Annotated in this window: 47 protein-coding genes (2 of these 47 running past the window's edge); 31 read left to right on the top strand and 16 right to left on the bottom strand. The window is 38.4% G+C overall.

The features are described 5' to 3' along the window. Positions 1 to 1,931 carry the start of a hypothetical protein gene (locus ACTJJF_RS09620; RefSeq protein ID WP_440699513.1) on the bottom strand. The gene continues 2,749 nt to the left of window position 1, outside the view, so the window shows 1,931 of its 4,680 coding nt (coding positions 1-1,931); its start codon is at positions 1,929 to 1,931; its stop codon lies off the left edge, out of view. Positions 1,932 to 1,974: 43 nt separating this feature from the next. Next, entirely contained in the window at positions 1,975 to 6,666 is a 4,692-nt protein-coding gene (locus ACTJJF_RS09615) for a hypothetical protein (RefSeq protein ID WP_440699512.1), read from the bottom strand. A 385-nt stretch (positions 6,667 to 7,051) separates the two neighbouring features. On the opposite strand from ACTJJF_RS09615, the gene ACTJJF_RS09610 reads away from it, so the two are divergent. Next, on the top strand, positions 7,052 to 7,300 hold the full coding sequence (locus ACTJJF_RS09610; RefSeq protein ID WP_440699511.1) for a hypothetical protein: 249 nt from the start codon (positions 7,052 to 7,054) through the stop codon (positions 7,298 to 7,300). 77 nt (positions 7,301 to 7,377) lie between these two features. Here ACTJJF_RS09610 and katG read toward each other — a convergent pair whose 3' ends face one another. After that, positions 7,378 to 9,660, bottom strand: a complete 2,283-nt coding sequence (gene katG, locus ACTJJF_RS09605; protein WP_440699510.1) for a catalase/peroxidase HPI — start codon at positions 9,658 to 9,660, stop codon at positions 7,378 to 7,380. A 413-nt stretch (positions 9,661 to 10,073) separates the two neighbouring features. Here katG and ACTJJF_RS09600 point away from each other — a divergent pair, with 413 nt between their 5' ends. Then, positions 10,074 to 10,541 carry a heme-binding domain-containing protein gene (locus ACTJJF_RS09600; protein WP_440699509.1) on the top strand — a complete coding sequence of 156 codons (468 nt, stop codon included), beginning with the start codon at positions 10,074 to 10,076 and terminating at the stop codon, positions 10,539 to 10,541. Positions 10,542 to 10,545: 4 nt separating this feature from the next. Then, the gene (locus ACTJJF_RS09595) at positions 10,546 to 10,956 is read left to right on the top strand and encodes a thiol-disulfide oxidoreductase DCC family protein (protein WP_440699508.1); all 411 of its coding nucleotides are present in this window, start codon (positions 10,546 to 10,548) and stop codon (positions 10,954 to 10,956) included. A 136-nt stretch (positions 10,957 to 11,092) separates the two neighbouring features. On the opposite strand, the gene ACTJJF_RS09590 is transcribed toward ACTJJF_RS09595, so the two are convergent. Further along, positions 11,093 to 12,532: an alpha-amylase gene (locus tag ACTJJF_RS09590; protein WP_440699507.1), complete on the bottom strand. Its 1,440-nt coding sequence runs from the start codon at positions 12,530 to 12,532 to the stop codon at positions 11,093 to 11,095. Positions 12,533 to 12,719: 187 nt separating this feature from the next. On the opposite strand from ACTJJF_RS09590, the gene ACTJJF_RS09585 reads away from it, so the two are divergent. Together ACTJJF_RS09585 and murA are read left to right on the top strand one after the other, a co-directional pair. Continuing rightward, the gene (locus ACTJJF_RS09585; RefSeq protein WP_312298297.1) at positions 12,720 to 13,388 is read left to right on the top strand and encodes a DUF4290 domain-containing protein; all 669 of its coding nucleotides are present in this window, start codon (positions 12,720 to 12,722) and stop codon (positions 13,386 to 13,388) included. Further along, positions 13,388 to 14,695, top strand: coding sequence for a UDP-N-acetylglucosamine 1-carboxyvinyltransferase (gene murA, locus ACTJJF_RS09580; RefSeq protein WP_065399124.1), 1,308 nt, complete (start codon positions 13,388 to 13,390; stop codon positions 14,693 to 14,695). Before ACTJJF_RS09585 ends, murA begins: the two co-directional genes overlap by 1 nt. Before the next feature lie 227 nt (positions 14,696 to 14,922). Here murA and ACTJJF_RS09575 read toward each other — a convergent pair whose 3' ends face one another. After that, positions 14,923 to 15,234 carry an NIL domain-containing protein gene (locus ACTJJF_RS09575; RefSeq protein WP_312298301.1) on the bottom strand — a complete coding sequence of 104 codons (312 nt, stop codon included), beginning with the start codon at positions 15,232 to 15,234 and terminating at the stop codon, positions 14,923 to 14,925. 156 nt (positions 15,235 to 15,390) lie between these two features. After that, a complete protein-coding gene (locus tag ACTJJF_RS09570; protein WP_440699506.1) occupies positions 15,391 to 16,059 on the bottom strand; it encodes a YiiX/YebB-like N1pC/P60 family cysteine hydrolase in 669 nt (222 codons plus the stop codon). Positions 16,060 to 16,160: 101 nt separating this feature from the next. Here ACTJJF_RS09570 and ACTJJF_RS09565 point away from each other — a divergent pair, with 101 nt between their 5' ends. Further along, entirely contained in the window at positions 16,161 to 16,862 is a 702-nt protein-coding gene (locus tag ACTJJF_RS09565; protein ID WP_440699505.1) for a response regulator transcription factor, read from the top strand. A gap of 9 nt (positions 16,863 to 16,871) precedes the next feature. Continuing rightward, the gene (locus tag ACTJJF_RS09560) at positions 16,872 to 18,239 is read left to right on the top strand and encodes a sensor histidine kinase (protein WP_440699504.1); all 1,368 of its coding nucleotides are present in this window, start codon (positions 16,872 to 16,874) and stop codon (positions 18,237 to 18,239) included. Between the two features lie 289 nt (positions 18,240 to 18,528). Here ACTJJF_RS09560 and ACTJJF_RS09555 read toward each other — a convergent pair whose 3' ends face one another. After that, positions 18,529 to 19,380 (bottom strand): EamA family transporter, encoded by an 852-nt coding sequence (locus ACTJJF_RS09555; RefSeq protein WP_440699503.1) that lies wholly within the window; start codon positions 19,378 to 19,380, stop codon positions 18,529 to 18,531. Positions 19,381 to 19,782: 402 nt separating this feature from the next. Here ACTJJF_RS09555 and ACTJJF_RS09550 point away from each other — a divergent pair, with 402 nt between their 5' ends. The 4 genes from ACTJJF_RS09550 to ACTJJF_RS09535 are packed head-to-tail and all read left to right on the top strand — an operon-like array spanning position 19,783 to position 25,770. Further along, on the top strand, positions 19,783 to 20,265 hold the full coding sequence (locus ACTJJF_RS09550; protein ID WP_312298311.1) for an MgtC/SapB family protein: 483 nt from the start codon (positions 19,783 to 19,785) through the stop codon (positions 20,263 to 20,265). A gap of 4 nt (positions 20,266 to 20,269) precedes the next feature. Then, positions 20,270 to 21,370: an efflux RND transporter periplasmic adaptor subunit gene (locus ACTJJF_RS09545; RefSeq protein WP_440699502.1), complete on the top strand. Its 1,101-nt coding sequence runs from the start codon at positions 20,270 to 20,272 to the stop codon at positions 21,368 to 21,370. Positions 21,371 to 21,395: 25 nt separating this feature from the next. Next, a complete protein-coding gene (locus tag ACTJJF_RS09540; protein ID WP_440699501.1) occupies positions 21,396 to 24,506 on the top strand; it encodes an efflux RND transporter permease subunit in 3,111 nt (1,036 codons plus the stop codon). Further along, positions 24,481 to 25,770: a TolC family protein gene (locus ACTJJF_RS09535; RefSeq protein WP_440699500.1), complete on the top strand. Its 1,290-nt coding sequence runs from the start codon at positions 24,481 to 24,483 to the stop codon at positions 25,768 to 25,770. The genes ACTJJF_RS09540 and ACTJJF_RS09535 overlap by 26 nt, the downstream gene beginning before the upstream one ends. 523 nt (positions 25,771 to 26,293) lie before the next feature. Here the strand turns inward: ACTJJF_RS09535 and ACTJJF_RS09530 are convergent. Beyond that, positions 26,294 to 26,749: a DUF1801 domain-containing protein gene (locus ACTJJF_RS09530; protein ID WP_440699499.1), complete on the bottom strand. Its 456-nt coding sequence runs from the start codon at positions 26,747 to 26,749 to the stop codon at positions 26,294 to 26,296. 292 nt (positions 26,750 to 27,041) lie between these two features. Beyond that, the gene (locus ACTJJF_RS09525) at positions 27,042 to 29,516 is read right to left on the bottom strand and encodes a GEVED domain-containing protein (protein ID WP_440699498.1); all 2,475 of its coding nucleotides are present in this window, start codon (positions 29,514 to 29,516) and stop codon (positions 27,042 to 27,044) included. A gap of 223 nt (positions 29,517 to 29,739) precedes the next feature. Here ACTJJF_RS09525 and ACTJJF_RS09520 point away from each other — a divergent pair, with 223 nt between their 5' ends. The 4 genes from ACTJJF_RS09520 to proC all read left to right on the top strand — a co-directional run bounded on the left by ACTJJF_RS09520 (position 29,740) and on the right by proC (position 33,428). Continuing rightward, entirely contained in the window at positions 29,740 to 30,945 is a 1,206-nt protein-coding gene (locus tag ACTJJF_RS09520) for a pyridoxal phosphate-dependent aminotransferase (protein ID WP_312298321.1), read from the top strand. Positions 30,946 to 30,954: 9 nt separating this feature from the next. Next, positions 30,955 to 31,449 carry a hypothetical protein gene (locus ACTJJF_RS09515; protein ID WP_440699497.1) on the top strand — a complete coding sequence of 165 codons (495 nt, stop codon included), beginning with the start codon at positions 30,955 to 30,957 and terminating at the stop codon, positions 31,447 to 31,449. Between the two features lie 6 nt (positions 31,450 to 31,455). Beyond that, positions 31,456 to 32,469 (top strand): UDP-N-acetylmuramate dehydrogenase, encoded by a 1,014-nt coding sequence (gene murB, locus ACTJJF_RS09510; RefSeq protein ID WP_440699496.1) that lies wholly within the window; start codon positions 31,456 to 31,458, stop codon positions 32,467 to 32,469. A 155-nt stretch (positions 32,470 to 32,624) separates the two neighbouring features. Beyond that, a complete protein-coding gene (gene proC, locus ACTJJF_RS09505) occupies positions 32,625 to 33,428 on the top strand; it encodes a pyrroline-5-carboxylate reductase (RefSeq protein WP_312298327.1) in 804 nt (267 codons plus the stop codon). Here proC and ACTJJF_RS09500 read toward each other — a convergent pair. Beyond that, a complete protein-coding gene (locus tag ACTJJF_RS09500; protein WP_312298329.1) occupies positions 33,418 to 33,831 on the bottom strand; it encodes a VanZ family protein in 414 nt (137 codons plus the stop codon). The genes proC and ACTJJF_RS09500 overlap by 11 nt on opposite strands. Positions 33,832 to 33,886: 55 nt before the next feature. Between ACTJJF_RS09500 and lnt the strand changes: the two genes are divergently transcribed. Next, positions 33,887 to 35,521, top strand: coding sequence for an apolipoprotein N-acyltransferase (lnt, locus tag ACTJJF_RS09495; RefSeq protein WP_440699495.1), 1,635 nt, complete (start codon positions 33,887 to 33,889; stop codon positions 35,519 to 35,521). A gap of 200 nt (positions 35,522 to 35,721) precedes the next feature. Here lnt and ACTJJF_RS09490 read toward each other — a convergent pair whose 3' ends face one another. After that, complete coding sequence (locus ACTJJF_RS09490) at positions 35,722 to 37,431, bottom strand: T9SS type A sorting domain-containing protein (protein WP_440699494.1); 1,710 nt, start codon at positions 37,429 to 37,431, stop codon at positions 35,722 to 35,724. A gap of 242 nt (positions 37,432 to 37,673) precedes the next feature. Between ACTJJF_RS09490 and rpmB the strand changes: the two genes are divergently transcribed. The 6 genes from rpmB (at position 37,674) to ACTJJF_RS09460 (ending at position 40,130) form a co-directional block, all read left to right on the top strand. After that, entirely contained in the window at positions 37,674 to 37,916 is a 243-nt protein-coding gene (gene rpmB / locus ACTJJF_RS09485) for a 50S ribosomal protein L28 (protein WP_002976757.1), read from the top strand. A gap of 6 nt (positions 37,917 to 37,922) precedes the next feature. Beyond that, a complete protein-coding gene (rpmG, locus tag ACTJJF_RS09480) occupies positions 37,923 to 38,105 on the top strand; it encodes a 50S ribosomal protein L33 (protein WP_027373683.1) in 183 nt (60 codons plus the stop codon). A gap of 20 nt (positions 38,106 to 38,125) precedes the next feature. Next, positions 38,126 to 38,278, top strand: coding sequence for a DUF4295 domain-containing protein (locus ACTJJF_RS09475; RefSeq protein ID WP_065399141.1), 153 nt, complete (start codon positions 38,126 to 38,128; stop codon positions 38,276 to 38,278). Between the two features lie 89 nt (positions 38,279 to 38,367). Beyond that, positions 38,368 to 38,835 (top strand): RidA family protein, encoded by a 468-nt coding sequence (locus tag ACTJJF_RS09470; RefSeq protein ID WP_440699493.1) that lies wholly within the window; start codon positions 38,368 to 38,370, stop codon positions 38,833 to 38,835. Between the two features lie 15 nt (positions 38,836 to 38,850). Next, entirely contained in the window at positions 38,851 to 39,804 is a 954-nt protein-coding gene (gene ftsY, locus ACTJJF_RS09465; RefSeq protein ID WP_065399143.1) for a signal recognition particle-docking protein FtsY, read from the top strand. A 71-nt stretch (positions 39,805 to 39,875) separates the two neighbouring features. Further along, a complete protein-coding gene (locus ACTJJF_RS09460) occupies positions 39,876 to 40,130 on the top strand; it encodes a GlsB/YeaQ/YmgE family stress response membrane protein (protein ID WP_312298341.1) in 255 nt (84 codons plus the stop codon). 77 nt (positions 40,131 to 40,207) lie between these two features. Here the strand turns inward: ACTJJF_RS09460 and sppA are convergent, their stop codons facing one another. Further along, the gene (sppA, locus tag ACTJJF_RS09455) at positions 40,208 to 41,965 is read right to left on the bottom strand and encodes a signal peptide peptidase SppA (RefSeq protein WP_440699492.1); all 1,758 of its coding nucleotides are present in this window, start codon (positions 41,963 to 41,965) and stop codon (positions 40,208 to 40,210) included. A 21-nt stretch (positions 41,966 to 41,986) separates the two neighbouring features. On the opposite strand from sppA, the gene folK reads away from it, so the two are divergent. The 6 genes from folK (at position 41,987) to fmt (ending at position 49,849) form a co-directional block, all read left to right on the top strand. Beyond that, on the top strand, positions 41,987 to 42,403 hold the full coding sequence (gene folK, locus ACTJJF_RS09450) for a 2-amino-4-hydroxy-6-hydroxymethyldihydropteridine diphosphokinase (protein WP_312298344.1): 417 nt from the start codon (positions 41,987 to 41,989) through the stop codon (positions 42,401 to 42,403). A gap of 17 nt (positions 42,404 to 42,420) precedes the next feature. Continuing rightward, a complete protein-coding gene (locus tag ACTJJF_RS09445) occupies positions 42,421 to 43,536 on the top strand; it encodes an OmpA family protein (protein WP_312298345.1) in 1,116 nt (371 codons plus the stop codon). Between the two features lie 43 nt (positions 43,537 to 43,579). Further along, positions 43,580 to 45,106, top strand: coding sequence for an OmpA family protein (locus tag ACTJJF_RS09440; RefSeq protein WP_440699491.1), 1,527 nt, complete (start codon positions 43,580 to 43,582; stop codon positions 45,104 to 45,106). A gap of 210 nt (positions 45,107 to 45,316) precedes the next feature. After that, positions 45,317 to 46,753: an OmpA family protein gene (locus tag ACTJJF_RS09435; RefSeq protein WP_440699490.1), complete on the top strand. Its 1,437-nt coding sequence runs from the start codon at positions 45,317 to 45,319 to the stop codon at positions 46,751 to 46,753. A 78-nt stretch (positions 46,754 to 46,831) separates the two neighbouring features. Beyond that, the gene (locus ACTJJF_RS09430) at positions 46,832 to 48,739 is read left to right on the top strand and encodes a RecQ family ATP-dependent DNA helicase (RefSeq protein ID WP_440699489.1); all 1,908 of its coding nucleotides are present in this window, start codon (positions 46,832 to 46,834) and stop codon (positions 48,737 to 48,739) included. A 162-nt stretch (positions 48,740 to 48,901) separates the two neighbouring features. Continuing rightward, a complete protein-coding gene (fmt, locus tag ACTJJF_RS09425; protein WP_312298352.1) occupies positions 48,902 to 49,849 on the top strand; it encodes a methionyl-tRNA formyltransferase in 948 nt (315 codons plus the stop codon). A 206-nt stretch (positions 49,850 to 50,055) separates the two neighbouring features. Here fmt and ribB read toward each other — a convergent pair whose 3' ends face one another. Beyond that, positions 50,056 to 51,177, bottom strand: a complete 1,122-nt coding sequence (ribB, locus tag ACTJJF_RS09420; RefSeq protein ID WP_229049261.1) for a 3,4-dihydroxy-2-butanone-4-phosphate synthase — start codon at positions 51,175 to 51,177, stop codon at positions 50,056 to 50,058. A gap of 67 nt (positions 51,178 to 51,244) precedes the next feature. After that, positions 51,245 to 52,249 carry an LLM class flavin-dependent oxidoreductase gene (locus tag ACTJJF_RS09415; protein ID WP_312298356.1) on the bottom strand — a complete coding sequence of 335 codons (1,005 nt, stop codon included), beginning with the start codon at positions 52,247 to 52,249 and terminating at the stop codon, positions 51,245 to 51,247. Between the two features lie 408 nt (positions 52,250 to 52,657). Here ACTJJF_RS09415 and ACTJJF_RS09410 point away from each other — a divergent pair, with 408 nt between their 5' ends. Beyond that, positions 52,658 to 53,503 (top strand): M12 family metallopeptidase, encoded by an 846-nt coding sequence (locus ACTJJF_RS09410; protein WP_440699488.1) that lies wholly within the window; start codon positions 52,658 to 52,660, stop codon positions 53,501 to 53,503. 30 nt (positions 53,504 to 53,533) lie between these two features. Here ACTJJF_RS09410 and ACTJJF_RS09405 read toward each other — a convergent pair whose 3' ends face one another. Further along, a complete protein-coding gene (locus ACTJJF_RS09405; RefSeq protein WP_440699487.1) occupies positions 53,534 to 55,660 on the bottom strand; it encodes a helix-turn-helix domain-containing protein in 2,127 nt (708 codons plus the stop codon). Positions 55,661 to 55,741: 81 nt separating this feature from the next. On the opposite strand from ACTJJF_RS09405, the gene ACTJJF_RS09400 reads away from it, so the two are divergent. Beyond that, positions 55,742 to 56,194, top strand: coding sequence for a hypothetical protein (locus ACTJJF_RS09400; protein ID WP_440699486.1), 453 nt, complete (start codon positions 55,742 to 55,744; stop codon positions 56,192 to 56,194). A gap of 136 nt (positions 56,195 to 56,330) precedes the next feature. On the opposite strand, the gene ACTJJF_RS09395 is transcribed toward ACTJJF_RS09400, so the two are convergent. Further along, positions 56,331 to 56,867, bottom strand: coding sequence for a gamma carbonic anhydrase family protein (locus ACTJJF_RS09395; RefSeq protein WP_440699485.1), 537 nt, complete (start codon positions 56,865 to 56,867; stop codon positions 56,331 to 56,333). A gap of 163 nt (positions 56,868 to 57,030) precedes the next feature. On the opposite strand from ACTJJF_RS09395, the gene ACTJJF_RS09390 reads away from it, so the two are divergent. Then, positions 57,031 to 57,671 carry the 5' portion of a NifU family protein gene (locus tag ACTJJF_RS09390; protein ID WP_312298364.1) on the top strand. Its footprint extends 238 nt past the window's final position, so the window shows 641 of its 879 coding nt (coding positions 1-641); the start codon lies at positions 57,031 to 57,033; its stop codon lies beyond the right edge, outside the window.

Genomic DNA, 57,671 nt, shown 5'->3' with positions numbered 1-57,671 from the left:
TTACCTGCAGCAGCTTCTTTCCAGTCTATTTTTATTCCTTTAGCAGTATACTGGGTTACAGCTGCATTACTTCCACTACCGGAAACTCCGTCTGTATTGGTTGAATTGGATGCTCCACCTTCTGCAACCTTGCCTGTTTTGGTAACATTTCCGTTTTCATCTACGGTCCAGATATTTCCTTCTTTATCCTTGATCTCGTAGTCTTTTCCACCCGGGAAATCCTGCTGGCTCGGAGATCCTCCATTACCGGAATCACCATACACTGTAATTTTTCCTGGTGGTGGCGTTGCAGTATACTTTATATCTGAAATAACATAATCTACAATTACTTCTTTTACCCCAGCATCTCCAAAAGTTTCCCCTAGTCCACCTGATGCATAATGTACAGCTGTTTCATTTGGATCATAGGTAGTTTCAACGGTTCCTTCAATCAGTTTTTTATCTGTATTGAGTTTAATGTTGGTAAAACTTACTTTGATTTTTGTATCGGCTAAATAGGGAACTTCAATAAATCCAGTTCCTGTATAAATACCATTGCTTCCCTGAGCAGATAATACAGTTACCGGAAAATCTCCGGCTGTAAATACTTCATTATTCCCGAGCATGGTCTGCAAAGGAGTTTTATTGGCAATATCCACGGCCGGCATAATGCCGCACTGATAGTTATTGTTTGAAGAACTGCCATCGGTTGTAAACAACTGAATTCCACTGTAGCTATAGGCATTTCCAGCACTGTTTCCTCCTGTTGTTGGATTAGAATCTCCAAAGGTTTGGGCACTTCCGCAGACTGTTCCTACGCGATATTCATATTCTGTTTTATCTTCAAGCCCTGTAAGGATGGCTGTTGCCTGATAGCTTTGCTGAGTAGCCCATTCTGCACTGCTTCCTTTTTTTCTGTATTGAACATTGTACAGTCCTCCAGGTTGTCCTGCAAGGCTCCATCGTATTTCAACCCTTCCTTTCCCTACATTTTTTGCCATAAGCAAAGTAGGAACAGCACAGTTTTCTACATAATCGAAGTAGAAGATTTCAGACAGTCCGTTATTTTTATAAACTCCATTATCATCTGTAGCATTGGCACCCACTACTGGATTTCCTGATTTCGCCTGCACCTGCCACGCATATCTTTTACCCGGCATCAGCTGGGTTTTATCAATTCCGTAATACAAAGTGGGTGCATAGGTTTCTTCTCTCCAAAGCGGTGGTGCTGAAAGGAAACCTGAAATAGGGCTCTGGCCCTGATCCCAAAGTTCTTTTAATGTAAAAATATAACGGGTGTTTGGAGCAATCTGTCTTGGCATCCACTGGAATATTACTCCTGCTCCACCCCCATAAGGAGCTAATGCCTGTATTTTTTCTGCATTTTGCGGAAGGGTAAGCATCGGTGGATCATATTGTACCATAAAAACTGTGGTACACGTCTTTGAAGAAAGATTATTCTTGGTATAATAATCATAAGCCTGAAAACAAAACTGGTACACTCCATCTGCCAGAGGCTTTGAGTATTGTACAGCATTAATGCCTGCCAGATTCTGCAGTTCAAAAAGGGAACGCAAATCTACATTCGTCAGGGTAATATTATTTCCCGGATAAAGCGTGAAAGGATTCATTCCTACAACAAAATCATTGGATCTTGCTATAGGAACTACATTGAGCCCTGCCTCCAGCGAGAATTTTATCCCTGTTTGGTGCTGTGGCTCTAAAAGGTCGGTCATTAAAACCTGAAGCTGCAACTTATTGTCTGTACTGGCTGCATAATCTGCAAGCCTAAGACTATAAGGCGGAATGACAACAGGAACCAGCTTTACAGGATATTGCTGTCCCGTCACTTTCATTGGCATTAGCCCTGAAATCAACAATAAAAATAATGTGATGACTTTTATAGAGTAATGCTGCTTTTTTAGATATGATTTAAAAAAATCTTTAATCATGTTCTGTGTTTTTTATATAGAGTGGTCAGATAAAGCTTCAGCTTTATTTGAATTCATAGTTAATTTGTTTTTCAGACCCCTGTTTGTTCCCTGGCAAAACGTATCTCGCTTTCACACTATACTTTATGGAAGGAATAGTTCCGAATGTGGATTCCAGTAAAGCATTAATAAGTGGAGATCGTGAAGTTGCAGGTGCGCCTACATATTTGGATGCTGCTTTAGAAATAAGCTCATACCAATCTGCTTTATAATAACTGAACAGATCATATTTGAAAGGGAAAGTCTGTTTCAGGAACGCATTTCCTTTATCATTGCCCAGATACTGCAGATATGAAGTAAATACCGGGAATGCATTTGCTGGTGGAATTCCTGTAAAATCATCATCGCTTTCCGCTCTGTTTAACTCTAGTCCGTCAAATGGGTAATTATTGTAGATAAGACCTTTAAACTCGCCTGCAAAAGAATCTTCCATTAATGCAGTAAGGTTGATTAATGGCTTGTTATCTGTATATTTTGATCCTGAAATTTCAGTAGCATCAAAGTATTCATCAGCGTTCATATTATTCTGTAATGTAACTACGTCAGAGCTTAACTTGATCCATAACGGGTTGAAATTTAAAGCAGAAAGCTTGTCTGAAAGTGTATTATATTTACTGGTTCTGAACACATACGAAAGCCTGTCGATCTCTCCATTTTTAGAAAGACTCTGTGCTTTTTTTATTTCTGTTGTAACAGAAACAGCTGACCCATCACTACTTTCTTCTGTTTTCTCTGTATTTTCTACGGTATCATTGTCAGAAGCCCCATTAGATCCATTTTTATTTTTTGCAATCAGTGCTAATGTATAATCTTTCTGCTTGGCAAGATCCGGAACCTTGAAATTCACAATATTATCCGCATTATTATAAGAGAAATTGCTTTCTAACGGTGATTCGGCAGCAAAAAGAATTGAGGTTGTCCAATTCGGGTCATCAAACAGATAATCCTGGCCTCTTTTTAACTTAATATAACCATTACTGTTCTCTCCTCTATAGTAATTTTCCTGATCTACAACCGGATATGCATATTTTATATTGGATAGAGGAATGGCTTCCGGAGCTGAGCCTGTTGTAAATATTCGCTCTTCAATTTCTATTGCTTTTTGCCCATCAACCATTACTACTTCATATATACCATTCTTTTTCTCCATAAAGCTAACTTGTGCTAAAGCTTTCAGTGTTTTGTTAGGAGGCAGAATATCATCAGAAACGAAGTTGGCAAGATCTTTAGAGTTCGCATACTCTATTACTCCTTTAATCTCTTTACCCTGATCATCTATAATGGTCATTTTTTCTACAACTACTTTATAGGTATGGTCACCATCATCTTCAGGAATTACGATAGGTTCATTGACACGCACTCCAAAAGTCGCTTGTGGAATGGCAAAAACATCAACGTTTGTTTCATCTTTTTTAGGCGTCAGATCTGTAATAATCTTCATACCGCCAAGAACTGATGCATTTTCAAGGACACATTCTTCACCAAACTCCATTTTAAATCTGAAACGTCCTTTTATCAATCCGCCAAGTAAGTTATAATATCCGCCAAGATATCCTCTTACCCAATATGGATTCGGCCCTTTTGCCTGTAAAAGTGCAGCAACCCCAGCCTTAATAATTGGAATTTTCTTTTTAATAAACCAAAGCTTGATTTTAATCCCCAATTCTCCTTGTAAATAAACATAAGCCTGTCCGTTAGCATACCACCCGTTGATCCCGATCTGGTCTCCACCACGGTTGGAACATTTAGCCTCACCATAGTTTTTAAGCATAATATCCGTTCCTAAACCAGCCTGAAAACGGGCATACAGGAACAATGCCGTCATATCACCCGTATCAAACTTAAGGTGTGTCCCAAAGGCAAAACCTTTTCCGTCTCCAAGGGCATTAAGATTGCTCATATAATCCAGATCCTGTACCTGAAGTCCCAGAATTTCTGCAACTTCAACCGGCGGCGGCGGACTTCCCGGAATACGTGTTCCCACCATAAAGTAGCTGGACGACTGTAGATAAAAACTATCAAAACCAACCTTAAGACCAATCATATCAGTTGGTGTACCAATATGCATATACCACTCATCCGGAGCTATGTGTACAACTGCCCATCCTGCACGGCCATTAGGACCGATTCCTTTGATAATTCCTTTGGCAATATCAATAAATACATCCAGACTTGCATGGAATACGCTATTGTTAAAGTCATAGTTCATCGCCAACTTGGCATAGATAGCTCCATCAATTTTCTCTGTAACAGGATATTGCTCGTCAACCATTTTGGTATCCAAAAACGTGGTGACTGTTTTATTATTTTTCAGATCTGACAGAAATTTAGAATTCCCGGTCATTTCTTTGAATTTTTTCTGTGCTCCTGCCAAGGCATCTCCAGGAACCAGCTTAGTAAGATCAGCCATTACAACAGCTTCTCCAATAAATCCGATATTGGCTAAACCACCATTTGGATTGGTTGAAATGCTGAATCCGGCCATGATATCTATAGTTTTATCTGTTGGAATTGAACCGTAAATACCCGCTCTTAATGCAAGACCAACCGTATTATCAGGTTTCAGGACCAAAGCTTTATTTTCATAGGCAGGGTTCATGCTTAGTTCCCGATCAGGAATCATCCGGTAAAACGCTCCTCCTGTAAACCCGGTAATTTTAAGTGCAGTGGCCTGAATACTCAATCCTTTTACAGATCCTTCAAATCCCCAATACCTGAAAGTACTGTATCCAAAAGCAGCATTTACTTCCACTGTTATTTTACTAAGCGCTGTAACTTCAGCCTTAAGATGTGCTTTAAATCCATTACCATACAGAGGGTCTTTACGCATGATTTCAAGGCTTCCGGAGATCTTCCCTACCCCAATATCTACGTTATTAAGTGCCAGTTTAGTAAGATTGAAGCCATCATATTTCCATCGTTGCCTGTTATTTTCGCTGACAATCAAACCATTAATCATCATACCTCCTGTAGCAGAAAAACGTTCTTCCTGTAGGCCAACAGTCACATTAAATCCTAAATTGGCCTGTGAACCGTCTGCAACCACAACAATATTGCTGATACTTGCCGGAAAGCCTGCTAATTTCTGTTCACCTTTTACTCCAAAATACTGAACCGTTACAAATGGTGCTTTAGTCTGTAAGGTAAGTCCCTCAAACTCTACCCCCTTAAAATCTGCATCTTTTTTACTGCCCGGATCGTTATCATCTGCAGAAGAATTGGCCGCAATAGCCAAGCTGCCGTTCAAAATTGCTTTGGGAAGAAACTCTTTGTTTTTCACCCGCATTTCAATGGAAGAACCTTTAGCAATGGTTGCTTTAGCGCTCCAGATATCAAAATTAATATCATTGAGAGTTGTTACAGAAATCAGATACTGTTCTTCTGTGATGGCACCTCTATAGCCTAAATAATTTGGAATGGTATTCGTTGAACTGTCATTATTTTTTTGAACCGGAAGCTGTATTTTTCCTTCCAGATTAGCTCCCACAATTTTAGAAGCAGCCAGGTCAATTCCAATTTTATCAAGAGAATATCGCCAGGCATTTTCTCTGTTGGTTACTCCTCGCTCGATCGGAAAAAGGTTATTGGCAGCAAAGCTTCCGGATACTCCATAAGCATCAATTAAAAGATTATTGGCCTCAAAAGAAACCCTTGTATCAATGTGATCTTCTGTTTTGAACTCTTGTGGAAGGCCGATATTTAAAGTCTGAACATATAAACCTCTCCAGGATTCTGATCCACCGATCAGATATTCATGGGTATTGTAATATTGAGGAAACTGTACACTGGGATCTGTTCTCAGGTCGCTCAGGTCCAAAACAGCATTATTAACAAAGAAAGAAAAATAGCCTTTATCCTGATTTTTAATCTGAGAAGTAATGGCAAAAGGGCTGATACTCACTTTCACCAAAATATCATTCCAGTCGCTTGCCTTAAGAGCAAAATCACCACGAACCCTGTTCGTAAGTCCGTTATTTCCCATTTCAGGAAGCACCGCTCCTTTACTGTCTAAAGGAACAAGTACATTTCTGGAAATCTGAACGTTACCTTTCAAAGAAAGTTCTTTGATCCCGTCACAATCCATTGTAACGTAGGTATTATCATTTACGCTTTCACCATTACCTCTGTTTATCCTTCCTCCTTCCAGAGTAAGCATCCACTGATTTTGGTTAAAAGGCATATTAATATCTCCCAGCAAAGAAAGTTTTGCATCTCCTATGATTTTTCCTCCATAGGATAGTTTTATATTTTCGGCTCCGAAGAACAGTGTTTTTTTACCGTTTTCAGCTCCCTGCTGTGGTGTAGCAACTCTTGCATATACATTAATCAGAGCATATTCCGGAGTAAATTTTGCCTTGGTAACAACAATACTGTATTCTACATTAGATTTATTCTCTTTAAGTCCGATGGGTAATTCAGTAAGATCGTTAGGATTAATGGTACTTGTGAAATTTCCACTTTTATCAAGTTCATTGAAAGCTCCGATTGCTTTACCGATCTCTTTATCATTTTCAGGATCATTATCAACAAAGCCTGAAAACTTATCCAAAGAAGATTCATACAAAGAATTGGCGGCAGGTTTATTGGGGAATGAAAAGTTTTTATATACCTGAAGGGAATCTTTTTTATTATATTCACGAGCCTTTGTGGGAACAAAAAAAAGGCACATAATAAAAATAAAATATATTTTAGTCATGGTCATTGTGTTTCCTGCAAAAATATATTTTTAATTCAAAAATAAAGAGACTACATTTTAAAAATAGAATAAGTTCTATAAAAATAATTATGCACAGGACAGCATTTATTCAAACCTTTCCTGGTCAGTCACTCTACAGATTTACAGTATTATAAGGGAAAGGAATACTATAATCAATTTAATAAAAGTTCAATAAACCAATGACTGGTTCTATTTAAAATATATCCCTGTTGACTATCTCACAGATGGATATGTATTAATCAATAAAAGATATATAGCTACTATTGAGATTACAGAAGATGATCAGTTTAAGGAAAGAATATTACAGCTAAAAGGAGAAATTTCCAGAAATAATCCGGTACTGGCTCTTGGCGGTAATGAAAAATTGCTAGCTGATTTACAGTCTAAAACAGGAATTATAAGAATTGAGATCAAGGACCATACCAGAGCTTTTATTGGCAAGGTTGATCTGATCAGAAAAAAATCATTTAAAATTCATTTATTCAGTCCCAATGTGACCTGGCTACAATTGGAAACCTTTTTATATAAAGAAATACGGGCTATTTATTTTAATAAGGATTATATCAATTCTTTAAAGCTGATACTCCCTCCATATCCTTATGATGACAAATAAATACAAAAAATTATTTTATTTTTAAACAAAAAAGACAGCATCACTGCTGCCTTTTACTATTTTAAAATTACTTTTTATTAAGCCAGATCAAACCTGTCCAGATTCATCACCTTCGTCCATGCTGCCACAAAGTCTTTTACAAATTTACCTTGTGCATCGGCACTACCATATACCTCAGCAATAGCTCTCAGTTCAGAATTAGATCCGAAAACAAGGTCGGCACGGGTAGCAGTCCATTTTGGCTGACCTGTTGTGCGATCACTTCCCATGTATAATTCTTTATCTTCTGACATGGCTTTCCATTGGGTTCCCATATCAAGAAGGTTTACAAAGAAATCATTGGTAAGAACGCCTGGGCGGCTGGTGAATACCCCATGTTTAGAACCATCGAAATTCGTATCCAAAGCACGCATTCCACCTATCAATACAGTCAATTCGGGAGCAGTAAGAGTTAACAACTGTGCTTTATCAATCAATAAAGATTCTGTAGATACCGTATATTTTCTTTTCAGATAATTACGGAATCCATCTGCTGCAGGCTCAAGGTAGCCCATAGATTCTACATCGGTCTGTTCCTGAGAAGCATCCATTCTGCCCGGAGCAAAAGGAACTTTCACTTCTTGTCCTGCATTTTTTGCAGCGGCTTCCACAGCTGAATTTCCTGCTAAAACAATCAGGTCTGCCAAAGATATTTTTTTGCCTCCACCCTGAGTGTTGTTGAATTCCTGTTGAATTCCTTCCAATACACCCAGCACTTTTTGCAATTGTGGCGGATTGTTTACTTCCCAGCTTCTTTGAGGTTCCAGCCTGATTCTGCTTCCGTTGGCTCCTCCCCTTTTATCACTGCCTCTGAAAGTAGAAGCTGAAGCCCATGCCGTTGAAATCAATTCAGAAATACCCAAACCTGAGTTCAGAACTTTGTCTTTCAGCGTATCAACATCAGCATAATTCACCAGCTCATGATCTACTGCAGGAATCGGGTCCTGCCAAAGTAATTCTTCCTGCGGAACATCCGGTCCGAGATAACGGGCACGAGGTCCCATATCCCTATGAGTAAGTTTAAACCATGCTCTTGCAAAAGCATCTGCAAAGGCATCAGGGTTTTCATAGAAATGTCTTGAAATTTTTTCGTACACAGGATCCAGTCTCAGTGAAAGGTCTGTGGTAAGCATTGTTGGCTTATGTTTTTTAGAAGAATCAAAGGCGTCAGGAATGATTTCTGCTCCATCCTTTGCTATCCATTGATGGGCTCCGGCAGGGCTTTTTGTCAATTCCCACTCGTTCTCAAAAAGATTTTTAAAGAAATAATTACTCCATTGCGTTGGAGTTTCTGTCCAGGTCACTTCCAATCCGCTGGAGATGGCATCTCTTCCGCTTCCTGATTTATAAGTACTTGCCCATCCAAGTCCCTGCTGCTCAATTCCGGCTCCCTCCGGTTCTTTTCCTACGTGATCTGCGGGACCTGCACCATGGGTTTTCCCAAAAGTATGCCCTCCGGCGATCAGGGCAACGGTTTCTTCATCGTTCATCGCCATACGTCCAAAGGTATCCCGGATATCTTTAGCTGCTGCAATAGGATCAGGATTTCCGTCCGGACCTTCAGGGTTTACATAGATCAATCCCATCTGTACGGCTGCCAATGGATTTTCAAGATTTCTGGAGTGAATATCACCATCTGCATTATCATCTGTAGGAAGTACAGCTGCCTGCCCTTCTGCTACTCCTTCCGAGCCATGAGCATATCTTATATCTCCTCCCAGCCATGTTTTTTCTGATCCCCAGTACACATCGGCATCCGGTTCCCAAACGTCTGCACGGCCGCCTGCAAATCCGAATGTTTTGAAGCCCATCGATTCAAGAGCAATATTTCCGGTAAGGATCAGAAGGTCTGCCCAGGAAATATTTCTGCCATATTTTTGTTTGATCGGCCACAATAATCTTCTTGCTTTATCAAGACTTACGTTATCCGGCCAGCTGTTCAAAGGGGCAAAACGCTGCTGTCCTGCTCCGGCTCCTCCTCTTCCGTCTCCTACACGATAGGTACCGGCACTGTGCCATGCCATACGGATAAACAAAGGTCCGTAATGTCCGAAATCAGCCGGCCACCAGTCCTGCGAATCGGTCATCAATGCATGGAGGTCTCTTTTTACGGCTTCAAGATCAAGGCTTTCAAAAGCTTTGGCATAGTCAAAATCTTTATCCATAGGATCAGACAGTGAAGAATGCTGGCGCAGAAGATCTACTCTAAGCTGATCCGGCCACCAATCCGAATTCTGGGTTCCTCCACCTGCTACATTATTCTTCTTCATGGTTCCGTTGTGAAACGGGCATTTGCTGATGTCATTCAAATCTTTTTCCATTGTCGTTTATTTTATTATTGATTAATACAGTTTAAATTCTATGTTGTAAGATGATGACAAACCTACAACGTTTAAATAATAAATACAATCTATTAATTTTTATTTCAACGATAGTTAAAAACTATAAATAAGTATTTCCGACAGCATCTGATCTAAGTCATAATTGTGGTATTAAGTTAATCATTTTTCATATTAATTAAATCAAAAACAGCAATATGTCCTTCAATTTAGAATAACTCAACGTAAGGAGAATCTGCAACCGGAAGTCAGGCATCTTTTGTAGTTTTTTCGGAAAATGAAAATCAGTTTTCACTTATCATTTCATTCTCTTTGTTTCTAACCCCATTCAAATTCAATGCTTTCTAAAAATAATTTACTTATCTTTATATAACAGAACATGAATTCTTCCTGCTATGAAAAAAATAATCGTCGTCCTACTTGTTGCATTTGTCATCATTCAATTTTTCCCCATTGATAAGACTAATCCACCTCCTACTCCCGGAATGGACTTTCTAAAGATTAAAAATACACCGGAAAAGACGGCAAAGATCATCAGAACCTCATGTTATGACTGTCATTCCAATGAAACCACCTATCCTTGGTATTCCAATATTTCTCCGGCATCATGGTGGGTAAAAAATCATATCAATGAAGGCAGAAAACATTTGAATTTCTCTACCTTTGCAGTGTACGAGTCTAAAAGACAGATCCATAAACTGGAAGAGTGCATAGAAATGGTTGAGAAAAAAGAAATGCCGCTTGAATCTTATTATATAGGTCATCAGGACGCCAAACTGTCAGATGGGCAGCGTGCGGAGCTTGTTCAATACTTTAAAAGAGTAAAAGAAGATACGGAAAGGAAGGTCAGACTAAATCAGTAAAATCATGGAAATCTGGGAAAAAAAACATATTGTATTTTTTGATGGAGATTGCGGAGTCTGTAATTTCTGGGTTCAGTGGATCCTGGAAAGAGACAGAAAAGATCAGTTTATGTTTGCTTCGTTACAGTCAGAATTCGGACAGCAGTTTCTTTCTGAAAGGGGGCTGAATACCAAGGAATTCAATACCATGTACCTATGGAAACCGGGACGGTATTATCTGATCAAGTCACAGGCTGTATTAGCCATTGCCAATATACTAGGTGGTATTTATAAACTTTCTGCAGTTGGAAAAATCTTACCATCTTTCCTCAGGGATAAGGCTTATGATATGATTTCCAGAAACCGGATGAAACTGGCCAATCAGAAATGCTATCTTCCGGATCAGCATCAGAAAAAGAAGTTTATTCAGGTGTAATATCATTTCCCGCAGATCTGAAATAGGTCACAAATGTGTCTATTTTAATAAATCTGCGAGAAATAGAATTATAAACTATAAAGTATAAGTTCTGAATCCATTCATTACTCATTACTCATTACTTATTACTTATTACTTATTGATTCAGTGACCACACAGAATAGGAATTCGGGGCACATTGAATTTTCACCCATTTATCAGCCTGTGTTGTAGGATACCAGCTTGAACTTCCTGTAAAATCTTTGATCTGCTGGCTTGCCCAATTGGTCTGGATCCATCTTTCCTGCCAGCTTGAGGAAGTGTTGATGTAGACTACAAGCCCGGGATTTCCGTTGTATCCGTTACGTCTTGCGATGTATTCATCATTGTCGGTGTATAATATAGAGGTTGTTCCGGTAGCTTTATTGTTATGAATCCAGATCAGGTTATTCAGCCTTTCTTTATTCAGCCATTCTTCATAATCCCTGTAAAAGATGGTAGGATATCCCTCATGGGTTAAAATATAAGCATAAGCCGGCATTTTATTGTAGATAACATCTGTATCATGATTGGCAACAAAGGTTACGGCTTTATAAGGATTTCTTTTCCACATCATATCATCATTCAGCACATTTAAGTTTCCGTTATCAAAAGCTTCATCCATTTTATAATAAGCGGCAAAATCGAATACGGAACTGTTTGCGTTATTCGCCCACCATTCCAGGGTATTCACATTGGAGTCCCATAATTCTCCGACGGAAAATCCGCCTACTTTAGAATTCCAGGTATTCACCACCCATGGTCCGAAACCTTTTACATAATCAAATCTCCAGCCGTCAAATTTCATCACATTTTTATAGTACTTGGCTACAGAATCATCTCTTCCCCAGAGCCAGTCCTGTACATAAGGATTAGCATGACAAAGATCGGGAAAACCGCCGAAAGCTCCTTCATCATTATTTCCGTAGGCATTTTTATAGAAGTCATTATAGCTTCTTTTAAATTTACCGGAAGCTATCCCGGAAAAATTGGTCCAGGTATTGGTTCCTGTAAAAGGATTGGCCTCAGACTGTCCGCCACTGTTATGATTGATCACGATATCTGCATAAACCTGCATATTTTCAGCATGGGCTTTGGTAATAAGTGCCTCAAGTTCGGTTCTGGATCCGAAACGGGTTTCAATGCTTCCGTTCTGGTTAAAATCTCCGAAGTCATAATAGTCTGTAGGATCATATCCCATGGAATAAGCTCCGTTCTGCGCTTTTGAGGCCGGAGGAAGCCATACTGCACCGATTCCTGCATCAGACCAGGCTGTCAGTTTATCTTTCACGGTATTCCACCAGGTTCCGCCCTCCGGAACGTCCCAGTAAAATCCCTGCATAAGAACACTTCCGCCCGGGCCGGCAACAAATTTACCCTGAACAGAACCGGATTCTTTACCGGTACTGAAAGGACTCCCGTCATGATTGGTGACATTTACAATCCTGTCATGTACTTCTTCCTTTTTAGAAGTTTCCGTAATCAGTTCATCATTGCTCTGACAAGAATTAGTTATTGTTAAAGCCAGTAAGGAAAGGAAAAAATATGTTTTTTTCATCGTAATAATTAATTATCAATTCATTAACCAAGTTACAATTTTATTGAAAACAAATTCAAATCAAAGGGAAATATTTTAATTTTAAATAATGATTCAACTGTAAAGTCATTTAAAATTTTCATTAAAAAATCATAAATTTTTAAGATTCCCGAAACAATTTTTCTATTAATCCATATATTTGCATACTATGGAATACAATACCCAAAAAACTCAGCTTCATATGCCGGAATACGGCAGAATTATACAACAGTTGGTTGAGCGCTGCAAAGAACTTCCTACCAAAGAGGAAAGGAACGAAATGGCTATGGCAATCATCGATTTTATGGGTCAGAGAAACCCGCAACTTCGTGACGAAGAAAATTATAAACATAAACTTTGGGACCATCTTTATATTCTGGCTAATTATGATTTGGATGTAGATTCTCCTTATCCTTTTCCTACGATGGAACAATTGGCAGAAAAACCTAAAAGAATGGAATATCCGAAACTTCAGGGTGACTTTAAGTTTTACGGAAAAAGTATTCTTCAATTGATAGAAAAAGCAATTGAACTTGAAACGGGTGATGAAAAAGAAGCCCTTATTGAGGTTATTGCCAACAATATGAAGAAATCTTATAATGTCTATAATAAGGAACATGTGACGGATGATGTGATCTTCCGCCACCTGAAGGAACTGTCTGAAAACAGGTTGGATCTTACCGGAATTGATTCTCTTGAAAAAAGTAAAATCTATTACACAAGTAATAACAACAACCGAAATAACAACAATAGCAACAACAGGAATAACAACAATAATAAGAATAATAACCAGCCTAACAAGAGAAGGCATAATAACAATCATAAAAACAGGAAATAATGAGTGGAACATTTCAAATAAGAGGAGGAAAAAGACTGCAGGGTGAAATAACTCCACAAGGAGCCAAAAATGAGGCTCTACAGATTTTATGTGCTGTTCTGTTGACCGATGAAGAAGTAAGGATTAAAAATATCCCTGATATTCACGATGTAAACAGACTGATTGAAATCCTTGGAGATTTTGGTGTAAAAGTCACTAAAAACGGACAGGGAGATTATACCTTCAAAGCGGATCAGGTTAACTTTGATTATATAAAATCCAGCGAATTTAAAAAAGACGGAGCAAAGCTTCGTGGCTCCATTATGCTGATGGGTCCTATGCTGGCCCGTTACGGAGAAGCTTATATGCCGACTCCGGGAGGTGACAAGATTGGAAGAAGAAGATTAGACACCCACTTCCAGGGATTGGTAGAGCTTGGTGCGGAATTCAATTATGATGAAGAGGAATATTTTTATTCTTTAAAGGCTACGGAACTGAGAGGAAAGTTTATTCTTCTGGAAGAAGCTTCTGTAACCGGAACAGCTAATATTGTAATGGCTGCCGCTCTCGCAAAGGGAAAAACAAGAATTTACAACGCTGCGTGTGAACCATACCTTCAACAGTTATGCAAAATGCTGAACAGAATGGGAGCAAATATCTCAGGAATCGGATCCAATCTTCTTACCATTGAAGGAGTTGAATATCTTAGAGGTACTGAGCATACGATGCTTCCGGATATGGTAGAAATCGGATCATGGATCGGTCTTGCCGCTATGACAAAATCTGAAATTACCATCAAAAATGTAAACTGGAACCAATTAGGGGTTATCCCGAACACATTCAGAAAATTAGGAATTCAGCTGGAGCAAAGTGGTGACGATATTTATATTCCTGCTCAGGAACATTATAAAATCCAGAAATTCATAGACGGTTCTATCCTTACCATTTCGGATGCTCCATGGCCTGGTTTCACTCCGGATTTATTATCTATTATTCTGGTTGTAGCTACCCAGGCAAAAGGAAGTATTCTTGTACATCAGAAAATGTTTGAGTCCAGATTGTTCTTCGTGGATAAGCTGATCGATATGGGAGCACAGATCATTTTATGTGATCCGCACAGAGCAACGGTAATCGGGCTGAATCAGGAAGCTCCGTTAAGAGGAACAACAATGGTTTCGCCGGATATCAGAGCCGGAAATGCCCTTCTTATTGCAGCTCTTTCTGCAGAAGGAAAATCAATTATCCACAATATCGAGCAGATCGACAGGGGATATGAAAATATTGACGGAAGGCTAAGAGCCATTGGTGCTGATATTGAAAGAATCTAATAATTATTTTATTACTATAGAGCGTTCAGAGAGATCTGAGCGCTTTTTTTAACCACCCCGTCAAATCGTAGATTTGACACCCTCCAGAGGAGGGGAATTCTCGCAGCTTCATGTGTAATTGCAGTCAGAATTGAAAATCTTCCATTGGATATTCTAATCTTTTTATTAAATAAAAAGTGCCCGGCAAAAACCGGACACTTTAGTAATTAAAACTATATGAATCTCACCTAAAAATACTTTCTGCAGGTATATTCTACCGAAGTACTGATAAGTTTATTTTTATTCAGATAGAACTCAAGCTGCTGATAATCTTCTGAATTGACATTAATGTATAATTGTACGGTTCCAAAGCTGTAGCCGTTTACGTATTCTATATTAGCAGACAACACTCTGTGGCAGATACCTAATTGATTGTAGATCGTATTCATCAAATGTTCAAATTTCATTTTGCCATTCAATTCTATTTCCAGGATCAATTCTTTTTTAGGCAGGTTCAATTTATTTTGCAAAACCTGCAGGCCGGGATTAAGTGTAATCATTGCTAAACATTTTTGAGTTAAACATTTTCAGATCGTATTGCTCTCTGCATTAAATCTGTGACAAAAATATAAAAAAATATTAGTCCACCAAATTAGTAGACTAATATTTTTAAAAATTTAACAAAAAAAGAAGCTTTATCAGCTTCTCTTCTATTTTTACAATTCCTTTACTCTTTCCAATTTATCAGATCCCGCCAGTCCATTAGGATTACATCCCGGTTCTCCTTCAGGCACTTTTAAATTTTTCTTTTTATAAAATTCTTCCCAGAAAGCATTGGTTTTTCCGGTCTTCGGATCAATGAAGGTCATGGGTTCCAGCTTAAAAACAGATTCATCCCTGAAAGCCCTCTCGATGAAGTCTGAACAGTAATATGAATTTTCATCCAGAATATAATTGAAATTATAAGGTTTGCCCAACATTGAATTTGCCTTTTCAAGCGCTTTCGGAATAGCTCCTTGATATTCCGGCTTTAAACGGTAGACCACAACATTTTGTCCGTCAGCCTTCTGATCTTTGATAAAATCTTTTAAGACCTGTTTCTGAGAACCTCCTTTGGGAGCCGCATGCAAGACAAACATCTTATTTCCTTCTTTTTCCAAAATTCCGATATGATCAAAAGAAGCTGTTTCCTGTTTCTGAGTTACATTATTAATGGCTCCGGACAATCCTGTTTCCTTTGCAGTCACAAAAAGCAGATCTCCATTTTCAAGTGATGCCGTCCTGGAAGAAGCACAATGTACCAGCAGGGTCATGAGAAGAAATAGAATTCCGGCTGTTGCCGTTTTTTTAATTTTTTTTATAAAAGATATTTTAGATTCTGCCATCTGATTGTTTTGTTCTGCATCAAAATTACAAAATAGAATTCATTACATTTGTGATGAGTATTGAGTTATTCTTCATATCAACCAAACATTCCAACATTCTTATGCCACACATTTTACTCGTGGAAGACGACAACAGGCTTTCCCAACTGATCACAAAAGGGCTTCAGGAATCTGAATTTGAAGTTACGGCTGCCTACGATGGAATGACGGGCCTCAAACTGGTTCTGCAAAAGAATTTTGATTTAGTAGTGACAGACATTGTACTTCCCGGGAAAAATGGTCTTGAATTCTGTAATGAATTAAAAGTTTTAAAACCCAATCTTCCGGTGGTAATGCTTACTGCTCTTGGAACCACTGATGATAAACTGGAAGGATTTGATGCCGGAGCCGATGATTATATGACCAAGCCTTTTGAAATGCGTGAACTGGTCGCCAGGATCAGAGTACTTCTGAAACGTTTTTCACACCAGCAACAGCAAAAAAACTCTGTACTCAGATATGAGGGGATTGAAATGAACCTGGAACAGAAAACCGCCAGCCGTGACCAGGTCCCCGTTAAACTCACTCCCAAAGAGTTTAATCTATTGAAATTCATGCTCGAAAATTCCGAAAGAGTGCTTTCCCGGAGTGAAATTGCAGAAAAGGTATGGGATACTCATTTTGATACCGGAACCAACTTTATAGATGTATATATCAATTATCTCCGAAAGAAAATAGATAAGGATTTTGAGAATAAACTCATCCATACCAAAGCAGGAATGGGCTTTATTTTAAAAAAAGGCTACGAAGAACACCAGCAATAGTATTTTAATATGAAGGTCAGAACAAGGCTTACTTTACTCTTTACTTTTGTCACAGCAATGCTGATGGTATTCTACGGTATTGCCGTCTATTATTCTTCCGCCGAAGCACGGGAAACTTCATTTTATGCCCAGCTAAGTAATGAAGCGGTAGCCAAGGCCAATCTTTTTTTCCAGAGTACGCTGAGTGAAAAAGAAATGCACCGCCTGTACAAAAACAATACAAAAACCCTCAATGAAGTTCAGGTTGCTATTTATGATCCGGAATTCAGCCTAATCTATCACGACGATTCAAAGGTGGATTATGTAAAAGAAGACCGGAAAATGCTTTCTGCTATTTTGAAAAAGAAAGAGATCAGTTTTTTCCTCGATGATCTTCAGGCCATCGGAATGGTTTATCCCCACAACGGAAAAGAATATATTGTAACAGCAGCAGGCTATGACCAATACGGGTACCGCTCGATAAGCCACCTGCTGACCATCAGCATCATTGCTTTCATCAGTATTCTGATCCTGACTTATCTTGTAGGAATTTTTCTTTCTAAAAAAGCTTTGAGCCCTCTGAGTGAAATGGTGAATCAGATCAGGAAAATTACGGCAGGAAAATTACAGCTCCGGTTAAAAACAACCAAAGAGAAGGACGAACTTAATGAACTTGCCCAAAGTTTCAACGGCATGCTTGAAAGACTGGAAAATTCTTTTGATTCCCAAAAACATTTTGTATCCAATATTTCCCATGAGCTTCGTACACCGCTATCAGCAATTATTACAGAACTTGAACTGGCTTCAGAAAAGGAGCTGACCAAAGATCAATATCAGCAGACCATCAGCTATGCACTGGACGATGCCCGTAATATGGCAAAACTTTCCAACAGCCTGATGGACCTCGCCAAGGCAAGCTATGATCCCAATGAAATCAGTTTTCATGAAGTCAGACTTGATGAAGTTCTCCTGGAATCTTATGCTAAGATTATAAAAGAAAATCCCGGGTATAAAGTAAGTCTGAATATTGAAAATTCTGTTGATGAACATCAGCTGGTTATTCAGGGAAATGAATATCTGCTGAAGGTAGCTTTCAATAATCTTATTGATAATGCCTGTAAATATGCACCGGAACATATATGCTCCATCAATGTTGAAGCAGTTATGGGAAAACTTCATATCCGCTTTACCAATACAGGTATTATGATATCACATGAAGACTTACAGCATATTTTTGAACCGTTTTACAGGAGTGAAACCTCTAAAAAAGAAAAAGGATACGGAATAGGGCTTTTCCTTACAGAAAAAATTATTCACCTTCATCAGGCAGCCATCAAAGTAAGATCAGAAAATAATGAAACTGTTTTTACCGTGATATTTGATCCTGAAAAGGCTTGAACTTTTTGAACTATATTTTTTAAACCCTTAAGGAATATTAACGTAAATCCGGCAACAAACAATTGATTTACAATAATTTAAAATCTATTTAGAATCGAAAGTCGTGTTTAGGAGGGCTTGAAGCCGGGAGCAGGAAGTTATGAAACCAATAAATAATTATAAGACTCAGTATCTAATGATTGTTTTATAATGATCATAACACTAAAAGTAGCCTCCAGCTTCTTTCCTCCAGCTTCCAACCAATTACTATAACCCCAATTCAAGTTATCACAGCATTACAACTAATTTTTTAATCTCCTGAGACTTTGCTGAAAACAGTTGTTCCAATACTGGCTGCTATAACACACGCAATCGAAATCCACTGCAAGAAAGTAAGTTCTTCAGCAAGAAATACCAGCCCGGAAAGGGCCGCAAACGCAGGTTCAAGGCTCATCAGGATACTGAAAGTCTTTGCAGGAAGTCTTTTCAGTGCCATGATTTCTAAAGAAAACGGCAAAGCACTTGATAGGATGGCTACCCCCAAACCTTTCACGAAAATGGAAGGAGTAAGATTAAATACCGCTCCATCCCATATGGTGAAGGGAATAATGACCAAACTTGCGAACAGCATTCCTGTAGTAACGGCATCTTTCCCATCCATTATTTTGGAAACTTTACCACCCATGACAATATAAACAGCCCAGAACATACCTGCCAGAAATGCCAGCCCTAATCCCACCAGGTCTATATGATCACTTTTCCAGGGCACAATAAGCAAAATCCCGACACAGGCCAACAGTGCCCATACTACATCCAATAATTTACGGGATAAAGCCAGCGCTAAGAATAAAGGCCCTGCAAACTCTACGGTAACCGCCAATCCCAAAGGAATACGCTGAATCGCCATATAAAAAATAAGATTCATTGCTGCCAGACCAATACCGTACATGGCGCAATACTTCCATTTCTGTTTCGTGAAGGTTAAAAATTTCGGACGGTTAATGATCGTAAGTAAAACTGCAGAAAGTACAATTCTTAAGGTCACCGTACCAATGGCTCCGATAGCCGGAAAAAGCTGTTTGGCGATCGATGCTCCACCCTGTACACAGATAATAGCCAGTAGCGTTGCAGGTATCGCTATATTGATATTTGATTTTTTCATTTATAAATTTATAATTCAAAAAGGGTTTGGGAGGGAAATCTCCGGGATTCAACAGGCTCTTACTTATATGACAAATTATGAAATTCATCATACAAAAACCAACCTCCAAATGTATTGAAATTTTATCTCTTACCATGGGTACAGTTTATACATATTAATAGGATATAATAAATAATTACCCCCTACGGAATCATCTAAAAACACAAGGGAATTTTCTCTAATGATTTTCTAATAACATTCTAAAGCTTTTCTAACGGTAAAAAAAAGCAGTCAGTTTTACTTTTGCACAGTAAAAAATAAAGCATATGGACTCAGATCCTTACAGTAATTATCAATCTTAAAAGCTTTCGTTGTACCACTTTTCCCGTACGGCTGAAAAGCTTTATAAAAACAGGAAAAGTTATGAATACATTTGAATTTACCCTCCGTTTACTGACTGCCTTCTGCTTAGGCGCAGGGATAGGCTTCGAGAGACAGTGGCGCAAAAAAAATGCAGGACTGCGTACCAATACCCTTGTTTGTATAGGTTCAGCAGCTTTCGTTTTGATTGCTATTAAAATCGGCGGTGATGCTGCCGGAAGAATTACTTCTTATATTGTGAGTGGCATCGGATTTCTGGGCGGCGGTGTGATAATGAAAGACGGCTTAACCGTCCGTGGACTGAATACCGCTGCTACTTTATGGTGCTCTGCTGCCATAGGCGCTTTGTGTGCATTAGGGTATCCCATGGAAGCTCTCATTACCGTCTTATTTATTGTTTCCACCAATATATTTCTCAGACCTTCTTTATCTACTCAAAAAAATGCCCGGAACCAAAAACTGGTCAGTATAAAGAAAAAGAACAATACAAAAACAAAAATCAGCAACAGTACTCAATTTTATTAAGATCATGAAAAAAATAATCTTAAGCATTATCATTGTCTTTACAACAGCCTGTAAAGATGATTCTTTAAAAAAAGATCATGCAGAGGAACTCACTCTCAAAAACGGACAGGTTATAATACCGGAAAGCCATCCTGCTCTCAAAAAAATCAAAACTGAAACGGTTGCTGAGCAGGAACACAGTGATGGTATTGTTTCTGCCGGTACCATTCAGGCGATCCCCAATCATTATGCCGAAATTGCCAGCCCTTTTTCAGGAAGAATTACCAGATCCTTTATACAGCTTGGGCAGAATGTTCCAGTTAACAGCCCTCTTTTTGAAATCCTTTCTTCCGATTACTTTTCGGTCCAGAAAGATTATACGGATGCATTGAATGAGATGCAGCTTGCAGAAAAAAACTACAGACGCCAGCAGGATCTGGTAAAACACGGGGTAGGGATTCAGAAAGAACTGGACGAATCGGAAACAGATTTTAAAAATAAAAAAACGTCATTGTCTAATGCTTCTTCGGCTTTAAAAGTATATAACAGCAAAGGAGGAGGTATAGGAAGTCCGCTCATTGTAAGAGCACCGATCAGCGGGGAGATCATTTCCAATAAAATTGTGAACGGACAATACCTTAAAAGTGATGCAGACCCGGTGATCATCATTGCAGAATTATCCAAAGTATGGATCTCCGGAGATGTGAAAGAGAAAGATATCCGTTTTGTGAATATTGGTGATCATGTATCTGTAAAAGTAAGTGCATACCCGGACCGGAATATTACCGGAAAAGTATATCACATCAATGAAATTGTTGATGAAAATACCCGAAGTATAAAAGTTCTTATTGAGTGTGATAATCCCGACAGAAGATTAAAACCCGGAATGTATGCCACCGTCAGTTTTTCTACCCTTCCGGAGAAAGCGGTTATGATCCCGGTCACAGCTCTGATGCAGAATGACAGTTCACAATATGTATGGGTAAAAACAGGAAAAAATCAATTTGCCAGACGCCCGGTTACTACAGGAGAAACAGATCAGAAAACAACACGGGTGCTTTCCGGATTAAAAGCCGGGGAAACCATTATGACCGAAGGCGGAATTTATATGCTGGATGCCAAATAATATAACACTTTACCCCAAGAAAATTATGAAGCAATTACTTACACTCTCTATACAGAAGAGATGGCTGATGCTGGCCCTCTTTCTTTTACTGGGATTATTCGGATATTATTCCTGGACCAGACTGTCAGTAGAAGCCTATCCTGATATTGCCGATGTTACTTCACAGGTAGTGACACAGGTTCCGGGGCTGGCAGCTGAAGAAGTAGAACAACAGATCACAATTCCTCTGGAGCGTTCCCTCAACGGACTTCCCGGAATGCATGTGATGCGGAGCAAAAGTACCTTCGGGCTCTCCATGATCACTATAGTTTTTGATGACGGAATAGATGATTACTGGGCCAGGCAGCGTATCCAGGAAAGATTATCTGATGTCACCCTGCCCTATGATGCACAGCCGGGGCTTGATCCCCTCACCTCTCCTATCGGCGAAGTATACCGATACATTATTGAAAGCAATACCCACAGCCTGCGGGAGCTTACGGATTTACAGAAATTCGTTATTATTCCCCGTATCAAGCAGGTTTCAGGGATCGCAGATGTTACCAACTTCGGAGGTATTACCACTCAGTTCCAGGTGGAGCTTGATCCTCATAGGCTGGAACAATATGGGCTTTCTTTATCTGAAGTTACCGAAACCATCACCAAAAATAATGTCAGTGCAGGAGGAAGTATGCTTCCACGGGGAAATCTAGCTTATGTTATTCGTGGAATCGGATTGGTAAAAGATCTGGATGATCTTGGAAAAATTGTTGTAAAAACCGAAAATGGTGTTCCTGTTTTCCTGAATGATGTAGGAACATTAAAATACGGGAACCTGGAAAGAAAAGGAATCCTGGGATATACCGACAGAAAACGTAATTACGCTGAAAGTGTAGAAGGAATCGTGCTTCTGCTCCGGGGACAAAATCCTTCGCAGGTATTGGAAGGCGTTCATGCAGCCGTTGATGAGCTGAATAATGAAATCCTTCCTCCGGGAGTAAAAATTCATCCATTCCTGGATAGAACTGATCTTGTAAAAACTACATTGACTACGGTTTCCCATACGCTTACCGAAGGTATTGTACTTGTAATTATTGTACTGATCATATTTCTCGGAAGCTGGCGGGGTGCATTACTGGTAGCGATAACGATCCCCTTCTCTTTGCTGTTCGCCTTTATCTTAATGCATGTAACCAATATACCGGCCAACCTTCTTTCGCTTGGAGCCATTGATTTCGGAATTATTGTAGATGGAGCCATTGTAATGCTGGAAACCATTCTGAAAAAAAGAGAAGAAAATGCAGAAGAAATACTGGAGGAAAAAACCATTACCCAAAGGGTGATTGAGGTAGCCAAGCCTATTTTCTTTTCCACCATTATCATTATTACAGCTTATCTACCCTTGTTTGCGTTTGAAAGAGTGGAAAAAAAATTATTCACCCCTATGGCGTTTACAGTAGGTTATGCTTTATTGGGTGCATTGGCAGTCGCATTACTTCTGATTCCCGGGCTGGCCTATGTAATTTATCGCAAACCACAGAAAATTTATCATAATAAATGGCTTGAAAAAATAAGTAATGCTTACGGAAAAAGAATTGATAAAATCATGCATATTCCTAAAAAAGTGATACTCCCAGTAAGCATTGTTCTGCTGTCCGCCGGAATCCTGTCCTACACTGTGGGAAAAGATTTTCTGCCGGAGCTGGATGAAGGTTCTATCTGGCTTCAGGTACAGCTTCCTCCGGGAATTTCACTAGCCAAAGCAAAAGAAATGAGTGATACGCTGCGGGCCAGAACTTTAAAACATTCCGAGGTTACTTATATGATGGTACAGGCCGGCCGTAATGATGACGGTACAGACCCATGGACGGCTTCTCACTTTGAGGTTTCCATCGGAATAAAACCCTACAGTGAATGGCCCTCCGGAAAGACAAAAGCAGACCTCATCAGAGAACTGGCAGCTGATTATAAGGAAATGCCTGGTTTCACCGTTGGTTTTTCACAACCGATGATTGATGGGGTGATGGATAAAATCTCCGGCGCTCACAGTGAGCTGGTGGTAAAAGTATATGGTGAAGATTTTAAAGAAACCAGAAGAATTGCTGAAAATATTTTATCCACATTAAATAAAATTCCGGGATCAGCAGATCTCGCCATTGACCAGGAACCGCCATTACCTCAACTGCAGATCATTGCCAACAGGGATAAAATTGCACAGTACGGGCTGAATGTTTCAGACGTTGCAGATCTTATTGAAGTTGCTTTAGGCGGAAAAGCCATTTCCCAGATCTTTATCGGTAATAAGGTCTATGATATTTCCTGCCGGTTCACCGAGGGCAGCCGGGATACTCCTGATAAAATCGGAAACCTGATGCTGACCTCAGCCACAGGAGCCAAAATTCCTTTATCCCAGGTGGCAGAAGTAAAATTAAGTACCGGAGAAAGCACCATTACCCGTGAAATGAATAAGCGTCATCTCACCGTAAAACTGAACTTAAGGGGTACCGATCTTTCTTCTTTCCTGAAAACGGCTCAGGATAAAATAGAAAAAGAGATCAGCTATGACCACGAGAAATACCAGATTAAATGGGGAGGTCAGTTTGAGAACCAAAACAGAGCTTATTCAAGATTGGCATTTATTGTTCCGTTGGCCCTGGCTGTTATGTTCCTGTTATTGTATGGAGCGTTTGGTAATTTCAGGCAGGCTTTGGTACTGATGTCTATTGTACCGCTGGCTTTGTTCGGAGGAATGCTGGCCCTCAATGCCCGTGGAATGTCTCTGAATGTATCTTCTGCCGTAGGTTTTATTGCCTTATTTGGAGTAGCCATTCAGAACGGGGTGATCATGATCTCTCATATCAATGATCTTCGCAGAAAAGGATATGATTTGAAACCTGCCGTCATTAAAGGAGCACAGGATCGTTTCAGGCCGGTACTGATGACCGCCACTGTTGCTGTCATCGGACTATTCCCGGCATCACTGGCTACAGGAATCGGTTCGGATGTACAGCGGCCCCTCGCAACGGTAATTGTTTACGGATTGATGTTCTCTACTATTTTAACCCTTTTTGTACTTCCGGCTATTTATTTTATGGCTGAGCGTAATAACAAAAAACAAAATTTGGAATCAGATGAAGCACTTACAGATAACATTTAAAGCCTTCTTTATTTTAATAGCTACATTATTATCCGGCACAACAGGTATCATAAAAGCCCAGGAAAAAGAACTTTTATCTTTTGAAGAATATCTGAGTCTTGTCGGAAAGAAAAACCTCAGCTATGCTTCCCGAAAATACAATGTAAGTATGGCTGAAGCAGCCATTCAGACGGCAGGGATGTTTCCGGATCCGCAACTGGAAGTGGAAACCACCAACAACGGGGTAAACAAAAACATGGGGTATGTCTACGGAACATCCATTGGCTGGACGCTGGAACTGGGTGGAAAAAGGAAGGCCAGAATCAATTTCGCCAAAAATCAGTCGGAGCTCAGTAAAATACAACTGCAGGATTTCTTCAGAAACCTTCGGGCAGATGCAAGTTTAGGTTATATTGATGCTTTACGGTCCAAAGCTATTCTGGAAGTACAGCAGGATTCATATAAAAACATTCAGCAGCTTGCAAAATCAGACAGCATCCGGTACCGGCTGGGAACCATATCTCTGGTTACCGCAAAACAAAGCAAATTAGAGGCGGCTTCTCTTCTAAATGAAGTATATCAGGCTGAAAGTGCAGAACAACAGTCTCTGACCAATTTGACTGTATTTCTTAGTGATCAGCAACTGACCGGCAGAAATGTGGATGTGGATGGGGATTTTAATGCTTTCAACAGAGATTTCAACATTGATGATCTTATTCTCCAGGCTCTGAATGAGCGTGCAGATTTACTGGCAGCTAAACAAAACACGCAGGTTACCAAAAGCCAGATCAGTCTTGAAAAAGCCAACCGTATAATTGATTTAGGCATCAGCGCCGGAGCAGAGCACCACACAGAAGCTACGAATGAAATTGCGCCCTCTCCTACCGTAAATGCAGTAAAATTAGGGCTCAGTATTCCCCTTAAATTTTCAAACAGAAGAAATGCAGGTTTGAAAATCGCTGAAATGGCTCATTCACAGGCTGAAGTAGAATATCAGCAGATTGAGCAGGAAATACGGGCTGAGGTTATGCAGGCTTATCAGCAATATTCAGCAACACAGAAGCAGGTGAAACAGTTCCACAATGGAATGCTTACAGAAGCTAAAAGTATCCTGGAAGGAATTACTTACAGCTACAAACGAGGAGAAAGCTCCATTCTGGAAGTTCTGAATGCCCAGAGAACGTACAACGGAATAAGAAAAGATTACTATCAGGCACTTGCAGATAATGCGACTGCTCTGGTAGAACTGGAACGCAGGGTGGGTATCTGGGATATTCATTTTTAGGAGGGAAGATGAAGGCTGGAAGATGGAAGTCTATGGAAGCCGGGGAATCACTATTTAACAATTTAATTACTTTTTAATTTAAAGTGAAAACTTCCATCGAAGGTTAAAACTCATTAAATAATATTTTAGCCCATTAAGGACTATGAAGGTTTTAAGATAAGTTAAGGTAAATCAAAGATTTTTTAAGTGTAATTCTTAAAACGAAACTCTTCTTAATATTCTTATCTTCTTAATTGCTCTTAATGGTTCAGTAAAAAAAATAATTTATTTACAAATCAACACGGAATCTTCTGTAGTTATTATTTATTTCTCGCATACGAAGCAGATTGCGCAGATGTTTGTACCTAAGAAAATCAGATATTAAAATCAATTAATTGAATTAATTATTCTAAGAAAATTTTAATGCATTTGACATGATCAAATGACTACCAGAAGTATCACCACAAAAAGTTACTTCCAGCTTCTAACCTCAACTCACCTCATTCAAAAAAGCCCTGAAATCATTACGACTTCAGGGCCTTTGTTATTTTTTATACTGAGATTCATAAACTCTGATCCAGTCTTCCGGTGTCATCTTACGGCTCAGCTCAGCAAGCAGCTCAAAAGGAATATCGTCTGTTTTTTTGAACCGGACACAGGATTTTCCCATATCCAGTTTTCTCTTCGAATGTTTCGGATATTCTGCTACAAACCAATCCAAAAGCTCAGGTGTAGAATAAAGCCCCATATGATATAGTGCTATGAAATTTTTTTGTGACGCCAAATTAATAAAAGGTAACGGTGTTCCCGGCGTACAATGATAGCCTGCAGGGTAAGTTTTCAATGGAACACCCCAACCTAACATTCCATAACTTAGATTTTCTTCAAAACCTTCCGGAAGATTGTTATGAATTGTTTCAAAAAGTTTTCTGAAAGCATCTTGTCTTTCATCAGGAATCTTTGAAATATAATCCTCAATAGAAGCTGCCTGGATCTGCATATTTAGTTTTTTTTCTAAAATACAATTATTTTGTGAAACTGTTTTATAATTTTATCATGATTTCAGTTTAGAGTAAGCAGATGGAAGAAAGAAGTTGGAAGTTAAATGTAGTTTTATGATCACTGTAAAATAATTATGACAATACAAAGGCTTATTATTCTTTTTACGAGTTTCACAACCACCACTTTAAACTAATGAAAATCAATTAAATAAAACCGAATTCGTGCTAATTTTAACAAAAAAAGGCAGCCACATCAATGCAACTGCCTACAGAAATTATTAACTCAAAAAATTATTTTTTAATAGCCTTTATTGTTGATTTTGAACCATCTTTAAAGTTCATCGTCACCAGATATAAACCACTGCTCAATTCTCCTAACTGAAGTTCTTTTGCAGGGTTATCAATAGTTTTCACCACTCTTCCTGCAACATCTGTAACGGTTACGGATTTCACATCTTTCATATCTGAAATGTACAGAACATCTTTGAAAGGATTAGGATATACACTTACCTCCTTTTTCTTCAACGCCGTTTCTGAAGTTGATAAAGAAGTAGCTACTTCAAATGTAAAATCAATGAATTCTCCTCTTGAAATAGCTGTACAAGGGTTTGACGGAGCTGTGCTGTTATAATCGGTCACCACTCTCATTCTATAATTTCCCACAGGTGTTCCCGCAGGCACAGTAATAGTTCCTGAAGCATTTGTGATATAAGTGTTAGTAACAAACATTCTTTCTGAAGCTTCAAAAGTCAAATTATTATTCCAGTCAACCCACACTGCAATTCCGCATGTAGGACCTCCAGCTGTGAAAGATACTGAAGTGCTGGAGCCTGGAGCATTTATTATTTTGTTATTGGTTGCCGTCAAATTCTGATACCCACCAGCTACACTTGAGCCTGATGAATAAGCCATATCTATAAGTCCTCCGGTAGAATTGAAGACAGAAAGCCAGGAATTCTGATTAGAAGATGAAGGCAGACAATATCCTGTTCTGAAGGCAGTAAGCTCACTCCAGATACTTTTGTCGCTGCCACTACATACAGACCTTACCCATGCATAATAATTTGTATCTGCAGATAATGAATTCAACGGGACAGAGGTTGTGGAAGAAGTTGTAGAATTGGTAGCGTTCAGCACAGTGGTAGCATCCGGAGCAGTATTCGTTGTACTGTAATATACTTCGTATCCGTTTGCAGGAGCTGAAGATGGTGCCGTCCAGCCAATTGTTGCTGAGTTCATTGTTACGTTTGATGATGTAATTGCCGTTGGCTCAAGACAAGAAGGGATCTCCTGAACAGTAATATTATCAATATAAATAGAACGTGAAGAACCTCCTAAACCATGTTTAAATGCTAACTGTAAATCAGTACCCGCTGGAATATTAACTGTATATTGAGTGTGGGTAGTTGTTAAAGCAACAGGAGAACCAATTTGTGTAAAAGAAGCAGGATCTGCAGGGTTTGATAAAGTTCCTATTAATAAGGTTGTTCCTGTTGTCCCGGTTCTTGCATAGAATCTCACACGCTTGTTACCATCTGAAAGATTCACAGTTGGAGGTGCAACCAGCATCTGACTGCCCGTAGTAGCAGATGAATTGGTCATATAATAAGCATTTGGAGCTGAATAATTATTTGTTGTCGTTACATATCCATAGCCCGAAAATGATGCATCTTCCAGATATGCCCAGCAGCTTGGGGCATTATTATTAGTATTAGACCCAACACTTGTTGTATCAAAGTTCTCTGTATACGGAACAGTGAAAGTAGAACAGGCAGTTTTAAAGGTTCCGGCAAAAGACCACGCACTCTGGCTTGTAGCAGAGCTACAGTTGGTTCTTACCCAATAGTAGTAGGTTGTGTTTGAATTGAGACCTCCTATAGTTGTACTTGTGCCTGTCACACCTGGATATGTAGGAGATACCGCACTGGATGGTATTGTACTTGATGTGCTGTGATACACATCATAACTTGCCGCATTGGTAGGTCCCGTCCATGAAATAAAAGCAGAATCAGCAGTGATACCGGAAACAGTCTGCAATACAGGAGGCACACAATCAGAATAAGCATCTGCTGAAAAAGCAAAAATATTTGGTATACCGGAACCACTTGCCTTGCTTACCGTTACACTTTGTATAGGTTTTGCCTGGTTCGCTGCATCTATTACCAATGCATTTTGATAAAGTCTCGGATCTGAAGTACTGGATTCTAAAGCATCTGTAGTTATTTTAATTCTTCCGATTCCCTGGATGGCAAAATTGTTTCCGCCATACCAGTCAGAAAGACTTATATTAGAAAATACCTGGCTGCTTCCATCCGTAAAATTAACCGTTACGTTCACTGTAGATGTTCCACTTCCACTGGTAGAAAGCATATACAATGTAAAAGCAGGTTTAGGAGTGGTGAAAGTAAGCGTTCCGCTGTCATTGGCAGCAGCCAGTCTTAGCGAGTTATTTCCACTTAAATTTCCCAAAACATAACTAAGTCCCGGAGTTCCCGCCACTACAGAATTAATAATTCCGTCCACCGGAATACCATAGGTAATCGCAGGACTTGTGGAGGTCAGCTGAAAATCCCTGGCTACAAAAGCATAAGAAACCCCATCTACATCATTGTTGGTAGAAACTGCTGAAGAACCTATTCCGTTAGCAATTACGTCTGCCGTATACCCTGAAGAAACCGGCATCGTTTGAAAATTCTGAGCCATCATTGCTGTGGCAGATAACAGAGCAATAGCAGGTACCACTCTAGAAAATAAATTTATTATCATTTTGATTACATTTGATTGGAAAATTAAGAAAAATTATAATACAAAAAGATTATTTTTACAAAAATACTAACATTAACTCAAAATGTATAAAATATTAATATTAAACAATAGTAAAAATAGTAAGATTTAAAGAGAACATGCACTTATTGTATTTTTCTTATTGACTCAGAATTTTATTATTGGGAAATTAAATCCTATTTTTGTCATACAAATTTTTTGAACAATGCCAAATATTTCAAACAGAGCACTGCATATGCCGGCATCACCGGTAAGAAAACTGGTTCCCTTTGCGTTACAAGCAAAACAAAAAGGAATAAAAGTATATCACCTTAATATCGGACAGCCTGATATTGAAACTCCGGAAACGGCTTTGAATGCCTTAAAAAATATTGATTTAAAAGTATTGGAATATGCACTTTCTGAAGGTAATATTGAATACAGAAAAGCCCTTACAGAATATTATCATTCATTAGGATTTTCGGATCTTACTCCTGATCATTTCATCGTTACCAATGGAGGTTCTGAGGCACTTAACTTTGCCATTTCCACTTTATGTGATGAAGGAGACGAAGTGATCATTCCTGAGCCTTATTATGCCAACTACAATGGTTTTACCAGCACATTTGATGTGAATGTAGTAGCAGTACCATCTACTATTGACACCGGTTTTGCCTTGCCTCCTATTGAAGAATTTGAGAAAAAGATTACAGAAAAAACAAGAGCAATCGTGATCTGTAACCCGGGCAACCCAACAGGATATCTGTATACCCGTGAAGAACTTCAGAAGCTTGCGGAAATTGCTTTAAAATATGATATCGTTGTAATTTCTGACGAAGTATACAGAGAATACGTATATGACGGAAAACAGCAGGTATCTATGCTGGAATTCCCTGAACTGAGTGAAAACTGCATCATCATCGATTCTGAATCTAAGCGTTATTCCATGTGTGGAGTAAGAATCGGATGCATGGTGACCCGTTCTCAAAAAATCCGTAACGCTGCTATGCTTTTTGCACAGGCGAGATTAAGCCCGGTTCTTTTGGGACAGATTGCCGCTACAGCTGCCCACCAGAATGACGGACCTTACATCAGAGCCGTAAGAGAAGAATATACCCACAGAAGAAATGTACTGGTAGATCTTCTGAATGCTATTCCTGGAGTGATCTGCCCTAAACCGAGAGGAGCTTTCTATTGTGTGGCAGAACTTCCGGTAGATGATACGGAGAAATTTGCACAGTGGCTGCTTGAAAAATATTCCCTTAATAACGAAACGATCATGGTAGCTCCAGCAGGAGGTTTCTACAGCGATCCTGAATTAGGAAAAAAACAGGTGAGAATCGCTTACGTTCTGAAAGAAGAAGATTTAAAAAGAAGTGCTGAGATTCTTAAAGAAGCTTTGAAAAAATACAGAGAAGAGTTTAGCCTATAAAATACCATCATGCCGACAACAACAAATATTCATCTGAAAATACTGTTTTCGATCTTTTTGCTGTCGGCATTTTTTTCTTGTGAAAACAAGAAGGAAGAGAAAACTATTTCCCACAAAAGCTCAGGCGAAATAACATCAGTCAGTGTATCGCACATCGGTGGAATTCTTGGAGATTACAGAATCATTAAAGCAACCAAAGATTCCGTATTTGCAGAAAAAGGAACTACGGCCAACCAAACCCATAAGGAATGGAGTTCAGCCATAACTCCTGATACTTGGAAATCGCTTATCTCTTCCATCCATACAGAAGATCTTGATGATATTAAAAGTTCTCCGAGCCAGCAGTCGGTAGACGGAATTGATGAAACATTTCAGATCCGTACTCCGAAAAAATCCCATATCTACGTCAACTCATTTGCAGATACTGCCCATTACAGGCAACTTCAAATGTTTAAAGAACAATTAGACAAAATTCTTCCTAAAGAATACAAAGAATACCAATAATACAACATGCTAGAAAATTTTTCATTAAAGCCTTATAATACATTCGGCGTTGAGGCCAGGTCCAGATACTTCGCTGAAGTGAACAGTATTGAAGAATTAAAAGATACGCTCACTTTTGCCCAAGACAGGTCTCTTCAACTTTTGTTTTTGGGCGGCGGAAGCAATATCCTGCTAACAAAAGATTTTGACGGCCTTGCAATTAAGCTGAATTTAAAAGGAATTTCTGAAGAAAACATCAACGATCATGAAGTTCTTATTACCGCAAAAGCAGGCGAAAACTGGCATGAATTCGTAATGTATTGTTTACAAAAAAATTATGGCGGACTGGAAAATCTTTCTTTAATTCCCGGAAATGTAGGAACCTCTCCGATGCAGAATATCGGAGCTTACGGAACGGAGATCAAAGATGTTTTTGTCAGCTGCCAGGTGCTGGATCTTAAAAACCTTGAGCTTACAACTTTTGATCTTGAACAATGCCGCTTTGGTTACAGAGATTCGATCTTCAAACAGGAAGGAAAAGGAAGGTACGTTATTCTTGAAGTTACTTTTAAACTTACCCAAAGAGAGCATCACATCAAAACAGAATACGGTGCCATTAAATCCGAACTGGAAAACCTGGGCATTGCAAATCCCACCATCCAGGATGTCTCCAAAGCAGTTATCAATATCAGGCAAAGCAAACTGCCGGATCCGAAAGAAATTGGAAACGCCGGAAGCTTTTTCAAGAATCCAACCATTCCTTCGGCCCAGTTTGAAGATTTAAAACAAAAATTTGAAAATATTCAGGGATACCCGAATGGAGCTATGGTAAAAGTTCCTGCAGGATGGCTGATCGAGCAGTGCGGATGGAAAGGCAGACAAATCGGAAATGTAGCTTCCCATAAATTACAGTCACTGGTCATCATCAATGCGACAGGAAATGCAACCGGGAAGGAAATATTTGATTTTTCAACAGAAATCATCAATTCTATCAAAGAGAAGTTCGGAATTGAACTTGAACGGGAAGTGAATATTATTTAATCAAAAAAATATATAAAGGCTGATTCGGTTAGAATACAGCCTTTTTTATTACTCATTTTTCAGGAGTATAACGTGACTATTATATGTTTACATTTCTATTGTTATTTCTACATTCCAAAAAATCATTATTTTAGCTTAAAAAATTACAATCTGTGATGAAAATAGCTATTCTTGGAGCCGGAAATATGGGGCTTTCTTTTTCAAAATCATTCTTAAAGTATGAGCTGATCAAACCTGAAAATCTTCACCTGATCCTCAGAAATCCTGAAAAAATCTCTAAAATAGCTGAAGAATTTCCCAAATCCAGAATTTCCACCTTTGATGAAGTAAGCGATCTGGATGCTGATCTGATCATTATCGCCGTAAAACCTCAGGATTTTCAGACGGTATCTCAGAACATCCGGTTTAGCTTTAAAGAAAATCAGATGATCTTATCCATCATGGCGGGAATCAATATTGAAAAAATTCAAAAACTCCTGAATCACCCTCTCGTTGTGAGAGCCATGCCCAACTCTCCTACTCTTCTTGGAATGGGAATTACAGGCTATACGGCAGCCAATGGCATTTCATTCAGTCAGCTTATCAGCATTGAAAGACTGCTGAACAGCACAGGAAGATCTGTTTATCTGGAAAATGAAGAGCTTCTGGATGGTGTGACAGCTCTGTCCGGAAGCGGGCCTGCTTATTTTTACTATATTATTGATGCTATGATCAAGGCGGGAATTGAAATGGGGATTGAAGAAAATCTTTCTCAACTTTTTGTAAAGCAGACAATGCTGGGAGCTTATCACCTGATCAATAATTCTGAGAAAAACCTTGAAGAACTGATCAAGGATGTAGCCTCCAAAGGCGGAACTACAGAAGCTGCTTTAAAAACTTTTGAAGAAAACAGCCTTAAAGACATTTTAAAACAAGGCATCTTGAATGCTGAAAAACGGGCTAAAGAGCTCAATAGCTAAACCTCTTTTCAATATACCTGCGCATCAGCCATCCCAGATACACCCCAAAAGTATTCAGGATAATATCGTCTACCTCAAATATTCCCATTCTGGTAAAATACTGGAGCGCTTCAACAATCACAATTGTAGAAATAAATGCAAACATGAGCGTCTTGAGGTCTTTCAGCTTAGGAAAGACCCACCCAGAAAACCCAAATGGAATAAACATAATGATATTGCCGAAAACAATCATCATGATATATTTCCAATCTATACTATTCTGAATAAACTTTAGGGTAGAAAACACCGGCTCCACCCTGATCAGGTTGTCCTCATACTGAAAACGGCCCATTCCCAGAAACATCAGGTAGAGCAGAAACAAAGTATAAGGTACAATAACGGCTTTATAAATTTTCTTTAACATCTGGTGCTAATATATTCATTTCAAAAACATTAAATTTGTGTATTAAAATAATTTAATGAAATACGTTCTGCTTACACTTATTTCAGCAATGCTGCTGTCGGTCTCATGGCCAACTTATGGGGTTCCGTTTTTTATATTTTTCGCACTTGTTCCGCTTCTGATGATGGAACATGGAGTTTCAAAATTTTCAGATTATAAAAGGAAAGGGTGGGTGGTCTTCTGGCTGTCTTACCTTTGCTTTGTCATCTGGAATATAGTGACTACAGGCTGGCTGTATGGCTCGAAAAATCCTGACGGAAGCCACTCTCTGATGGCTGTTGTATTTCCTGTACTGGTCAATTCACTACTCTATTCACTGGTATTTCAGTGTTACCATTGGTATAAAAATGCCCAGGGAACCTATTGGGGGCTTGGTTTTTTCATTGCGATCTGGATGAGTTTTGAAAAATTCCATCTGGGTTGGGAACTGACATGGCCCTGGCTGAATTTAGGAAATGTATTTTCAGAATATCCGAAACTGATACAGTGGTATGATACGCTGGGAGCAACCGGAGGAAGCTTCTGGATCCTCCTGATCAATGTTTTGATCTTCTATACGGTTAGAACATGGGAAGCCGGAAGAAAGAGAAAGGACCTGATTAAAAATTCATCAATTGTAGCGGCTTTAATAGCACTCCCGATGATTATTTCAGTCATTAAATACAATAATTTTGATGAAAAACCTACCGGACAGGTAAATGTATTGATGCTGCAGCCGGACCTGGATCCTTATGCTGAAAAATATTCTAAAGACAGTCTGACGATTGAGCAGGATTTACTTTCGCTTGCCGAGAAAAACTCAACGGGTAAAATTGATTATTATATGGCTCCGGAGACAGCGATTCCAGGCAGAGGTTCTATTTCTGAAACCGCTTTTGAAAAGAGTTTACTTTTAAATAACATCAAAGAATTTCTGACAAAACACCCGGGATCTGTTTTTGCAACAGGAATTTCATCACACCGTTTTTACCTTGACCCGGCAACAATGCCTAAGGAAGCGTATCAAATCAATCCGGGACTCTGGATTACCAGTTATAATACGGCTATTCAGCTTGCTCCGAATCAGAAAGTACAGGCTTACCATAAGGGAAAACTCGTTCCAGGGGTTGAAATTTTCCCTTACATCACTGTTTTGAAACCTATTTTAGGAAATGCAATGCTTAATCTCGGCGGAACGGTAGCCTCTTTAGGAACGGATAAAGAAAGAGTTGCTTTTTCAAATCCTTACAATAAAGGTAAACTGGCTCCTATTATCTGCTATGAAAGTATCTATGGAGAATTTGTAACGGATTATGTGAAAAAAGGAGCTAACTTTTTAGGAATTATGACCAATGATTCATGGTGGGGAGTTACAGAAGGGCACAAACAGCTTTTATCTTATGCCAGATTAAGAGCTATTGAAACGAGAAGGGAGATTGCACGTGCTGCCAACAGCGGAATTTCTGCTCATATTGATGCAAAAGGAGAAATAACAGCTGATACTTTTTACGGAGATCAAACTGCATTGTTTGCCAAAGTAAACCTGTATGACACGATGACCTTTTATGCAAGAGCCGGTGATCTGCTTTCAAGATTTTCAATATTTGCATTAGGCTTTTTACTGTTTTATTATCTCATTGAATGGTTCAAAAAGAAAACAAAGAAAGCGTAACGCTTAAACACAGGTTACATTGATTTTTTGTAAAAATAATTACAGATATCTGCATGATCAGCCGGATTCGCAATATTTTTTCTCGCAGATTTAACAGATCACGCAGATTTTTTTTTTAATAGTTCATATTTTTAGATAAAAAGAGAAAAGCCAGCTGGACGTCTGGCTTTTCTCATTGATAGAAGATAGAATTGATTCAATTACTTAATCGTAAGTTTTCTGGTGGTTATTTCATTTTTTATCTTCAGTTTTAATAAATATACTCCTTTCGGCAAATGAGAAACATCAACGGACTGATCTCCTTTTAAGTTCACATTCAATTTCTTCCCGTCCATTGAATACATTTCAGCTTCAGAAACTTTTTCTCCTCTTATATATACTTTATCAGATACCGGATTCGGGTAGATAACAAGTTTTGTTGCAGTCTTGGTGTCTTTTACTCCCAGTGTATTTCTTACTGAAGCATCGGAATATACTTTGGAGGCATCAATAGATTTTACACTCCAGTATACATTTTCCACCGCCGGATCAAGATCCAGAAACCATGAAGGCGTAGTTACTATATATTTGGCAATATCCTGAGCTCCCGGCGTTGTTCCTACTGTTATTTCGTATCTTAAAGCATTCACCGGAGTTTTGTCATCTGTGGCACCACTCCATGAAAAATTGAAACGGTTTCCGTTTCTGGTCAGATTCAGATTTGTAGGAGGAGTTGGTTTTAAATTGGCTTCTGTTGAATTATTTTTAAAAACTTTTGTCAGAGAAGGCAAATCTGTTTTATCCCAGTCAAATCCGCCCAACAGAACGTCAAGATGATGATCATTATTAAAATCAAACAAATGTACAGTACCGGGACCTCCAAGATTGGACATTCCGCTGAGCGTACCTTCCGTAAACTGTTGATTGGAAACATTATAAACATACGTTTTTACCACTGCCGTATAATTTTCATTCCCCGTGACAATAAAGTCATAATAGCCGTCATTATTCAGATCTCCAACACTTAAAGAAACATCTGAAATATCAGGCATAGAGATATGCTGGGCAGTGAGAGTTCCCGTACCGTCATTCATCAGAACGGCAAAATATCCGTCATCATTTCCATCTCTTCCTATGACAATAATATCCTGAAACCCGTCAGCATTAAAATCTGCAAACTCAATTTTACCTACTGATAAAGGTTCAAGATCCTGCGCCGGCACCAATGTTCCTGCCTGGTTCATATACACCTTACCCACAGGATTCTGGTTGACATCTGATCCTATTATCACAAGATCCAGAAGCCTGTCATTATTAAGATCTACCAGTTTAAAACTCCCGCTCTGGGTTCCTTCCAGCCAATGCTCGGTCACATCAAATCCTGCTCCGGTATTCCTATAATAGTCCAGGGTATTTCTGAAGCCCGCTCCATTGATATATTGAGTTCCATTAAGTGCATAGTCCGATTTTCCGTCATGATTGAAATCAAAGACTTCTAATGAACTGTAAACTTTTCCAGGAATTTCGGCTTCTTTTACAAATCCAGTCCCTGTATTTCTGAAACGGTATTGCTTGTAATTCACAATATCCATATAACTGAGTCCTGTAGAAACAATATCCATCAGTCCATCATTATTAAAATCGATAAAACGGATATCGCCCATATGTGTCACATCCCCGCCTAAATCTGCATACGGCAACAGGGTTGAACCATTGTTCTGATACACTTCATTATACGTACTGTCTACATTTCCGTCGCCATCAGAATCTATAGCTCCATTCAGTACAATATCCAGTGTGCCGTTGTTATCAATATCAGCAATATCAGCTGCTGAATAATAAAAATTTTTCATACCGGTCTGTACTTCAGTAAAGTTCTGTGCAGCCAGACCTACAGGAAGCATCGACAATAAAATATAAATTCTCTTCATTCTATTTTTATTTAGATTAATTAAAAACAAAGATAGAATATTAAATTATTTTGGGTAAAAAAAGCCTGTATGAAATATATCAGCACTGATTTTCTGTGAGATCCCGGAAATTCGGGTATTTTAAAAATTCAATATTATTAATCAGCCACTTATTTGCAAATATTTTCCAAAAGATTTGTCTATCTAAAAAATTCTTTGTTATTTTGCACTCTCAAATATTATACAAATAAGAACATCGAGATATGTCAAGAATTTGCCAAATAACAGGAAAGCGTGCAATGGTTGGTAACAACGTTTCTCACGCTAATAACAAAACGAAGCGTCGTTTTGAAATTAACTTATTAGAGAAGAAGTTTTACCTTCCGGAGCAAGATAAGCACGTAACACTGAAAGTATCAGCTCATGGATTGAGAGTGATTAACAAGATTGGAATCGAGGAAGCTATTGAAAGAGCTACAAGAAACGGATTGATTAAAAAGAATTAATAAATCATGGCAAAAAAAGGAAACAGAGTTCAAGTAATCCTTGAATGTACAGAGCACAAAGAAAGTGGTATGCCAGGAATGTCAAGATACATTTCTACAAAAAATAAAAAGAACACTACAGAGAGATTGGAATTGAAAAAATACAATCCTGTTCTTAAGAGATCTACCCTTCACAAAGAAATTAAGTAATTTATAAATAATAACTTACCATGGCAAAGAAAGTAGTAGCAACCCTACAAAGCGGTCAGTCTAAAAAGATGACTAAGGTGGTGAAAATGGTGAAGTCTTCTAAATCAGGAGCTTACGTTTTCGAAGAAAAAGTAATGAATGCTGATGAAGTAGATGGTTTTTTGAAAAAATAATCAATACTTTATTTACAATATAAAAAACTACTCATATTTTGGGTAGTTTTTTTGTTATCTTTGTGCACCAGATTATTAATCAGTAAAGTATGAGAAAGATTCTTGTTCTGGTTTGCACCGCAACTTTTCTATTTTCATTCAGTCAGAAAACAATGAACCCTACAGCATATAAAAGTTCGGCAAAAGTTTTCAGCATCAAAGGACTGTCCCAATCGGTAAGTATTGATTGCGGAAGTTCTACAATGATTTTATTATCCGGTCAGGTTCCTCTGGATTCGGAAGGTAACCTTGTGGGCAACAATGTAGAGGAACAGACTCAGCAGGTTTTCAAAAATATTGAGAATATTCTGAAGGAATATGGAGGAACAGGAAAAGACGTCATAAAGCTGGGAATCTTTATGACAGATACCTCCAAAGCTCCGGACTTCAGAAAAGTCAGGGATAGGTACGTTAATCTTCAGAACCCTCCTGTAAGCAGCCTTGTGGAAGTAAGCAGGCTTTTCAGAGATGATGTCCTTATAGAAGTGGAAGCCACAGCAGTGATTAAAAATAAATAAGAATAAACTAAAACTATGAGTTGGTTTAAAAATATTTTCAAAAAGGAAGAAAAAGAAACCTTAGACAAGGGATTGGAAAAATCCAGCCAGGGATTCTTTGAAAAAATGACGAAAGCCGTAGTCGGCAAAAGTAAAGTAGATGATGAAGTCCTGGATGATCTGGAAGAAGTTCTGATTGCATCTGATGTAGGAGCCTCTACCACAATCAAAATCATAGAAAGAATTGAAGAGCGTGTTGCCAGAGACAAATATGTTGGGGTAAACGAACTGGATACAATTCTTCGTGAAGAGATTTCAGGGTTATTGCTTGAAAATCCACATGCCGGTACAGGAAATATTGACACATCCAAAAAACCTTACGTTATCATGGTTGTAGGGGTAAACGGAGTTGGAAAGACAACCACAATCGGAAAGCTGGCCCATCAGTTTAAATCAGAAGGTAAAAAAGTTGTCCTGGGGGCAGCAGACACTTTCAGAGCTGCAGCCGTTGACCAGCTTACCATCTGGAGTGAAAGAGTGGATGTTCCTATCGTAAAACAGGGAATGGGATCTGATCCTGCTTCTGTTGCATTTGATACCGTGCAAAGTGCTGTAGCTCAAAATGCAGATGTTGTGATTATCGATACGGCCGGAAGACTGCATAATAAAATAAATCTGATGAATGAGCTTTCCAAGATCAAGAGAGTGATGCAGAAGGTAATTCCTGATGCACCTCATGAGATTCTGTTGGTTCTTGACGGTTCTACAGGGCAGAATGCTTTTGAACAGGCCAAACAGTTTACAGCCGCTACAGAAGTAAATGCTTTGGCAGTAACCAAACTTGACGGAACTGCAAAAGGAGGTGTTGTGATCGGTATCTCTGATCAGTTTCAGATTCCGGTAAAATATATAGGCGTTGGCGAGAAAATGCAGGACTTACAACTTTTTAATGGTACGGAATTTGTAGACTCATTCTTCAAGAAAAGATGATTTATATCATATTTTCCCTTGTTTAGCAGACAAATCACTTTTAAATATTAACAATTAAAAAATTTGAAACTATGGGAATTTTAACTTGGATCATATTTGGTCTTATCGCAGGGGCTATTGCAAAATTAATAATGCCGGGTACTCAAGGAGGCGGATGGCTCATGACAATTATCCTGGGAATCGTAGGAGCATTTGTTGGAGGATTTGTAGGAAATCTAATCGGCTGGGGAACAGTTGAAAGTTTCGACTTCAGAAGTATGCTGCTTGCCATAGGAGGTTCACTCATCGTCCTCTGGATTTACGGAATGGCAACAAGGAAAAGCTGATATAGCAACGCTTAAAAAAATAAAATCCCGGATCTGAATTCAGACCCGGGATTTCTGTGTACAATATATAAATTTAGTTAGTTGTTGATTCTGATCTGGTAAGGCATCTCCATTTTTACTTCAGCCTGCAGTTTCTTGTCTGTAATCTGCTGTAAGATCTCATAATTGGATTTCCCTATTTTATTTTTAATGATTCTCGCAGAAACATCCTCTTCATTCAGATCTTTGAACAGCTGCTCAAACGGTGACATTTTCTTAGGATAACCTTCTGTGTGATAAGTTTTCAATCCTGCCTTCTGAGCAGCAAACTTTACAGCATCATTCAAGGTTCCCAGCTCATCTACCAGACCAATTTGCTTGGCACGGACTCCGCTCCATACTCTACCCCCACCTACACTGTCAATCTGCTCAAAAGTCTGTTTTCTGTTTTGAGTTACGAAATGTACAAATCTCTTGTAAGTACCCTCTACACTTCTCGTCATCATATTTACCCCATACGGTGTCACCCCGTTCAATCCTGAGTAATACATAGAGTTGGCATTGGTAGCCACCACATCTGCACGAATTCCGTTTTTGCCGGCAATATCCTTATAATAAGGTAATACCCCGAAAACACCTATAGAACCGGTAAGCGTATTAGGCTCTGAATAAATTTTATCAGCTGCCATAGCTACATAATATCCTCCTGACGCTGCATAATCACCGAAAGAAACTACTAAAGGCTTTTTCTTTTTAAGTTGCTGCAATTCAAATAAGATCTCATCTGACGCATTAGCACTTCCACCAGGAGAATTGATTCTGAAAACCACAGCCTTCACTTTATCATCTTCCTGAAGTTTCTTGATGTATTTCACATACTTCTCTGCATGAATATCATTGTATCCGTCTCCATTATTAATAGATCCGGAAGCATAAAGTACCGCTACTTTTTCACCTGATTTATTGTCATCAGCATAAGAACTGATATAATTAGTCAATGAAATTTTATTCAGTTTCTCTTTATCCTTCAAGCTTAATTTAGTCTTAAGAAGATTATCATATTCAGATTTCTGGATCAGTTTATCTGCAAGTTTATATTTTAATCCCTGCTCAGGAATCATTCCGTATAAACTGTCAACAATTGTTCTGAACTGAGCAGTGTCAATCTTTCTTGAAGCTGCCATTTTATAAGATGTGTTTTTCCAAAGGTCATTCAAAAGAGTGCTCAACTGCTCCTTATTCTCAGGAGAAATATCATTTCTTAAAAAAGGTTCTACTGCCGATTTAAATTTACCGTGACGGATCACTTCAATCCCGATTCCGTATTTATCAGCAAAATCCTTAAAGAATGTAACCTCAGTAGCAAGCCCCTTCAGCTCTATACCTCCTGCAGGGTGCAGATAATACTGATCAGCTACTGATCCGAGATAGTACGCAGACTGAGATACACCATTTCCGTAAGCATAAACAAATTTTCCGCTTTTCTTGAAATCTTCAATAGCATTTCTAAGGTCATCAATCTGGGTAAGACCTGCATTCAGATCATCAGCTTCGATGCTTATTCCCTTAATATTATCATCGGTTTTTGCTTTGTTAATTGCTTCCAAAACATCATACAGAAGAACATTTTTGTTCTGACTGCCTATATTAAACAGTCCCATTTCCTCCTCGGTAGGGCTGTCTATGATATTTGTCTTTAAATTAATCGTAAGAACCGAATTCTTTTTTACCACCACAGATTTTTCATTCCCCATAGAACTAAACACAAGCATCATAATGAAAAAGATGAAAAAAACAGCGCAAAGTAGGAGTATTGCTACTATATTTGCTAAAACATTTTTAAAAAAACTTCTCATAAAATCAATCAATTTTCCAATATGTCGCAGCAAAAGGTAGTTTTGTTACTAGGAAGTAACCTCGGAGAACAAAAAAAAAATATAGACCTTGCATTGCAGAAAATACGTGATGCAGGAAACGAAATATCACAAACCAGCGAATATTTAATATCAGATCCTGTAGAATTTGTCAGTTCCAATATTTTTTGTAATATTGCAACAATAATATTCACGCATCTTTCACCAATTCAACTGCTTGATTGTATTAAGAATATTGAAGTTGAAATGGGAAGAATTAATGATTCAAAGATATCCGGAGGTTATACTGACAGGATTATAGATATTGATATCATTAAATATAATGAATTAAATTTTAAATCAGAAAGATTAGAAATCCCTCATAAAAAACATCTTTTTGAAAGGGATTTTTCGAGAGTATTATTAAAAGATTTTATTTAAAACATAAAACATATTGTATGAAATTAGGTTTATTATTATTGGCTACAACATTGCCGATTGCCGCTTTCGCACAGAACAGCAGCACTACAGTAAACTCTTCTACCGAGTATCCTAATACATTCTCATCGGGATCAGCTAACGTACAAACTTTCGACAACAAATCCAGACGCTTCAGAGACTGGTCTATTTCTGTTGGAGGAGGACCTGCGTTTATGGTACATTCTGATCTGAAGTCTATCCGTAAGGATAAGACGAACTGGGGATATAATGCTTACGTAAGTGTAGATAAGCAAATCACACATGCATTCGCTCTAAGCCTAATGTATATGCGAGGAGAAACGAAACAGACGGCACAACTTCCTGGCGCTGCAGGTCAGACATCAGGAATTGCTACTGCAACTACACAATTCGATAACATATCTTTATTGGGAGATATCAACTTCTCGAACCTGTTCAGAAGAATTGATAACCACTCTCCATACAGATGGGCATTCCACGGATATATGGGTATCGGTCTGCAGGGGTTCAGAACTTCATTACATGATAATGATCAATTCAGATGGAGTAACGTTCCAAGAAGAATTCCTTTATTCATTAAGCAGGACATTGATATCAACTCTATCTTCTATCAGGGAGGTGTAGGGATAAAATATAATGTTTCCAAACTTATTGATGTTGAAGCAAGAACCATGTACATCATCAGTGGTGATGATGAATTTGATGGTGGCGGATTGGCAGATCCTAGCGATTATGACACTTCTACTCCAGGTTCAAAATACAATATGCTGAACGCAAGAAGATCAGATAATGCATGGACAGTAAGTTTAGGGTTATCTTTCAAACTAGGAAAACACCCTTCTCACCTGGCATGGCATGATCCGCTTCAGGAAGCATATTACAGAACAAATGTCTTAGAAAATGCTTCAACTGATTTTGTAGTTTGCGAAAAAGGTGATGCAGATAATGACGGAGTATGTGATGATTGGGACAGACAGCTTGATACTCCTGCAGGTGCAAGAGTAGATGGCGCCGGAGTTGCTTTGGATATGGACCTTGACGGTGTTATTGACCTTTATGATAAATGTGTAACAGTACCTGGACCTGTTGAGAACAACGGATGTCCGGTAAAATAATACCACCGATTTTCTTTAAGAAAAAATCAAATAATAATACACGATGAAATTAAGTTTAGCAATTGTTGCTTTAACTATGGCTATCCCTGCCGTAAGTTATGCACAAGACTCAACGGCAGTTTCCACAGGAGCGTATCCCAATACGTTCTCATCAGGATCAGCCAATGTTTCCCCATTCACCAATCAATCCAAGAGATTTAATGACTGGTCTGTTTCTGTAGGAGCAGGAGTTCCACTTATGCAATCAGCAGATTTAACGTCTATCAAAAATGGTAATGGTAAAAATCTTTTTGGATATTCTGCATATATAAGTATTGATAAAGCAATTACCCATGCTTTCGGAATCAATTTACAATATGACAGAGGTGAAACCAGACAAGGATGGTTCAATACCAAAGATGCAGCACCTGATGGTTCTGCAGTAGGGGCAAGAACTCAGTATGATGCGATCTCCCTTTTAGGAGACGTTAATTTTTCTAATCTATTAAGAAGAGTTGATAATCATTCTCCATACAGATGGGCACTTCACGGTTATGCAGGTGTTGGAACATTAGCTTACAGAGCTTATCAGAAAACAAGCAGCGGTCAGATGCTGATGACTGAAGTAAAACCTTTTAAATTAGGTTCAATGTTCATGCAGGCTGGTGCAGGTTTGAAATTTAAAGTCAACAGAAGAATCGATATTGAAGGTAGATTAATGTATGTAGTAACCGGAGATGATGAATTTGACGGAGGCGGTGATGCGTACAGTGCTGTTAACAAACGTTCTGAGCAGGTTTCTGACAACTTCTTCAACGCAACTTTGGGTCTTTCTTTCAAACTAGGAAAACATGAATCTCACTTAATGTGGCATGACCCGTTACAGGAAATCTACTACAAACTGGATGTACTGGCTAATAAAAACCAGGATATCGAAGTATGTAAGAAAGGAGATGCGGATAACGATGGGGTATGTGACGATTGGGACAGACAGCTTGATACTCCTGCAGGAGCAAGAGTGGATGGTGCCGGAGTTGCTCTTGACACAGACCTTGATGGAGTAATTGACCTTTACGACAAGTGTGTAACAGTTCCCGGACCTGTTGAAAACAACGGATGTCCGGTAGAGAAAAAAGATAATAATCAGACTGCAGTAGAAGTAGAAAAAACCCTTAAGGATATTTACTTCAACTTCAACAAAGCTACAATCAGACCTGAATCTAACAGTAAACTGGATCTTGCAGCTTCCATCATCAAAGAAAATGGAGGAAACTATCTGCTTACAGGACATACTGACATCAAAGGAAATACAGCTTATAATCTGAGATTGTCTAAAGAAAGGGCTGCTGCTGTAGTAGGTGCTTTAGAAACCAGAGGGATCAATGAAAATGTTCTGAAATCAAGAGGTGTAGGTTCTGCAGAGGCTACTATTCCTGCTTCAGCTTCTGATGCAGAAAGAATGGCAGACAGAAAAGTTACTGTAAAATTTATCGAAAGTTCACAATGGGATGCTATCCAAAAGAAAGATTATGAAGATGCTCCTGTGAAAAAAACGGTAAAAAAAGCACCGGCTAAGAAAAAGAAAAAATAATCAATTATAATCCTTAAACCGGAAAGAATTTGTCTTTTCGGTTTATTTTTTTTCTACTACGAAATTTTTTACCTACCTTTATATCATTTTCAGGGCAATACGCATTGAATAAATTGAATATCAGGAATGTTGTTTTGAAAAAAAATATATAAAAATCACTTTTTAACGTAAAAAATCATTTAAAATAACTTAACTAAAAAAAATAACACTATGAAATTAAGTTTAGCAATTGTTGCTTTAGCTTTGGCTATTCCTACTGCCAGCTACGCACAAGACTCAACGGCAGTTTCAAATGGAGCGTATCCCAATACATTTTCTTCTGGGTCTGCCAATGTTTCCCCATTCACCAATCAATCTAAAAGATTTAACGATTGGTCTATTTCTGCCGGGGTTGGTGTTCCACTTATGCAGTCAGCAGATTTAACGTCTATCAAAAATGGTAACGGTAAAAATCTTTTTGGATATTCTGCATATATAAGTATTGATAAAGCAATTACCCATGCTTTCGGAATCAATTTACAATATGACAGAGGTGAAACCAGACAAGGATGGTTCAATACCAAAGATGCAGCACCTGATGGTTCTGCAGTAGGGGCAAGAACTCAGTATGATGCGATCTCCCTTTTAGGAGACGTTAATTTTTCTAATCTATTAAGAAGAGTTGATAATCATTCTCCTTACAGATGGGCACTTCACGGTTATGCAGGTGTTGGAACATTAGCTTACAGAGCTTATCAGAAGACAAGCAGCGGTCAGATGTTGATGACAGAAGTAAAACCTTTTAAATTGGGTTCAATGTTCATGCAGGCTGGTGCCGGTTTGAAATTTAAAGTCAACAGAAGAATTGATATTGAAGGTAGATTAATGTATGTCGTAACCGGAGATGATGAATTTGACGGAGGCGGTGATGCATACAGTGCTGTTAACAAACGTTCTGAGCAGGTTTCTGACAACTTCTTCAACGCAACTTTAGGTCTTTCCTTAAAATTAGGAAAACATGAATCTCACTTAATGTGGCACGACCCGTTACAGGAAATCTACTACAAACTGGATGTACTGGCTAATAAAAACCAGGATATCGAAGTATGTAAGAAAGGAGATGCTGATAACGATGGAGTGTGTGACGATTGGGACAGACAGCTTGATACCCCTGCAGGAGCAAGAGTGGATGGTGCCGGAGTTGCTCTTGACACAGACCTTGATGGCGTAATTGACCTTTACGACAAGTGTGTAACAGTTCCTGGACCTGTTGAAAACAACGGATGTCCGGTAGCTACAACAGGACCTGTAGTAGAAACAGAAACTAAGCTGGAAGGAATTGAGTTTGACTTAAATTCTGACAGAATTTTACCTTCAAATACTCCAATCCTGAACAATGCTGTAAACTACATCAATTCTTCAAATGGTTCTTACAGCGTAATCGGTGCTACTGATACAAGAGGTACGGATGCATACAACCAGAAATTATCTGAAAGAAGAGCAAACAACGTTAAGAACTATCTGATCAAAAACGGTGTTCAGTCTGGTAAAATAAACGCTATCGGTAAAGGTGAAAAAGACCTTAAATACCCTGAGTGTGAACCGGCAACAAAATGCCCTGAATGGAAAAACAGAGCAAACAGAAGAGTATACTTCGAAGCTAAATAATAAACTTATTAATTTATTATATGAAAGTCACGCACTGCGTGACTTTTTTTGTTGTCATACTTTCCTTATTTTTACAACATGATTTCTTCACAGGATTTTCAAAAACTAAAATATGATACTCTTAAGTATTTCTGGGGCTACAATGACTTCAGGGATTCTCAGGAAGAAATCATCGATTCCGTAATCAACGAGAAAGACACATTGGTCCTGTTACCCACAGGGGCAGGAAAATCATTATGCTATCAGTTACCGGCTTTGTTGAAAGAAGGAACCTGTCTGGTAGTTTCTCCCCTGCTGGCTCTTATGAAAGACCAGGTAAACCAGCTTAAGTTCAGAGGTATAGAAGCAGAGTATCTGTCTTCCGAACTAGATGAGTATGACGCCGAAGATATTTATAACCGATGCAAGGAGGGACTTACGAAGTTACTTTATATTTCTCCTGAAAGATTGACAAATACTCAGTTTCTTCAGAACATAGAAGATATTCAGCTCTCGTTTATAGCAGTAGATGAAGCCCACTGTATCTCAGAATGGGGCCAGGATTTCCGCCCGAGTTATCAGAATATCAAAGGATTCAGAAGTAATAATCCTGAAATTCCTTGTTTGGCTCTGACGGCAACAGCAACTCCAAAAGTATTGGATGAAATTAAAAACAAACTGGCGCTGAGAAATCCGTCTGTTTTTCAGAAAAGTTTTAAAAGAAACAATATCAGGATTTTCACAGAAGAAGTTTCTGATAAATTCCAACGTGTTTTTGATATTTTAAAATATAATAACGACTCCGGAATTGTATATGTGAGAACCCGGAAAGAAGCGGAACATCTGTCAGAGTTTCTGAAAAAAAATCAGCTGAAAAATGTGGATTATTTCCATGCAGGTCTGACCACGAAAGAAAAAAATGCCAAACAAAATCTCTGGAATAACAGCGATAATCACGTTCTGATCTCAACGAATGCCTTTGGAATGGGAATTGACAAAGACAATGTACGTTTCGTTATTCACTATTCTCCTGCTGCCTCTTTGGAAAATTACTATCAGGAGATCGGGAGATCCGGAAGAGACGGAAAAGAAAGTTTTGCATTCATGCTATGGAATAAACAGGAGCTATTGAATTTTGATCAGATCTTAAAAAATCAGATTCCCAACAAGGCAGAGTTTCTGAAGATCGTCAGTTATCTCTACTCTATTTTCCAGGTTGCAGAATTTGAGCTTCCTGAGAAAACTTTCCAATTGAATATAACCGGTATTCAGAATTTTACAAAATTGTCGAAAGCAAAAATCAATAATGTACTGAACTTCCTCCATAATCAGGAAATCATCTATTATAATGACAACAAGAGCTTGTCTTCGCTGGAACTTTTCATTAAGTCTGATGAAATAGATCAGCTGCCACAAAAAGATGCTTATTTTATAGAGCTTTTATTTCGTACCATATCCGGGCTTACTACTCATAAAGTGATGTTCAGCGAACAGCAGGTAAGCAATAAGATTAATGTCAGCGCTCCTCTCATCAAAGAACGTTTGAAAGAACTTCAGCAAAAAAATTATCTTGAATATGTAGATGGTGCACTGTCAAGCATAAAGTTTCTGAAACCCCGTGATGAAAGAGCTGTCAATAGTATTTACTGGAAGCTATTTGAGCATATTCAAAGAAATAAAATCCAGAAATGGGAAGAAATGAAGTTTTATACAGAAAATAACAGTTACTGTAAAATGAAGCTTATTCTCGCCTATTTTGGAGAAAAAAACTCAAAAAACTGCGGCCACTGCTCTGTTTGTGAAAAAAATAAGCAATCTATCTTCGGAAAGAATATTTCCCAGCAGATCATCAATCTGTTGGCAAAGAAACCTTCCACCATCGAAGAACTTTCTATACAGCTGAGTTATCATTCTAAAGAAAATATTTTAGAAAACCTGATCTTCCTTTTAGACTCAGGGAAAGTAAGGATGCTGAACTTCAGAACTTATATGCTTAATAATGAGTAATGAGTAATGAGTAATGAGTAATAAGAAACGTATCTAAAAGCAGATAGTGAGACCTGATGTTTTCACTCAGCAGATTCCTTCACGAACACTCTTGTCCTCAAACCCTCCCACTCTCTGACTGGGGTACCTTTCTACGTCAAATCAAAAACTTATCTTTGCATCATGAAATCATTGAAAGTTGTTTTTTTAGGGACTCCTGAGTTTGCCAAAACTTCATTGGAAGCCATTCACCAATCTCACCATCATGTAGTAGGAGTAGTAACTGTTGCTGATAAAGCAAGCGGACGGGGACAAAAAATTCATCAGTCACCGGTAAAAGTATATGCATCCGAAAATAATATTCCTGTTTTTCAGCCTGAAAAATTAAGAAATCCCGAGTTTCTGGAAGAACTCAGAAAGCTGGATGCTGATGTTTTCGTTGTAGTAGCATTCAGAATGATGCCTAAGATTCTTTTTGAAATGCCTAAAATGGGAACATTCAATCTTCACGCCTCTTTACTTCCTGATTACCGTGGAGCTGCTCCTATCAATTACGCTGTCATCAACGGCGAGGAAAAAACCGGAGCCACCACATTCTTTATCAATGAAAAAATTGACGAAGGAAATATCCTCCTTCAGGAAGAACTGGCGATATTACCGGATGAAAACGCAGGGAGCCTTCATGACAGGCTGATGGAGATGGGTTCTCAATTGGTTGTTAAGACATTGGATGGTCTTGCAGAAAACGCCATAGAAGAAAAACCTCAACCACAGGTTGCTGAACCTAAAAATGCGTATAAAATATTTAAAGAAGATACCAGGATCAATTGGCATGCTCCTTCAAAAACCATTCATCAGTTTATCCTTGGAATGTCTCCTTACCCTGCAGCATTTACTACTTTAAAAATAGAAAACGAAGAAAAAGGATTAAAAATATTCGGAGGTAAATTTGAACTCTCCAATCACGGAAGAGAAGCGGGAACTTTGGATATTTCAAAGAATGAATTTAAAATTTATACTCTAGACGGAATTTACTATCCTCTGGAACTTCAGTTAGAAGGTAAAAAAAGAATGATGGTAAAAGATTTCCTGAATGGTTTCCGAAACTTTGATGGAATTTCATTAGTTTAAAAAATGATATTCAAATAGTTTAAACCATTAAGAAAGGCTTAAGAAATAAAGTATAGTTAAGATGAATCATTCTGATTTTTAAGCTTAAAGCGAAACTTATCTTAATACACCCTTAATATTTCAGAATATAAAAAATAAAAAAAGGTTTAGAAAAATTCTAAACCTTTTTTTATTCTGTAAACAGTCAAAATAATTTTGACTATTGATTATAGTTGTACCAACTCAGTAACCTCTACATCATACCCTCCAACCTGAGGTTTGATATTAGGATTTTGAGTGATTACTTTAAATTTATTGATTCCCAGATTCTTTAAAATCTGTGTCCCGATACCATAATCTCTGTAGTTATAAGCTAATGTAGGATGCTGCTCCTGCCCATCCTGATAGTTCAGGAACTGCTGAAGTTTTCTTAATGTATTTTCAGAGTTCGAAACATTGTTGATAAAGATGATCGCTCCTTTTCCTGCTTCATTTACCATATTGGTAACTTTTTCCAATAAGGGTTTTTCACCGTTATTCAGTCTTGTCAATACATCGAAATAAGAATCAGAAGACTGTACTCTTACCAAAACAGGTTCATCTACCGTCCATGCTCCTTTTGTCAAAGCAAAATGAATCTGATCATTGGAAGTCTCTCTGAAAGCATAAAAATCAAACTCGCCATAGTGCGTTTTCACTTTTTTCTCTTCAAGTCTTTCAACCAGGTTTCCTTTTTTAAGCTGATAGTGGATCAGATCTTCAATAGAAACGATTTTCATATCGTGTTTCTGTGCGAAAACCTGAAGGTCAGGCAAACGGGACATGGTACCGTCTTCATTCATGATCTCACAGATCACTCCTCCTTCTTTTAAACCTGCCAAATGGGTAAGATCTATGGCAGCTTCTGTATGGCCTGCTCTTTTCAAAACGCCTCCTTTTCTTGCACGAAGCGGGAAAATGTGACCAGGTCTCATGAAATCTGTAGGCTTGGATTTTTCATCCATCAAAGCTAAAATAGTTTTGGCTCTGTCTCCTGCAGAAATACCTGTAGAAGTTCCGTTCCCCAAAAGGTCAACAGATACGGTGAAAGCAGTTTCTTTAGGATCACTGCTTCTGCTTACCATTACTTCAAGCCCAAGCTCATCACATCTTTTTTCAGGAAGCGGCATACAGATCAGCCCTCTTCCGTGAAGCGCCATAAAATTGATAATTTCCGGCGTTGTCAGTTCCGCCGCACAAAGAAAATCTCCTTCGTTCTCTCTGTCTTCATCATCTACTACTATGATTATTTTCCCATTTCTAAGGTCTTCGATGGCCTCCGGAATAGTATTTAATTTAATATCAGACATCTTTACTTTTTATTTGTGCAAAGATACTCATAAAAATAAGCATCTGCCAATTAATATGAATGGTTTATTACGCTTCGGATAAAGAGTTCACAGCTTCCCTGAAAATCTCGTAAGATCTCAGTCTTTTCTGGTGATCATAAACATGTGAATTGATCATCAGCTCATCCACATTAAACCTTTCCTGAAAATCTTTAAGTTTCTGCTCAATTTCAGCCTGATCTCCTATAAAAGTATATCTCAGCTTCTGTAAAACCATTGATTTTTCCATAGGTGACCAAATCTCATCCATATCATCTACCGGAGGGGCAAAAGGTTTTCTGTCATTTCTCACGATATTGATGAACGCCTGGAATAAGGTGGTGGAAATTTTGTGGGCTTCTTCAGATGTATCTGCTGCCACACCGTTTACACAGGCAATGATATAAGGCTGATCTGCATATTCTGAAGGCTGGAAGTGTTCTCTGTAAATTTTGAAAGCCATTTCCATCTGCTCAGGAGCGAAATGTCCTGCAAAAGCATAAGGCAATCCTAATTCAGCAGCCAGCCAGGCGCTATCTGTACTGGATCCTAAAATATACAAGGGAATATCCAAACCTTCTCCCGGAATAGCCCGAACCATTGCATCTGCATTCTCTTTTGAAAAATATCTTTGAAGTTCCAGAATCTGTCTTGGGAACTGTTCATTGATGATAGCGGGATTTCTTCCTAAAGCCTGGGCCGTCAATCCGTCTGTGCCGGGTGCTCTTCCCAGTCCAAGGTCAATTCTTCCCGGGAACAGAGATTCCAGTGTTCCGAATTGCTCTGCGATGATCAATGAGCTGTGATTCGGAAGCATAATTCCTCCGGAACCTACTCTGATTGTCTTAGTTCCGTTGGCAATGAAACCAATTAAAACTGAAGTGGCAGAACTGGCAATGCTTTCCATATTGTGATGTTCTGCCAGCCAGAATCTTTTATAGTTTAAATTTTCAGTGTGATTAGCTAATGATAAGCTGTCCTGAAAAGTATCATGAATGCTTTTATCCTGCTTCACCGGGGCAAGATCTAAAACAGAAATTTCAAAATTCTTCATATGAGATATTCATTTTTCTAAAGATGACTAGAAGCCGCCTTTATCGATTTTATAATTTTAAATTGTTTTTTTTAAAACCAAACAAATTTATAACATAATAACTGCATTAGTTACTTTTTGTAATTAATAAAAACAATGGGTTAATTCAGGGAAAAACTATTGGAAAAATATTCAAAACCTCATAAGAAAATATATAGCTGTTAAATTATTCTTATTGATTTCCTAACAACAAAAAAAGATTTTGGTAATCATTTTTCAAGACCTTTTTTCTGTGAACAATGCATTAAACTACCTTAACCTCAAAAGTATTCACAAATTATCACCAATATAAATACTTAATTGCAATTAATTCATTTAAAAGAGAATTATTTATTAAATTCGTATGACCAACTATTTTAAAATATTAATATGAAAACAAAATCTAGAGTATTTTTTTACTCCAAATCATTGGCCGCAAAAGTAACGGGGCTGAGCTTTATGACAGCTGCTTTCTTATTTTCCTGTGATAAAAGCAATGATGATCTGACGACCAGCCCGGATCAGTCTTCACAGAAGGAAGAGGTCAGAAAGGGGCAATTAAACGGACAGTCTATCACCTATATCAAAAAAGACGGACTGAATTTTTTCCAGGGTGATATTGTTCTTTCGGATAAGCAATTGGAAGAAGGTGCTGCAGCAAGTAAAGGAGGTGCCAGCTATTCAAGATGGCCGGGAGGTAAAATTTATTATACTGTTGCCGGCAATATGGGTTCTATCAACGCCAATAAAATCACCAGCGCTGTTAATGAATACAATTCCAAAACCAATACGCAATGGATTCCCCGTACCACACAGAGCAATTATGTAGAGTTTATTTTCGGAAGTTCGTCCGGATCAGACGGATGGGCTCATATCGGATATCAGGGAGGTAAGCAGACCATTTCCCTGGATCAGTATATTTCTGTGGGATCAGTCATTCATGAAATGGGACATACCGTAGGGCTTTATCACGAACATTGCCGTAAGGATAGGGATCAGTATCTGAGTATTCAATGGGGTAATATACAAAATGGACAGGCCTATAACTTTAATATATACAGCTCAGGAACGGATATAGGTCCTTTCAACATCAATTCAGTAATGATGTACTGGCCAAATTCTTATTCTAAAAACGGACTGCCGACAATTAAAAGAGCGAATAACACAACCTTTACTTATAACAGAACAGGCTTCACAACCGGAGATATCAACACCATCAATGCGATGTATCCTTAAAGAAACTTTATATAAAAAGAAAAGAATTCGTTATGAATTCTTTTCTTTTTTATAATTATAATGGTTGATCAGAATTCTGATCTCATTAAATTCAAAATGACTTGGCAGTGCATTCTTCCACTCCGTTAAAGTTTCATGTGGATTCTTATAGAATTCGGTTTCAAAAGCTTTGATCTTATCTGAAGTAATGACTCTTGAAATATCCAGCAATCCCTGCTCTGCAAATTTGGCAAGATGCCCGATGACGGTTTCTTTTACCAAACCTCTTTCCAAAGCAATCTCTCCAATGGTTTTCCCTTGTTCAAACAGCTGGAACGTCAAAACCTGAGAAGGAACTTTGGCAATCTTCAGACTGACTTCTTTATCATTTTTTTCATCTAAAAGTTTCGTTTCAAGAAGATGAACGTCTTTTAAATTATTTAAATATTCTTCGATATCTTCCAGCCAGTTTTTAAAATCTTCGTTGTATTGCTTTAACCCTTTGGCCCCTTTGATTTCAGCATAAAATTCTTTCAAAGGATCGAAAATGTTATTTCTGGTTTCTGTAAAAAAGAAATTAACAGCTCCTTTTGATTTGCTTTCAATTTCCGACCATTCTTCTTTCTGCTGAATAAAGTTATTGACCTTCTGAAAAATGATCCGCTCCAGTTTTTCAAAGATCTTGCCAAGATTAACCGCTTCATGCTTTAGTTGAAGATAAAGCTGCTTGGTTTTGACATGATCAAGGTTTTTGGTAACGATCGAAAGATTATTCCAGTCCTCGACTTCTTTTAAAAACCAAAGGCAATCTACCGTACGAAGTACTTTTCGTATGCTGTAATCATATTTTTCCTGGTTCAGGATAGCTTCAACACGATCATTGGCCACTGTATCCGTATGGAAATGGAGAATTCTGTCATCTTTAAAAATAACTTCAGGAGTAATTTTTGATTTTAAAACAATTCCTTCCAATGTTCTGCAACGGGATAAAGCAACATATACCTGGCCTGCAGTAAAACTTTTACCTGCATCAATAATCACTTTATCAAATGTAAGACCCTGACTTTTATGGATCGTAACCGCCCACGCCAGTTTTATCGGGAACTGTTCAAAGCTTCCCAGCACTTCTTCCTGAATATTTTTATCTGTATCAAGGAAATATTTTTTCTGTTCCCAGGTTTCTCTCTTGACAACAATTTCTTTTTCGCTTCCATCAAGTGCTACACGGATTTCATTTTCATCCAGGCCTATGATTTCGCCCAGTTTCCCGTTAAAATATTTCTTTTCTCCGGAAATATCATTTCTGATAAACATGATCTGAGCACCAATTTTCAGTTCCAGAAACTGCTCGTTAGGGAACTGATTTTCTTTAAAGTCTCCTACAAGTTTGGCTTCATAGGTTTGGGCATCCACTTTGATTTCTGCTAATTTTTCCTGGTTGATCTCATCTGCCATCTTATTGTGCGAGCACAGATAAACATAGGATTCTTTCCCCATATCAAAATCAGGATCATACCTTTTATTAAGATGGTCAAAATCGATATTGGCTACATCACCATCACGAATGGCATTCAGAATCTCAAGGAATTCTTCATCAGACTGGCGATACACTTTTGTAAGCTCAATGGTAACCACCGGAATATCTTTGATGGAGTGGCTATCGAAAAAGAAAGGTGAATTGTAATACATTTTCAGGATATGCTCATCCCTCACTACCGGTGGCAACTGGTATAGGTCACCGATGAACAGCATCTGAACACCACCAAATCTTTGATTATTTCTTCTGATAAACCGTAAAGAAAAATCCATCATATCCAGCACATCAGCTCTCAACATAGAAACCTCATCAATAATAATGATCTCAACTTCTCTTAAAAGCTTGAGTTTATCTTTTCTATATTTAAAATGAGGCATCAGATCGGCAATATTATTGGCCAAACTGGTATCTATCCTTTCTGTAGTAGGAAGAAAGGTTCTCAACGGAAGACCAAACATGGAGTGAATGGTTACCCCTCCTGCATTGATCGCTGCAATCCCTGTAGGAGCTACCACAATATGCTTCTTTTTGGTCCGCTTTACAAAATCGTTAAGAAATGTCGTTTTCCCTGTTCCGGCTTTTCCCGTCAGAAAAACGCTTCTGCTGGTGTACTCTAATAAGTCAAAAAAATGATTGTTCATCGTTGTCAAAAATACGGAAATCAATTGAATTTCTTACCTTGGCATAAGTTTTGAAAATTCTTAAAAAGAAAAAAGTCTGTCGTGAAAAAAATTTTATCATACACTTCTGCTTTAGTATTATGTACTACAATTACGCTGGTTTCCTGTAATACCTCGAAAAATCTCAATATGAATCTTCCCGTTGATATTGCCGACAGGCCCATTGATGAAGACAGTCAGAAATATGATCAGGCTCAGCTGGATAAGCTAAAAGCATCTATTGAATCTGAAGTGAGCGGACTGGAATGTAAGGATGCAAGCGAATGGACATTCGCCCCCATGGGAACAAAAGCCTGCGGCGGACCTCAGCAATATATTGCCTATCCTAAGAAAATAGAAGAGACTTTCTTACCCAGAGTGAATGAATATACGGATAAAGTAAGGGTTTTTAATGAAAAATATAATATTGTCTCAGATTGTATGGCTATCTTGCCTCCCACTTCTCTGAAATGTATTAAAGGAAAAATCAGGCTTATCACAGCCGACAATAATTAAAAAACAAGCAAAGGTTTTATATCAAATCGAAAAAAAGCTCTGTCTTAGGACGGAGCTTTTTATATGTATTTTGATAAGTATCAATTGTAAAAATTGATAAGTGCACCGAATTAACTACCGGTAATCCAATAGCAGACTACAGTTGATGATCCTTCACATTTTCTTTATACCAGGATGAGTATTTCACATAATTGTCTGCAATCCTGTTTACTTCACCTTCTAACAGCTGAGCATTGATATCTTTAATTTTTTTCGCAGGAACGCCACCCCAGACTTCTCCGGATTTGATATGCGTTCCCTGAGTTACCACTGAACCAGCTCCTACAATAGAGTTTTCCTCTACCAGGCAATCATCCATCACAATAGCGCCCATTCCGATCAGTACATTATCTTTGATCGTACAGCCGTGAACAATCGCATTGTGTCCTATTGAAACGTTATTACCAATATTCAGCGGGTGTTTCTGATAAGTGCAGTGCAGCATTGCATTGTCCTGCACATTTACCTTGTCTCCCATTTTGATATAGTGAACATCTCCTCTGATGACAGCATTATACCAAACGCTGCAGTCTCTTCCCATTGTAACATCTCCGATGATGGTAGCGGTTTCAGCTAAAAAGGTATTCTCTCCGATCTGTGGTATTTTCCCTAAAAGTTCTTTTACAAGTGCCATAGTTTTAATTTGAAAATTTGAAAAGCCCATTTGAGAATAATGATTACTGTCCTCTGAATTCCGGTATATAACTTCTAAATTACAGCGATAGCAAAAATCTAACTCCCAATTTTTAGCTTCTGACTTCTAATGCGTATTTTTGTATCTCAAATTTAACGAAAAAATGCGTACCGTACTTATAGAACCAACCGAAAACCCGAAAGTGATGAAATTTGTTGCAGATTACAACTTGATTCCGGGGTCTTTAGAGTTGGACAGAAACTCAGATATTTCAGAAATTCCTTTGGCACAGGAACTTTTCAATTATCCGTTTGTGGAAAGAATTTTCATTACTGCCAATTTTGTAGCAGTGGCCAAACAGGATACCATTGAATGGGAACATGTAGCAGAAAGTCTGAAAAATGTGATTGAAGATGAATTATTGGCTAATCCGAGAATTTATCTTCAGAAGAAAAAAGAAATGTATCAGATCTATGCTGAAATGACTCCAAATCCTAATGTAATGAAATTCGTTTCAAGTAAATTACTGATGGATGGTTTTGTGGAAGTAAAATCGAAAGAAGCTGCTGAGGAGGTTCCTTTGGCGCTGGCTATTTTTAAAGAGTTTGATTTTGCAACGGAAGTTTTCATTTCTGATAATTTTGTGGCCGTTACCAGAGACAATTCTGTAGAATGGCATCAGGTGATGATGACCGTTCGTGCCCTTATTGCCGAATATCTTCAAAATGGAGGTGAAATCTCAAAAATTGAACCTCAGAAACATGAAAACCCGGTTGAGAAAATCATCAACAGAGATTATACGGA

It is taken from the genome of Chryseobacterium sp. 22458 (assembly GCF_052044975.1).
Taxonomy (GTDB): Bacteria; Bacteroidota; Bacteroidia; order Flavobacteriales; family Weeksellaceae; genus Chryseobacterium.
This window is presented reverse-complemented; position numbering and strand designations above follow the sequence as displayed.

What these genes read in the sequence shown, in the direction of transcription:
- ftsY (WP_065399143.1), top strand. Translation starts at nt 38,851, where the DNA reads ATGAGTTGGTTTAAAAATATTTTCAAAAAGGAAGAAAAAGAAACCTTA.
- ACTJJF_RS09535 (WP_440699500.1), top strand. Translation starts at nt 24,481, where the DNA reads ATGAAGCACTTACAGATAACATTTAAAGCCTTCTTTATTTTAATAGCT.
- ACTJJF_RS09395 (WP_440699485.1), bottom strand. Translation starts at nt 56,867, where the DNA reads ATGGCACTTGTAAAAGAACTTTTAGGGAAAATACCACAGATCGGAGAG.
- murA (WP_065399124.1), top strand. Translation starts at nt 13,388, where the DNA reads ATGAGTGGAACATTTCAAATAAGAGGAGGAAAAAGACTGCAGGGTGAA.
- ACTJJF_RS09515 (WP_440699497.1), top strand. Translation starts at nt 30,955, where the DNA reads ATGCCGACAACAACAAATATTCATCTGAAAATACTGTTTTCGATCTTT.
- ACTJJF_RS09470 (WP_440699493.1), top strand. Translation starts at nt 38,368, where the DNA reads ATGAGAAAGATTCTTGTTCTGGTTTGCACCGCAACTTTTCTATTTTCA.
- ACTJJF_RS09570 (WP_440699506.1), bottom strand. Translation starts at nt 16,059, where the DNA reads ATGGCAGAATCTAAAATATCTTTTATAAAAAAAATTAAAAAAACGGCA.
- ACTJJF_RS09440 (WP_440699491.1), top strand. Translation starts at nt 43,580, where the DNA reads ATGAAATTAAGTTTAGCAATTGTTGCTTTAACTATGGCTATCCCTGCC.
- ACTJJF_RS09615 (WP_440699512.1), bottom strand. Translation starts at nt 6,666, where the DNA reads ATGACTAAAATATATTTTATTTTTATTATGTGCCTTTTTTTTGTTCCC.
- ACTJJF_RS09545 (WP_440699502.1), top strand. Translation starts at nt 20,270, where the DNA reads ATGAAAAAAATAATCTTAAGCATTATCATTGTCTTTACAACAGCCTGT.
- ACTJJF_RS09525 (WP_440699498.1), bottom strand. Translation starts at nt 29,516, where the DNA reads ATGATAATAAATTTATTTTCTAGAGTGGTACCTGCTATTGCTCTGTTA.
- ACTJJF_RS09555 (WP_440699503.1), bottom strand. Translation starts at nt 19,380, where the DNA reads ATGAAAAAATCAAATATCAATATAGCGATACCTGCAACGCTACTGGCT.
- ACTJJF_RS09575 (WP_312298301.1), bottom strand. Translation starts at nt 15,234, where the DNA reads ATGATTACACTTAATCCCGGCCTGCAGGTTTTGCAAAATAAATTGAAC.
- ACTJJF_RS09460 (WP_312298341.1), top strand. Translation starts at nt 39,876, where the DNA reads ATGGGAATTTTAACTTGGATCATATTTGGTCTTATCGCAGGGGCTATT.
- ACTJJF_RS09560 (WP_440699504.1), top strand. Translation starts at nt 16,872, where the DNA reads ATGAAGGTCAGAACAAGGCTTACTTTACTCTTTACTTTTGTCACAGCA.
- ACTJJF_RS09430 (WP_440699489.1), top strand. Translation starts at nt 46,832, where the DNA reads ATGATTTCTTCACAGGATTTTCAAAAACTAAAATATGATACTCTTAAG.
- ACTJJF_RS09600 (WP_440699509.1), top strand. Translation starts at nt 10,074, where the DNA reads ATGAAAAAAATAATCGTCGTCCTACTTGTTGCATTTGTCATCATTCAA.
- ACTJJF_RS09415 (WP_312298356.1), bottom strand. Translation starts at nt 52,249, where the DNA reads ATGAAGAATTTTGAAATTTCTGTTTTAGATCTTGCCCCGGTGAAGCAG.
- ACTJJF_RS09435 (WP_440699490.1), top strand. Translation starts at nt 45,317, where the DNA reads ATGAAATTAAGTTTAGCAATTGTTGCTTTAGCTTTGGCTATTCCTACT.
- ACTJJF_RS09590 (WP_440699507.1), bottom strand. Translation starts at nt 12,532, where the DNA reads ATGAAAAAAACATATTTTTTCCTTTCCTTACTGGCTTTAACAATAACT.
- lnt (WP_440699495.1), top strand. Translation starts at nt 33,887, where the DNA reads ATGAAATACGTTCTGCTTACACTTATTTCAGCAATGCTGCTGTCGGTC.
- ACTJJF_RS09540 (WP_440699501.1), top strand. Translation starts at nt 21,396, where the DNA reads ATGAAGCAATTACTTACACTCTCTATACAGAAGAGATGGCTGATGCTG.
- rpmG (WP_027373683.1), top strand. Translation starts at nt 37,923, where the DNA reads ATGGCAAAAAAAGGAAACAGAGTTCAAGTAATCCTTGAATGTACAGAG.
- ACTJJF_RS09490 (WP_440699494.1), bottom strand. Translation starts at nt 37,431, where the DNA reads ATGAAGAGAATTTATATTTTATTGTCGATGCTTCCTGTAGGTCTGGCT.
- ACTJJF_RS09565 (WP_440699505.1), top strand. Translation starts at nt 16,161, where the DNA reads ATGCCACACATTTTACTCGTGGAAGACGACAACAGGCTTTCCCAACTG.
- ACTJJF_RS09500 (WP_312298329.1), bottom strand. Translation starts at nt 33,831, where the DNA reads ATGTTAAAGAAAATTTATAAAGCCGTTATTGTACCTTATACTTTGTTT.
- sppA (WP_440699492.1), bottom strand. Translation starts at nt 41,965, where the DNA reads ATGAGAAGTTTTTTTAAAAATGTTTTAGCAAATATAGTAGCAATACTC.
- rpmB (WP_002976757.1), top strand. Translation starts at nt 37,674, where the DNA reads ATGTCAAGAATTTGCCAAATAACAGGAAAGCGTGCAATGGTTGGTAAC.
- ACTJJF_RS09595 (WP_440699508.1), top strand. Translation starts at nt 10,546, where the DNA reads ATGGAAATCTGGGAAAAAAAACATATTGTATTTTTTGATGGAGATTGC.
- katG (WP_440699510.1), bottom strand. Translation starts at nt 9,660, where the DNA reads ATGGAAAAAGATTTGAATGACATCAGCAAATGCCCGTTTCACAACGGA.
- ACTJJF_RS09410 (WP_440699488.1), top strand. Translation starts at nt 52,658, where the DNA reads ATGAAAACAAAATCTAGAGTATTTTTTTACTCCAAATCATTGGCCGCA.
- folK (WP_312298344.1), top strand. Translation starts at nt 41,987, where the DNA reads ATGTCGCAGCAAAAGGTAGTTTTGTTACTAGGAAGTAACCTCGGAGAA.
- proC (WP_312298327.1), top strand. Translation starts at nt 32,625, where the DNA reads ATGAAAATAGCTATTCTTGGAGCCGGAAATATGGGGCTTTCTTTTTCA.
- ACTJJF_RS09445 (WP_312298345.1), top strand. Translation starts at nt 42,421, where the DNA reads ATGAAATTAGGTTTATTATTATTGGCTACAACATTGCCGATTGCCGCT.
- ACTJJF_RS09475 (WP_065399141.1), top strand. Translation starts at nt 38,126, where the DNA reads ATGGCAAAGAAAGTAGTAGCAACCCTACAAAGCGGTCAGTCTAAAAAG.
- ACTJJF_RS09585 (WP_312298297.1), top strand. Translation starts at nt 12,720, where the DNA reads ATGGAATACAATACCCAAAAAACTCAGCTTCATATGCCGGAATACGGC.
- ribB (WP_229049261.1), bottom strand. Translation starts at nt 51,177, where the DNA reads ATGTCTGATATTAAATTAAATACTATTCCGGAGGCCATCGAAGACCTT.
- fmt (WP_312298352.1), top strand. Translation starts at nt 48,902, where the DNA reads ATGAAATCATTGAAAGTTGTTTTTTTAGGGACTCCTGAGTTTGCCAAA.
- murB (WP_440699496.1), top strand. Translation starts at nt 31,456, where the DNA reads ATGCTAGAAAATTTTTCATTAAAGCCTTATAATACATTCGGCGTTGAG.
- ACTJJF_RS09405 (WP_440699487.1), bottom strand. Translation starts at nt 55,660, where the DNA reads ATGAACAATCATTTTTTTGACTTATTAGAGTACACCAGCAGAAGCGTT.
- ACTJJF_RS09520 (WP_312298321.1), top strand. Translation starts at nt 29,740, where the DNA reads ATGCCAAATATTTCAAACAGAGCACTGCATATGCCGGCATCACCGGTA.
- ACTJJF_RS09550 (WP_312298311.1), top strand. Translation starts at nt 19,783, where the DNA reads ATGAATACATTTGAATTTACCCTCCGTTTACTGACTGCCTTCTGCTTA.
- ACTJJF_RS09530 (WP_440699499.1), bottom strand. Translation starts at nt 26,749, where the DNA reads ATGCAGATCCAGGCAGCTTCTATTGAGGATTATATTTCAAAGATTCCT.